This window comes from Shewanella decolorationis (assembly GCF_004354305.1).
Taxonomy (GTDB): Bacteria; Pseudomonadota; Gammaproteobacteria; order Enterobacterales; family Shewanellaceae; genus Shewanella; species Shewanella decolorationis.
On record NZ_CP037898.1, the window covers coordinates 4,234,200 to 4,276,179 of the forward strand.

A 41,980-nucleotide genomic window follows, 5' to 3' on the forward strand; every position below is an offset into this window, starting at 1 on the left:
CAGTGCCGATTGACAGCTACGGCGGGCATGGCCCTCTTGCTTAGCGGTGTACTGACGATCTTTGATGATATCTAAGTAGAAGCTGCCTAGCTCAACCGAGCAGAACTGCATCAGCTTTTGCGTCACAATATGGAAGTTATATTGCTCGTAAGCTTCGATAATTTCTTGCTGCAGCGCTGCCGCGCGGCGCACCGCCCAACGATCTAACGCCACCATATCTTCTACTGCCACTAAATCCTTAGCAGGATCGAAGCCATTAAGGTTCGCTAGTAAGAAACGAGCGGTGTTACGAATACGGCGATAAGCATCGGCGCTACGGTTTAAGATTTCATCCGATACCGTCATTTCACCGCTATAGTCGGTTGCAGCAACCCAAAGACGCAGAATGTCCGCACCTAACTTGTTGGTGACTTGCTGCGGCGCAATGACGTTACCGATAGATTTCGACATCTTGCGACCTTTACCATCAACTGTAAAGCCGTGGGTCAGCACTTGCTTGTAAGGAGCTTTGCCAGTCATCGCAGTAGAAATCATCAATGATGACATAAACCAGCCACGGTGTTGGTCGCTACCTTCGAGGTATAAATCGACGCCATGACCATGAAACTCTGGACGCGCCCCAACCACAGAAGCAAAGGTTGAACCTGAGTCGTACCATACGTCCAAGGTATCGGTCACTTTGCGGTATTGTTCGGCTTCTTCGCCCAGTAATTCGGCAGCATCGAGATCCCACCAAGCTTGAATGCCTTCCTGCTCAATGCGGTTGGCTACACGTGCCATTAACGAGACGCTGTCAGGGTGCAACTCTTCGGTTTCGCGGTGTACGAATAATGTAATTGGTACACCCCAAGTACGTTGACGGGAGATACACCAATCAGGGCGATTCTCAACCATCTTCTCGATACGGCTTTGGCCCCAATCAGGGATCCATTGAGTCTGCTCAATTTCACCTAATGCTTGCTTGCGCAGGTTGTGGTTATCCATTGAGATAAACCATTGCGGCGTAGCACGGAAGATAATGGGCGTTTTATGGCGCCAGCAGTGTGGATAGCTGTGACGGTACGCAACATGGTGTAATAGCGCGCCTTTTTCTTTCAGCAGTGCAACCACATTGTCGTTTGCTTTAAATACATGTTGACCAGCAAAAAACTCAGTGTCTGGTTTGTAAACACCGTTATCGCCAACAGGGTTTGCCACTTCTAAACCGTATTTTTGACCTACCACGAAGTCGTCTTGACCATGGCCAGGTGCCGTGTGAACCACTCCCGTACCCGCGTCAGTCGTCACGTGGTCGCCTAAAATCGCAGGCACGTCAAAGGCTAAGAATGGATGCTTAAAGCGAACCAGCTCAAGCGCTGCGCCTTTAACTTTACCTAACACGCTGTGGCTCTCGGCGCCGTAACGCGTCATACAAGCTTCAACTAACACGTCGGCCAGAATAACCGCGTGAGTCGCGCCCTCTTTCACAAATTCAACCAAGCTGTAATCCAGCTCAGGGCTGATAGATAACGCGCGGTTAGCAGGCAGTGTCCAAGGTGTAGTAGTCCAAATCACCATAGCGATAGGATGTGAGTAATCGCTTACAACAAACTGAGCGGCTAAAGCTTTGCTATCAGTCGCTGTAAAGGCCACATCGATAGCGGGAGAGGTTTTATCCTCGTATTCTACTTCGGCTTCGGCAAGGGCAGAACCACAGTCTGTACACCAATGAACGGGTTTTACACCTTTATGTAAGTGACCGTTTTCAATCACTTTTGATAGAGAGCGTACGATATTGGCTTCGGTAGCAAAGTCCATCGTTAAATAAGGCTTTTGCCAATCGCCCAGCACGCCTAAACGAATAAAGTCAGCACGTTGACCATCGACTTGCTCAGCCGCATATTTACGACATTCTTCGCGGAATTCGGCCGCAGAAATTTTTTGACCAGGCTTACCGACTTTTTGCTCAACTTTCAGTTCAATTGGCAGACCGTGGCAATCCCAACCAGGCACATAAGGCGCGTCAAAACCAGACATGGTTTTTGACTTAACAATAATGTCCTTAAGAATTTTGTTTACTGAGTGACCAATATGAATGCTGCCGTTCGCATACGGTGGGCCGTCATGCAGAATAAAAGGTGTGCGGCCAATTCGGCTATCACGGATCTGCTGATACAGACCGTCTTTCGTCCAGCGCTCTAACATCTCTGGCTCGCGATTTGCCAAATTACCACGCATCGGAAACTCAGTTTCCGGCAAATTCAAAGTAAATTTATAGTCGCTCATTGATCCTATACCGTTAATTAAACTGATAAATATCAGCCTGCATCGTTACCAAATAAAGCTCTGGCCTCATTTGCATCATTCAAAATCTGTTGTTTTAGTGCATCCAATGAATCAAAGGGTTGTTCATCGCGAAGTTTTGCCACTAACTCAACCTCAACATGCTTGCCATAAATGTCACCTTCAAAATCAAAAAGATGCACCTCAAGCTGACAAACTTGACCATTTACGGTCGGGCGGAAGCCAATGTTGGCTACCCCTTCATAAATATCGCTATCTTCCCAATAGAGTTTCACCGCAAACACCCCGCGCACCGGCACTACATTGCGCTTGAGTGCGATATTGGCGGTGGGGAAACCTATGGTTCGGCCAATTTTTTGGCCATGGGCCACGCGGCCGCTTAAAGTAAAGGGATGACCGAGTAGGCGTCTCGCCTGCTCTAGGTTCCCTTTAGCCAATTGTTCTCTTACTGCGGTCGAACTCACGCGTTGCGACCCCACCATGAAACTCTGGGTGCTGACCACGGTAAAGCCATAACGAGCTCCCGCCTGCATCAGCATTTCAAAATTGCCTTTTCGGCCTTGACCGAAGCAAAAGTCATCGCCAACGACGAGGTACTTCACTCCGAGTTTACGCACCAGCAGTTCTTCGATGAAATGCTCCGCTGGTTGGTCCGCAAAGGCGCGATTGAAGTTAACACACACTAACCGTTCAACGCCTAACTCATCGAGCAGGATGATTTTGTCCCGCAATAGGCTCAGACGCGCGGGCGCATTCTCACCACGGAATAACTCCTGTGGTTGAGGTTCAAATGTCATCACAGTCGGCGGTAGCGAGAGCTGTTTGGCATTTTGCACCAGATTAGCAATCACCTGTGCATGGCCGCGATGCACACCATCAAAATTACCTATCGTCAGCACACAGCCATGGTGAGATGACAAAATGTTATGTATACCGCGGATTAATTCCATAACTTTAGACAACTGCCAAGCGCAAATCGGCTGATTATATAACAGCTAACGATAAGAATCAGCAATCAAACTCCCCGTTTCATTGACCAAGGACGAATTCCTAACGCCAATAAGCCAAGTAAATACGTCATAGCACCAACAGCAATCAAGCCAATCAAAGCCTTAGCACGCCCAACTAACTGCCATTCCAACCATTGGGATTGCGTGGGTAAGAAATAGTACAAGACTAACACCATCAAGGCCGTTGAAACCACGGCTTTAAGGAAAAACACCATTGTTGGCTTAGAAATTCGGTAAACACCCGCTTTGTGTAGGCCGCGATATAAAAGGGTCGCATTCAGTAAAGCCGACATCGATGTCGCAATCGCTAAGCCAACATAACCAAAGGGAATCGCAAAGATCAGGTTAAAGCCCATGTTAGTGATCATGGCGATAATGCCGTAACGCACAGGAGTCTTTGTGTCTTGGCGTGAGTAATATCCAGGCGCTAACACTTTGATAAGCATAAAGCTGAGTAAACCACTGCCATAAGCCATCAAGCTGTAGGATGCCATTTCCACATCTTGAATGGAGAAGGCGCCGCGCATAAACAACACCATCAGCATGGGCTGGGCGAGCACAATCAACCCCATCATAGCGGGTAATCCTAATAAAAGAATTGCCTTAATGCCCCAATCCATTGTTTTACCAAAGCCATCCCCTTCGGCATTCACATGATTGCGAGATAAAGCAGGTAAAATTACAGTACCAATGGCGATACCGAATAAACCGAGTGGAAATTCTAATAAGCGGTCTGAATAGTACAACCAGCTGATGGAGCCCGTCATGAGGAAGCTGGCAATGAATGTATCGAATAATAGATTGATTTGTGAAACTGACACCCCAAACAGCGCAGGGATCATCAAGGTTCTGATCTTCACCACACCAGGATGCTTCCAACCCCATGAAGGTTTAACTAAGGCCTTTTCCCTGAGTAAGAAGGGAATTTGGAATAAAAACTGAATTAAACCGCCACAAAACACCCCCCAAGCAAGGGTAATTTCAGGCTGAGTAGACGTAGGCGCAAAAAACATTGCCGCCGCAATAATAGCGACGTTTAAGAATACTGGGGTAAAGGCCGATACCGCAAAACGCCCACGGGTATTGAGGATGGACCCCGCTAACGCGGTAAAGGTGATAAACCACAGATACGGGAAGGTGATTTTAAGCACAACGGTTGCCAGCTCAAACTTAGCGCCATCGGGCTCATTGTTAAGCCAAGCCACAAACCAGCCGCCACCAAATAAGGCTGACAATACGGGGGATGCGATGACACCGACAAGCGTCACAATGGTCACCAACAGCCCTAAGGTTCCCGCCACTTTACTGAGTAACTCTCGAGTCTCGTCCGAAGTGTGTTTTTCTTGATACTCGGTCAGTACGGGAACAAATGCCTGAGCAAAAGCCCCCTCAGCAAATAATCGGCGTAAAAAGTTAGGAATTTTATTCGCGAAGAAAAAAACGTCGGCGCTTGTCCCTGCCCCCATTAAATTGGCAACAACTACATCTCGAACCAAACCTAAAACACGAGAAATCAACGTCATAGCACTAACAATCATGCCAGATTTCAATAATTTTTTACTCAAACGTCCCCCAGACCTACATCGAATGGATTAGGTGATTCATCTCAAAAAATCGACTCAGGCTCTGTCACACTGCGGCAATAGCTGTTAGAATTGCGCCACATATTACACGAGTTGGGTTGAAGATAGCCAAGGCGGGTTGAATTAATTTATCTTTATGATGATTATTCAATCATAGTCATTGACAAAGTGACTAAATGCAGGCATATTCCTCGGCCTTTAAAAGTATCAAATCCAGTTTTTAGGAGTTGCACCTTGGCTAATAGCAAGTCTGCAAAGAAGCGCGCGCTTCAATCTGAAAAGCGTCGTCAGCACAACGCCAGCCGTCGCTCAATGTTACGTACATACGTTAAAAAAGTAATCGCTGCTATCAAAGCTGGCGATCACAAAACAGCAACTGAAGCTTTCGCTGCTGCACAACCAATCGTTGACCGTATGGCGACTAAAGGCCTTATTCACAAGAATAAAGCTGCCCGTCATAAGGCTCGTTTGAACGCTAAGATCAAAGCACTGGCTGCTTAATTTTCTTAGTGAATAAAAAAAACCGGCAATTGCCGGTTTTTTTATATCTGATGATTATCATTAATGACAATAAATATTGTTCAGTAAATGGATCATCTCCCGCACTTCATCACTCTTTAGCGAATAAAATACGGTTTGCGCTTCTTTGCGTGTGGTTACTAAATTATCTTTGCGTAACCAAGCAAGGTGTTGTGATAGTGCCGATTGACTTAAGCCTAATTTTTTATTCATTTCGCCAACGCACATTTCACCTTCGCTCAATAAATAACAAAGGATAAATAAACGGCGTTCGTTCGCGAGTGCTTTTAATAGCACTACGGCATGATCGGCTCGCTCCTGCATTAATTCAATATTCATTACGCACATTTTCTCCTAAAACTAACCCCTGCGCTAATATAGCGTTGCCTTACAGATATAGTCGGGACATAAAGCACACTTTTTGCTAGATTGTTTTCAAAAGTGGGACATGCTTAATAAAAACAAAGGAAACCTATGAAACCCTACCAAACAACGTTGATAACAGGCCTTTTTATTAGTGGTTTGAGCGCTTGCCAAACTCATATCGAAACACCAGTCAAAACAGATATCCCTTCTCAATTACAACAAACCGCTTTAGCCTCTTCGATTGGATATGACATTGTCGAATCTCTTACGGTAGAAGTAGGACCGCGCCTTGCTGGTAGTCCAAAAGACATTATTGCCGTGAACTGGGCAATGAATAAGTTAACCAGCCTCGGGTTTGATAAGGTTTATAAAGAGCCAGTACAGGTTCCTATTTGGGAACGTGGAGAAGCCAAAGCCAAGATTATCTCTCCGGTAGAGCAACCTTTGGTGATTACTGCATTGGGTGGCAGCATTGCAACGCCAGTAACGGGCATTAGGGCTAGAATAGCTCGCTTTGATAGCCTAGAAGCATTACAACAAGCCAACCCTGATGATGTAAAAGGTAAAATTGCCTTTATCGATCAAAAAACGGAGCGTCATATAACTGGTGAAGGTTACGGAAAAAGTGTCGGCGGCCGCTCGAAGGGCGCTGTCGCAGCAGCACAAAAGGGAGCCGTAGCAATCGTCATTCGCTCAATAGGCACCGACCATGACCGCATGGCACACACTGGCGTGATGCGTTATCAAGATGGTGTGACTAAAATCCCTGCTGCGGCGATGTCTAATCCCGATGCAGACTTAGTCGATGCCATGTTAAAACGCGATCCGAATGCGGTGCTCGAGCTGCATATGTCACCGAAGGATTTAGGTACGAATACCTCTTACAACGTTATTGCAGAAGTCACTGGCAGTAGTAAACCTAACGAAATCGTGCTGATTGGTGCCCATTTAGATTCATGGGATGAAGGTACAGGTGCAATTGATGATGGCGCTGGTGTTGCGATTGTGACAGCGGCAGCAAAACATATTCAAGATCTTCCACAAAAGCCCGCTCGTACGGTGCGAGTAGTACTATATGCAGCCGAAGAAATTGGCTTAGTGGGGGGTAAGGCTTATGCTGAAGCACACAAAGCCGAGTTACCTCTACATTATATTGCTGCAGAATCAGATTTCGGCGCGGGTCCAATTTATCAAATCGACACTAAGGTAAGTGACAACGTTTTCGCCCAAGTTCAAGAGAGCATTAAACCAATGACATACAACGGTGTCGCCCTTGGTAATAATCAGGCCTCTGGCGGACCTGATGTCTCTATGCTACCCGCATTAGGCGTACCTGTTGCATCGTTAAGACAGGATGGCCACGATTACTTCGATTATCACCACACACCTAACGATACCTTAGATAAAATCGATCCTAAGGCTTTGGCACAAAATGTGGCGGCATATGCTCAATTTGCTTATATCATGGCAAACTCAAATTTAGTGTTAACGCCCATTAGCACTGAATCGAAATAAGCCTCATAAGTAAATCATTCACCCATAAAAAGAAAAATGCCAGTCAGCTTAACTGACTGGCATTAAGCCTAAGCAGCTCTTTTTATTTAAGCAGTAATACGTTATTGCGCTTCACGTAAAAATGTTGGCTCATTCGGTTTACTCAATTCTTCACTGTAGTAATAACCTGCCACATCAAATGCTTTTAATTCATCAATCGAACTCACTTGCTGATCAATAATATATCTTGCCATCATTCCCCGCGCTTTTTTCGCAAAGAAACTAATGACTTTATATTGGCCATTTTTAAAATCTTTAAAGACAGGAGTGATTAATTGACCTGCTAATTGTTTTGGTTTTATCGCCTTGAAATACTCACTGGACGCAAGATTGATAATGATGTCATCCCCCTGCGCAGCGACCGCATTATTGACCGCTACGGTGAGAGTGTTGCCCCAAAAATCGTAGAGATTCTTACCTTTAGGATTGGCAAGCGCCGTCCCCATTTCTAAGCGATAAGGTAAAATTAAATCCAATGGCCGCAGTAAACCATAGAGCCCAGATAAAATGCGCAGCTGTGACTGAGTCCGTTCAAGCTGTTCGGGTGTCAGCGTATCAGCATCAAACCCCGTGTAAACATCGCCTCTAAAAGCAAAAATTGCCTGCTTAGCATTATCAATGCTGTAATCGGGTGTCCACTCCCCAAAACGCGCGGCATTTAAACCTGCGATGTTATCGCTCACCTTCATTAATGTTGCTATGTCACTGGGGGTTAACCGTTGGCAGACTTGAATAAGCTCTTGGCTATAAGCTAAAAAATCGGGCCGAGTGTGGGTTTGAGTCAAGGGAGGTTGCTCAAAATCTAGGGTTTTCGCCGGTGAAACCAAAATCAACATTAACACGCTCCAACAAATAAAATACGCCACTATGATACTGAACAAGCATAAAAAAACCACGTACGGATGACGTGGTTTTTCCGATAGCGTTAATCAGTGAACTTGAGTTTATCGACTAAGCGCAGATTCTGTACGCGTTTTCGCCTGCTCGTTAGCACTATTATCCTGCCAAATACCATCATCGAGTTGTTCCATCAATTCGGGGAACTTACTGCGATCGAACTCAGGCATTTTGCCACTCTTCAATTGCTCACAGTAATCGTTGATAACCCGTATTGCTAAGCCAGATAACAGCAGCAAAGCAATAATATTGACCGTGGCCATTAGCCCCATAGACACGTCTGCTAAGTTCCACACTAAGCTGATTTTGGCCACTGCACCAAACATCACCATAGCTAATACACACAGACGAAATAGCGGTAATGCCTTAGTGCTATTACCCGTTAAAAACATCACATTGGTTTCGGCGTAGGAATAGTTAGCAATGATAGAGGTAAAGCAGAATAGGAAAATGGCTATCGCAATAAAGGCGCCGCCCCAATCTCCAACGTGGTTTGACATCGCATTGATGGTGAGACGAATGCCGTCATCGCTAGAACCAATATCGCCTGAAAGCAAAATAATTGCCGCAGTTGCAGTACAGATAACGATGGTATCGACAAACACTCCCATCATCTGCACAAAACCTTGGGATGCTGGATGATTAGGATTAGGCGAGGCACTCGCAGCCACGTTTGCCGCACTGCCCATCCCCGCCTCGTTTGAAAACAAACCACGGGCAATACCCGCTTGCATGGCCTGAGCGACCGTATAAGCAACTCCACCTGCTGCGGCCTCTTGCCAACCGAACGCACTCTTTACAATCAAGCTGATGACAGCGGGCAATTGATCTAAATTGAACAACACAATAATAAAGGCAATCAGAATATAAGCCAGTGCCATGATAGGCACGATAAATTCTGACACTCGAGCAACTTTACGTAAGCCACCGACTATCACAAAACCACTAGCTAACACTAAGCCGATCCCGACATAGGTCGGGTCGAAGCCAAACACCCGCTCCATTGCCCCCGTAATGGTATTGGCTTGTACCGCATTAAACACTAAACCAAAGGCGATGATCAGGAAGAAAGCAAACAACACCCCCATCCATCTCTGTCCAAGTCCCTTCTCCATATAATAGGAAGGACCGCCGCGAAACTGACCGTTGGTATCTCGTACCTTATATACTTGTGCAAGCGTCGACTCCACCATGGCGGTTGCCATGCCCAACATGGCAATAAGCCACATCCAAAACACAGCGCCAGGTCCAGCAGCGCCAATCGCTACTGCAACACCGGCCATGTTTCCGGCGCCAACCCGAGCGGCCATACTCGTACAGAATACTTGGAATGAAGACAGTCCACTTTCACAGCCTTGGCGGCTCATGGTCATGACTTTTAGAGAGTGCTTGAAGTGAGTAAGTTGAATAAATACAAGCCGTAAGGTGAAATAAAGCCCCGCACCCACCAGTCCATAAACGAGCAATTTGCCCCAGAGCAGTGCGTTCAAAAAGTTTACAATCGTTTCTAACATATTATTTTACTTCTTCCCGTAGCAAATGCCCGCCTCCACCTATACTTAGCGAGGTGCAACATTTGTGGTGAATGAATCCTTCCAAATAAAGGTAAGAATATCGGTAGATTTATTCTTTCAAATTATCCTTCCGTGAATTTACAACATCACGGCTACCGAATTCAACGCAGCAAAATAGCACAGTATTCGAAATTACTCATGTGATCAAGCCTAGGTTTGTATCGTTAAATAGCGACAATCTCACACTCGTAAAGCTTAGATAAGTCACTGTTAATATTAAATTAACAATTTAACAAACTTAGTCAACATGCGTTAACGACAAACACAAGTTTTAAAATTTGGATGCAGGACACATTTTTGTAAGAAAATTACAAATATAGTAACCCCAACACAACACAGTTCAATTCCGTCTGCTCTAGTGAGGCTTAATATGACGACAACACATGAGATAAATGCTCTTAAAAAGTATGTAAGAGCCACTAACTTCCTCGCCACCTCTCAGATTTACCTAAAGCAAAACGTATTACATAAGCGCCCACTTGCGCATTCGGACATTAAACCTCGCCTGCTCGGCCACTGGGGGACTTGTCCAGGGATCAACTTCGTTTATGCCAACGTCAACCGACTCATTGTAAAACATAATCGTCCTTTCATTTACTTAGTCGGCCCAGGCCATGGTTTCCCCGCAGTACAAGCTAACCTATTCATCGAAGGCTCACTCAGCCACTTTTATCCAGAAACCATTCCTTATAATGAAACTGGTATTGAAGATATCTGTAAGAAGTTTTCGGCAGCCTATGGCTACCCTTCTCACGCTAACCCTGAAGCACCCGGTCAAATTCTTGAAGGGGGCGAATTAGGTTACTCGTTAGCTGTAGGTTGGGGAGCTGTATTAGACAATCCTGATCTTATCGCAACCGTATTAGTAGGTGACGGTGAATCAGAAACCGGTCCTCTAGCAGCCTCTTGGTATGCGAACCGTTTAGTCTCCCCCGCCACCAACGGCGCAGTGTTACCAATCGTACATATCAACGGCTATAAGATTTCAGGCCCAACCCGTATGGGACGCATGAGCCATGAAGAGTTAGATCTTGAATTCCGCGGTCTTGGCTATCACCCTATTATTGTTGACAGCGAAGCGGAAGAAGATATCTACGTCCAAATGGCTGCAGCCATGGATACTGCTTATAGCATGATTAACGATATCCAAACCCGCGCACGTAAGGGTGAAGATATTGTCAAACCTCGCTGGCCAGTGATCCTAATGCGCACCGCCAAAGGCTGGACAGGTGTAAGCGAATATAATGGTACAAAATTAGAAGGTAACTGCGAATCGCACCAAGTTATCGTCAACAAATGTGCGACCGATAAAGGCCACTTAACTGCATTGGATAACTGGTTAGCCAGCTACCAGTTCCAAGAGCTTTATCAAATCAATGCTCAAGGTGAACTGATTTTTGATGCGGATATTGGCTCGCTGATCCCACCAAAACATTTAGCCTGTGGTCGCCAACATCTCACTTACGGCGGGGAAGTTGTTAGAGCGTTATCTAATCCAGATCTAGAAAAACTCAGCTATGGCCCAGAAGTGCCACGCGGACACCGCGGTTACTCCATGCTGAAAATGGGTCAATGGATGCGTGACGCATTCAAACTAAACCGTGACCAACGTAACTTACGTATCTTTAGCCCAGACGAAACCTATTCAAACCAACTGCAAGCGGTATTTGAAGAAACTGACCGCGCATGGCAATGGCCAATTGAAAGCTGGGACGAAGATATGTCTCGTGATGGCCGCGTACTCGAGTTACTCTCTGAGAACTTACTATTTGGTATGTTACATGGCTACACAGTAACAGGTCGCCACGGCATGTTCCCAACCTATGAGTCTTTCTCACAGGTTGTATCTTCAATGGCCGACCAATACTGTAAATATGTTTATGCCAGCCAAGGGGTGCATTTCCGCAAACCTTTACCAGCGTGTAACGTAGTACTTTCTTCATTATTAGAGCGTCAGGATCACAACGGTTACTCGCATCAAAACCCATCGTTCCTCGGTGCGATGTTAGAAAAGCATCCAAAGATTATCTCTGCTTATTTACCTGCTGATGCAAACAGCACCTTAGTTTATACCGAACGTGCCTTTGCGGATCGTGACAAACTAAACATCCTAGTTGCTGGTAAAAAAGAGCTACCACAGTGGCTGAGTTTAGAAGAAGCACGCAAACAAGCTAAAGACGGTGTGATGGTGTGGGATTTTGCTTCAGATGAAAATCCAGATATCGTGCTTGCGGGTTGTGGTGATTATGTCACTCAAGAATGTATGGCCTCTTTAGTGATTATTCGTGAACTCTTACCAAGAGTCAGAATTCGCTTTGTCAGCGTAACCGAATTAAGCAGTGATGGCTTAGGCAGCCGTAAATTTAAAGAAAAACCATGGATGATGGATGAAATATTTACCCAAGATAAAGGGGTTGTATTTAACTATCATGGTTATCCAAATACGATCAAAAAGTTAATTTTTGATTACAAAGGAAGCCGCCGTTTCAGAATTAAAGGCTACGAAGAAGAAGGTTCAACAACAACACCATTTGATATGGGTGTGCGTAATGGTACTTCTCGCTATCACCTTGTTATTGATATGGCTTACAAACTATTCCAACAGGGCGTTATTGACGAAACTAAGCATGTTTCAATCACTACAGATATGCTGCAACGACTCGTTGACCACCGTAACTATATTAAAGCACATGGTGTTGACCCTGTTGAAATTGAGAATTGGGTTTGGACACGCTAACACTCAATTAAATTAACAAACACAATACAAAAAAGGCATCCTCAGGGATGCCTTTTTAACATCCAAAATAAGAAACAAAATGCTATTCGATAAAAAAACTTCAGACTGAACACTGGAAAGTTTTAACAAATGCGGTGATAATTAATCGCTGGCTACAATACCAAAGGATCCCCACACTAAGTGCTAGCAATGTTTTGCATAAAACCCGCAAAGCATATTTTTGGTGGAGAATCATAAACAATGGACTTAGAGAAAATGATGAAGAATACATTAAAAGTAGTTTTGCTTACATCAATGCTTCCACTTGCTGCCAGCGCATCTCAGGAACTTACACCTTGGTATGTTGGCGCAGGTTTAGGCGTTAATAACTATGAACACATCGCAACTGACAACGGTGACGATAATCCATATGCATGGGACATCTTCGCTGGCTATATGTTTAATGACTACTTTGGTGCAGAAATCGGCTTTCGTGATCTAGGTAGTGCTGATTGGACCACTGGTGGCATCAGCAACGATGCAGACGTAAAAGGTGCAACTCTTGGCTTAGTTGGTGTATGGCCGCTAGGTAACCGTTGGAGCCTATCTGCTGAAGCAGGTGCAATGTACTACACCCTAGAAAACAGCCAACGTACTGCTACATCGTCTAGCTCTTACAGCTCTAATGATTTTGCACCTTACTTTGGTGCTGGTGTTGGCTATAACTTCACTGATAACCTGAAGTTACAAGCTAAATACCGTCGCTATGAAAACTTAGACGATACTGACTTCAACACGATTGAAGCTGACAGCAACTACTGGGGCTTAGAATTAAGCTACCGTTTTGGTACTCCAGCAGTCGCGGCTCCTGTAGCTGCCGCTGTAGTTGCAGCAGCACCAGTTGACTCAGACAACGATGGTGTTTACGACGATAAAGATCAGTGTCCAGCTACTCCAGCAACTCACAAAGTTGACTCTGTTGGCTGTACTATCTATGAAAACGTTAAGAAGCAAGAAGATGTTGGTTCTATCCAGTTTGCTAACGATTCTGCAGTAGTGAAGAAAGAGTACTACAAAGACATCGAAAGACTGGCTAACTACCTGAACAAGAACCCAGAATTCACAGTTGAAATTGCGGGTCACGCTTCTAACGTAGGTAAACCAGAATATAACATGGTTCTGTCTGACAAGCGTGCTGACGCTGTTGCTAAGATCCTTGTTGAAAAATATGGCATCAGCCAAAGCCGTGTAACTTCTAACGGTTACGGTATCACTAAGCCATTAGTGGCTGGTGACTCTAAAGAAGCTCATGCTGCAAACCGCCGCATCGAAGCTATCGTGACAACTACTGAAAAACAACCTGTTCTGAAGTAATTGCACTCTTAAGAATAAAAAAGTCGCTGCTTGCAGCGACTTTTTGTTTTTATAACATCTACACTATGCAATCTGATGATGCTTACATGTCGTTGCAATACAATCACAGCTTTCATGCCAATACGATATCGTTTTACCATTTTTGTAATTTTTTTACATTGATGGTTGGAAAAGTTGGCAAAATCGCTTCTAATAGTCATCAGTTCATTTCTGAGTTAAGACCGCTATCTGAGAAGGATGTTTTTCATGGCAAATACATTAGAGCAACTCAAGTCATACACTATGATTGTGGCCGATACAGGCGATATTGAAGCGATTAAACGCTATCAGCCAGAAGACGCAACGACCAACCCATCGCTCATCTTAAAAGCGGCTCAAATTCCCGAGTATAGCGCTTTAATCGACAATGCAATCGCATGGGCTAAATTACAAAGTGCTGATATTGAGCAACAGATTGATGATGCCAGCGACAAACTTGCCGTAAACATTGGCGTGGAAATTCTGAAACTGGTTCCAGGCCGAATTTCAACTGAAGTCGATGCCCGCTTATCCTTCGATAAAGAAAAATCCATTGCGAAAGCGCATAAACTAGTACGTCTCTACCAAGAGGCTGGCGTGGATAAGTCTCGTATTCTGATCAAATTAGCCTCAACTTGGGAAGGCATTTGTGCTGCCAAAGAGTTAGAGCAAGAAGGCATCAACTGTAACTTAACTCTACTATTTAGCTTCGCTCAAGCGCGTGCCTGTGCTGAAGCTGGCGTGTATTTAATTTCTCCATTCGTAGGCCGCATCCTCGACTGGTACAAAAAAGACACAGGGAAAGACTATGATGCCGTAAATGATCCTGGTGTCGTTTCTGTGACTGAAATTTACAACTACTACAAACAGCATGGCTATAACACAGTAGTCATGGGCGCAAGTTTCCGTAATATCGGTGAAATCATCGAATTAGCGGGTTGTGACCGCCTGACTATTGGCCCTTCATTACTCGAAGAGCTGGCAAACTCTCAAGTTGCTATTCAACCTAAACTGCTTCCTGCCAGCACCACGGTTGCAGCGGGTGAGCCTTTAACCGAAGCGCAATTCCGCTGGGACTTCAACCAAGATCCTATGGCCGTAGACAAGCTAGCAGAAGGTATCCGTAACTTCGCCATCGACCAAGGCAAACTCGAAGTCATGCTAAAGGCAAAACTGGCAAACTAAGTATCTTCGGAGACGATTAGATGACTATCTTGACCCAAAGCACAACTTGGCAAGCGTTAGCAGCCCATAGCCAGCAGATCCCACATATGCGGGAACTCTTTGCAGACGATCCTGCACGCTTTAGCAATATGTCACTTTCTACCTGTGGCTTATTTTTAGATTATTCAAAAAATAGAGCGACACCAGAGACACTCAACTTGCTGCTGACACTGGCGCAAGAGGCAAAGCTTGACGCTAAAATCAAGGCGATGTTTGCCGGTGATATTATTAACACCACCGAAAAACGTGCCGTCTTACATACCGCACTGCGCAGTACTGCGCAGCAATCCATTATTGCCGAAGGTCAAGATATCGTTCCTGAAGTACAGCAAACGCTAAACAAAATGCAGCAGTTTGTCACTTCAGTCACCTCAGGACAGTGGAAAGGCTACACAGGCAAAGCCATTACCGATATTGTCAGTATCGGTATCGGTGGCTCATTCCTTGGCCCTAAAATTGTTTCCCAAGCATTACGCCCATATTGGATTACAGGCCTCAATTGCCATTTCGTTGCCAACGTCGATGGCACCTCGATCAGTGAAAAACTTAAGCTGCTCGATCCAGAAACCACTCTGTTTATCATGTCGTCCAAGTCTTTTGGTACACAAGAGACGCTGACCAATACCCTAACGGCGAAGGCATGGTTCTTAGCCAAAGGTGGTTCACAGTCAGATGTGGCGAAACACTTTGTTGCCGTGACCTCTAACGTGGCAAAAGCGACCGATTTTGGTATCGATGCTGACAATATTTTCCCAATGTGGGACTGGGTTGGTGGTCGTTATTCACTTTGGTCAGCCATTGGTTTACCCATCGCTTTACTCATCGGCATGGATAACTTCCGCTCCCTATTAAAGGGCGCGCACCAAATGGATACCCATTTTGCCAATGCGCATCTAGCGGAAAACATGCCAGTGATCATGGGATTACTTTCTCTGTGGTATGGCAATTTCTTTAATGCCCAGAGCCATGTGGTCTTGACCTACGATCATTACCTACGCGGACTTCCCGCTTACTTCCAACAACTGGATATGGAAAGTAATGGTAAATCGGTCACGCTTAATGGAACTCATGTGGATTACAGCACGGGTCCTGTAATTTGGGGTGGCGAAGGCACAAATGGTCAGCACGCTTACCACCAGCTGCTGCATCAAGGTACTGCATTAATTCCGGCCGATTTCATTATGCCGCTGCAAAGCCATAATCCTATCGGAGAGCACCATGATCAGTTAGCTTCTAACTGCTTCGGACAGACTCAGGCTCTCATGCAAGGCCGCACTTTAGATGAAGCGCTAGCCGAATTGAGCAAGAGCAGCTTAAGTGATGAAGAAAAGTTACTTATCGCCAAACACAAAGTCATGCCAGGCAATAAGCCAAGCAACACGCTGTTAATGGATAAGCTGACTCCTGAAACTCTAGGCGCGCTAATTGCGCTCTATGAGCATAGAACCTTTGTCCAAGGCGCCATTTGGGACATCAACTCCTTCGATCAATGGGGTGTTGAACTCGGTAAAACCCTAGGCAATGACGTCCTCGCCCGCATCGGCGCCGAGCAAGACGCCACCGCCTTAGATGCCTCGAGCAATGGGTTAATTAACCTGTATCGACAGGGCAAAATCTGATCGAACAAAAAGCCAGCAATCGCTGGCTTTTTTATTTTATCTTATTAATAAACCTAAAATATTCGCTAACAACTTCCTTTAACACTCTCGCGAAGATCAATGACATATCACTCAAACTTCATTTCAAGTTAACACAAATGAAACATAATTCTTGCACCCTGTTTTGAAAATATGTTATTTAATCGCTGACAAAACATACAACAACAGGAGGTTACCATGGATCGTTTAGATTATGGTTGTGCGCTAGATGAAGTCGTAGAAAGACCCGATCGCTCGCGAGGCTCCAATAAAAAGCGTAAGTGGCGAGAAATTGAAGCGTTAAAGGACAAACATCGTTTACTCAAGGAACTTCAAGAGATTGATAACAACTTTGATTACGATATAGACGCTATCCAGTTGTAACCCGTTGTTTATATACAGCCTATAGTGAAAAAGCGCCATTGGCGCTTTTTCTATTTTTACGCGCTAATCTACTCGGATGTTTTGAGATAAGAACGTAGTTCATCAAATGCCTGCTGTTCACGGTCAAGAAACAAAGGATCGTCGATTAAAGATGCTTGGCATTGCTGCTCAATCACTTTCCAGTCTTGCTCAGTTAAGGTTTTTGCAAGTAAAGGGAAAATCTCCCGCTCTTCCATTTGCATATGCTTCTCTTGCAGATCAACATATTCTGCAAAATCGGCAATCAATTTATCCCTAGCAACAACTATATCGCTCAAGATAAGATTTAACGTGCCCATGAGCGCCGAAGAAGCCGCGGTAACCACTTGATGCTCTGCGCTTAACTTATCAATTTCATCATTAGCTTTATGCGCCAAATAGTATGTATAAATAATGTCTTCTACAGGATGATGGCTTCGCTCAGCATATCCTTGCATATACTCAACTATGTCCCGAACCACGATAAAATTAATGGCTTCGCCTTCAGCTAATTTCATCTGTTTGTTTTTCAAGACATTCAATAGCACTGCTATATGTTTATGATCATGCATGAGTCTTTTAAGCATATCGCCTCCTGAACTTGGGCTTTGACTATTGATACTAGTCAAGTCGTTTATCGATCTCCAATATAGCAGGCGAATTCCTGTTCGCTTTATGACCATGATCAAGTAATTAACATTACGGTCTGTAAAAAGGTTCGATAAATACCACTACTTAACGAATAAAAGACGCTCGTCAGCGGGGCATAACGCAACTATGCCCCGCTAATTAAGATGGAGTTGAACTATTGATGAAGGCGCTGCTGTAACGCTTTAAATTTTTCTACTGCACCAAGATCTTCAGAAGCGATTTCAGTCTTACTTTTCGACAACTCAGGAAATTGCTCCACTAAGCGCTGCTCAAGTGCTAAGGCTTCCTGTATTTGTTTCGAGTCAATCAAGGCCTGCAAACGTGTTAACGACGCCATCAGCACACCTTTATCATGTGGTGCAGCCGCTACGGCTACCTCATTCTGAGGCAATGCCCGTGCTATTTGCCGTAATGCTCGAGACTCGGCTTGCAGTTTTTCCTGCGCTAACATCTTAGCTTCAGCCCTTATCGCCTCCCTTTGGCTATTTTGTGTTGATTCATCCTCAACTTTGGCTTGACGCGCCATTTCGGCTTGCTGCGCAGCATTATCTAACTGTGCTTGAGCTGGCATGGGCGCACTCATAGTCAAAGCGGCAGGCGCGACTAACTCCTCCTCAAAATGGCCTCGGTTAAGGATCACTAAACCAACGACGAGCACTAAGGAGGCGGCACTCGATAATGCCCATGGGAAACGGCGCCAAATAGGCGTTGCAGCAGGCTTTAACTGGCTTACATTCATTTCAGCCAAATGGGCTTGTGATAGGCGCAATATATCTTGGTCGAGCCTCTCTGGCGGCATTTCCAGTGCTTGTTTGTGATACCAAGCCGAGACTTCCTGACGTAGTGCCTCTTCTTCCGATGACAGAGTGGAATTACTCATGGCCAACCTCCTGCCATTTAGCATTGACACAATCTTTTAAGCTTTGATACGCATAGCGAATGCGGCTCTTGGTCGCCTCGAGTGTCACCCCAGCAATATCGCTGATCACAGCGGCTGTAAAGCCCATTTCGATATTGAGAATAAAGGCTTCTTTCTGCACTTGGGGTAACAGGGCAATACAGGTTTTCAGCAACAGGCTCTTTTGCGTTTCCTGCCAATGCACATCGGGCTGCTCATGCTCCGCCCCCACAAAAGTATCTAGCCCTTCCTCGTTATCATGGCTGACTAAGTCGACGGGCTTAACCGCCCTGACATGGTCAATCAACAGATTATGGGCAATCCGATAGAGCCAAGTATTAAACTTAGCGCTCGGCTCATAGTTTGCGGCGGCACGGATCACCCGTCCCCAGGTTTCTTGATATAAATCTTCGGCTAACTGTTTGTCACCGAGTTGGCGTACAAAGTAACGGTACAAAGCGCCTTTGTGTTTAAGATAAAGCTGCTCAAACGCTTTGCCATCGCCCTTGGCATAGCGCAGCATTAACTGTTCATCGGTATGCTCATGGGCATGCATTTGCGGTATCGCCAGGGCCATGGCAGCTCCCTAATGGTTAACTAACTGAAACATAATAATTTAACTCATTGCTGATGCGGTTTATCCTCGGGCGGGAAAGGTTTATCTCCGGCATCAAAGGATTTTTTGATTGGCGCTCGCTGTGTTTGTGCGAGTGCCGCAGCTGTATCGACAAGTTGCATAAATTCATGTCGATAGCCGCTGGTATCTTCCCCCAGCGCAGAACGTGTGAGCGCACTAAGCTTATTATAATCAAATTGATGCAAATAGTGGCTTTGATTCAGCAACTGTCCTAATCCTGCCACCGCAGCGGCAAAACGAAAATCATCACTCGCCTGCGCTAATGATTTTACCCTTTGGTCTGCTCGAATCGGATAACTCAGTAACTGGCTTTGAGCCTCATCCGGTAGCTGATAACGTAATTTAAGATAGGCGATTTCGTCGCGGCTATATTTTTCATTACCCGTTTTGGGATTATAGCCATAGCGAAGTTTATCATTGGCCAAATTGCCCGCATCCACATAACGCAACTCGTAAAGCGCCGTGACTGTATGCCCAGCGCCAATTTCGCCCGCATCCACCTTATCGTTATTAAAATCCTCCCGCGCGAGGGCGCGGTTCTCATAGCCAATCAAACGATACTCGGCCACAAGAGCGGGATTAAACTCGACCTGCACTTTCACTTCTTTCGCTATGGTGAGTAAGGTTGCACTTAACTGTTCCACCAGCACTTTTCTCGCCTCATTGATAGAATCGATATAGGCGTATTGCCCATTGCCCTTATCGGCTAATTGCTCCATCAAATGGTCATTGTAGTCGCCCATGCCAAAGCCGAGTGTCGTGAGCCCTATGCCCTGTTGTTTCTGCATGCTAACTAAATCGATTAACTCATCGAGGTTGGTCGTGCCGACATTAAAGTCACCGTCGGTCGCGAGAATGACTCGATTGATGCCGCCTTCAACAAAGTGCTTTTTCGCCAGCTGATAGGCGAGCTGAATCCCCTGCGCCCCATTGGTTGAACCACCCGCACTGAGTTGCTCTAACGCATAGTTAAGGGTTTGGGTATCGTTACCTGCTGCGCCATCTAACACTACGCCAGCGGCGCCGGCGTAGACGACAATCGATACCTTATCCTGAGCATCCAATTGCTGAGTCAGCATTTTCAAAGCAGTTTGCAGCAAAGGTAATTTATCGGGCGATGCCATCGACCCTGACACATCCAGCAGAAACACTAAGTTACTGGCACCCAGTTCAGCCTTACTCTGCTCATATCCCTTCAAACCGATGCGAAGTAACATCATGTCATCGTTATAGGGTGATGGCGCAAGCTCAGTCGTGACACTAAAGGGCGCATCATTTTTTCCTGGCAGTGGATCGTCATAGGAAAAATAATTCAGCATTTCCTCAACCCGCAGCGTGTCCTTCGCTGGTAATCGCCCCTCCTTCAACATTCGTCTTAAGGTCGTGTAACTACCGGTATCGACATCGATAGCAAAGGTGGAAACTGGGATTTCCCCCGCAACCATGATGCCGTTTTGCACTTGCTTCTCGAAGCGATTTCGATCGGGTGGCACAGCCCCCGGCCAATCGCGGTTTAACGCGGGTGCCGCACTGATAGTCGCAGCAGGTTGCGCAATATAGGCTCGACTCTCAGCACTCATTGTCCGCAGTTTTGCTGACGAGGCTTGTCCATGCATGACGATTGCGGCATCTCTTTGTCTATTGGCCTGACGCTCCGCCCTTTCATCAAGCTCTGCACTTTGTTTAAGCGCCGCCTGTTGCTCGGCGGCAAGTTTTGCTTGAGCGGCTAATTCAGCAGGGTTTTGCTGTTCTGCAGTTTTATCACTACAAGCACTCAATCCAAGTAATACGGCGAGTGTTAATCCCGAAACAACAAAGCTAAAATGCGTTTTGTGGCGAAAAACTAAAAATGGATATCGCATAATAATGACCTAATCAAAGTGTTCTCAATGGTGGATATCCCTATAAACGCAGCCCCGGCACAAAAGGGTTATTTGGAGAGAGAAATTGTCACATCCGCTTTACCAAGCACAGTATTTATTAAAAACAAAGACATTTAACTGTCTTTTGCAGCTATGATCACACAAGGACATTTTTCTGGACTCTAAAATAGAGCCTTGTAACAAGCCGCGTTTATGGACCCACACGTGTCACACTCTGCTCATTTGTTTTCATTAAGAATTGCCCATGCCCTTAGCGAGGCGTGCGTAAAAGATAAGTATTCGGTTAAACGTTTTGGACAAGATCTGCTGGCGGGACTGACCGTCGGGATTATTGCCATTCCGCTCGCAATGGCACTGGCCATTGCCAGCGGTGTCGCTCCACAATATGGCCTATACACCGCCATTGTCGGTGGTTTTATCATTGCGATGACGGGCGGCTCCCGTTATAGCGTGTCAGGACCAACGGCCGCCTTCGTCGTATTGCTCTATCCCATCGCCCAGCAATTTGGTTTGGCGGGGCTGCTCATTGCGACTGTGATGTCAGGCATGATGTTAGTCGCCATGGCGATGTTAAGACTGGGTCGATTGATCCTCTACATTCCAGAATCCGTCACCTTAGGCTTTACTGCAGGGATTGGGGTTGTGATTGCAACCTTGCAGCTAAAAGACTTCTTTGGCCTGCATATAGAGCACATGCCGGAGCAATATTTTGCCAAAATCATGGCTTTAGGCCAGGCATTACCCAGCCTTCACTTGCCGAGCTTGTTAGTCGCCGCGGCCACCTTAGCCACTATGCTACTCTGGCCTAAATTGAAGATCCCAGTACCTGCCCATCTGCCCGCAATCGCCTTAGGCAGTATTCTTGCCCTAGTGTTAAATGCCATGGGCGCCGATATTGAAACCATAGGGACACGCTTTCATTATCAATTAAGTGATGGCAGTGTCGGCACAGGTATTCCAGCTGTCCTCCCACACTTTGAATGGCCTTGGTTACAAACAGGCGCAAACGGTCAAGCCTTTGAATTTAATCTGGCCACTTTTCAAGCCTTACTGCCCGCAGCCTTTGCGATTGCCATGTTAGGTGCGATTGAATCGCTGCTGTGTGCCGTAGTGCTTGATGGCATGACAGGAAAACGCCACAGCGCAAACAGTGAGCTTCTCGGCCAAGGTATAGGTAACATCATTACCCCATTTTTTGGCGGTATCCCAGCAACGGCGGCCATCGCCCGCAGCGCGGCAAACGTTAAGGCGGGTGCCCAGAGTCCGATAGCATCGATGACCCACGCCATAGTGGTCTTGGTTGGGTTAGTCGCGCTCGCGGGAGTATTAGCCTATTTACCCATGTCGGCCATGGCAGCATTACTACTGGTAGTGGCATGGAATATGAGTGAAGCCCCCAAAGCGGTGCATTTACTGAAAACGGCGCCCACCAGCGATATTTTGGTGTTTCTAACCTGTTTTTCTCTCACAGTCATTTTCGACATGGTGATCGCCATCAGCGTGGGGATTATCTTAGCCGCGCTACTGTTTATGAAAGAAATTGCTGAGATGACCAAGCTCTATGATATCAGCACCAATAAGCGCTATGTCGATCAACCCCTACCCGCTGACTGGGCGGTGATAAAAATTAACGGCCCATTGTTTTTTGCCGCGGCCGATCGAATTTTTGCCGAGATAGCGAGCCTTACTCAAGACAAACAAGTCATCGTCCTTTATTTAGATGGGGTATCCATCCTCGATGCGGGTGGTCTTGCGGCGCTCAATAAACTCATCGATAAATGTAAACTAAACCACACTAAGCTGATCATTGCCGATTTGCAGTTCCAGCCCATTCGCACCCTAGCGAGAGCTAAAGTGCAGCCGATTGAAGGCGTACTGAAGTTTTATCCCACCCTGCGTGAAGCCTTGGCTGAAGCGCCTGTGCATGAACAGATTGTCGAATCAAGTACGACTGCCACTTATAAAGCCTCAAGTTAACCCTTCTTATACCTGTCCCCTGAAACCTTTAACGGTCTCAGGGGATTTAAGCCCATTCGGCGAACACTTTATCCACGCTAAAAGCGCTATTTTTACGCGCAAAAAACGTCAGAAATCAGGCTTTACATGCTATTATTCTGCGCCATGATGCTCCCGGCTCTGATAGGGGTTGCGGACATCGACTGTACCCAGACCTGATACAAGGTCAAAATATAATTAAAATTAGTGAGTTAAGGAGTTATCATGCAAGCCCTTGTTGCTGTTGTTATGGGTTCTAAGAGTGATTGGCCCACAATGGAAGCCGCCGCTGAGATCATGGATAAACTGCAAGTGCCTTACCATGTTGAAGTCGTATCTGCCCATAGAACGCCAGATAAACTGATGGAGTTTGCAGCCGGAGCCGCTGACCGTGGTTTTAAAATTATTATCGGTGGTGCGGGCGGTGCTGCTCACTTACCCGGTATGATTGCCTCAAAAACTCGCTTACCCGTATTAGGTGTACCAGTACAAAGTAAAGCGCTGTCGGGTATGGATAGCTTACTGTCTATCGTACAGATGCCAAAAGGCATTGCCGTAGGCACTCTGGCCATCGGAACCGCAGGTGCCTTTAACGCCGGTCTACTCGCCTGCCAAATCTTAGCCAATAACGATGCCGAACTTGCCGCACGTTTAGAAGCCTTTAGGGAAGAACAAACGCGCGCAGTGCTGGACAATCCCGATCCGAGGGAAGCCTAATGACTCAAGTAAGCGCAAAACCTAAGGTTTGGGTATTAGGTAATGGCCAACTTGGCGCCATGCTGACCCACGCAGGCGAGCCACTAGCTATTGATGTTCGCGCCGTTGATATCATGACGCCAACCGATGAAGTCCTGCCGCTAGCGCCTCAGGATATCATCACCGCCGAACGCGAGCAGTGGCCCGAATCCGCCTTAAGCTTACAACTCAGCACCCATCCGCATTTTGTTAACGGCCCAGTCTTTAGCCGTTTGGCCGATCGTTACAGCCAAAAAAGCTTACTCGATCAGATCCAAGTCCCAACCGCACCTTGGACACTTGTCGATGATAAAACCGACGTCGAAAATCTATATCAAGATTTTGGCCCGCGAGTGCTAATGAAGCGCCGCACAGGTGGTTACGACGGTAAGGGTCAACATTGGCTAAAACAAGCCGAAGCGGGAGAGATACCCCAAGATTGGCGTAACTTGGCCATTGCCGAACAAGCAATCAACTTCGATGAAGAAGTATCCTTAGTCGGCGTACGTACCCGTGAAGGTCAATGCGTGTTTTACCCATTAACACTCAACCTGCACCAAGACGGCATTTTGATGGCCTCAATTTCGCCACTGACTCGCCTGAATCACCTGCAAGCCCAAGCGGAAGGCATGCTCAGCGCCATTATGCATGAGCTGGAATATGTCGGCGTGATGGCGATGGAATGCTTCCGTGTTGGCGATAAGCTGCTGGTTAATGAGTTAGCCCCGCGGGTGCACAACTCAGGCCATTGGACCCAAGCAGGCACCCATATGGATCAATTCCAACTGCATTTAAGAGCCCTGTGCAGTATTGCGATTCCGCAGCCACAGGTGAACTTTCAATGCGTGATGGTCAATTTGATTGGTATTGAAAACGATCCCCGCTGGCTAACCCTGCCTAATGCCGAACTGTACTGGTACAACAAAGAGGTTCGTCCTGGCCGTAAAGTCGGGCATTTAAACCTTTCGGTGCCTAATACTGCCGTGTTAAAAGACAGCATTAGCGCGCTGCAAACTTGGATGCCAAGCCAATACCAAGCGCCACTCGCGTGGATTTTAGCTGAGTTCGCTAAAGCCTAACCGAGCCGCAGACCACTGATAAGGGAGCAAATTTGTTCCCTTATCAGTCATTTTTTTATCTTCGTTATATACTTATCCATACTCAGCGTGAATGAGTTAGTGATGTAGTGATTAAAGATGACTAACCGGAGCACGAATAAAGGAACTGCCGAGTGAAATTAAGGGATAATTTTAAACGTAAAACCATAGACCGCTTGGACTATCGCTATCATCTATTGCTGCTGATAGTGCCAATAGTCTTATTCGTCTTACTGTTTGTGTTTAATGCTCCCACCGAAGGCTGGACTATCCTGCCGCTGCTGTTTGTCTGTCTTATCTATGTGATTGCCTACAGCCTTATTTATTATCTTCACCAGGGTCGCTTAACCCGTCTATGGCAACACTTAGAGCAAGTCGTGAGCATTAACGACGCCATTTACGAACTTGCCCATCTATCGAGCCAGTATAAAAATGAACATGCGTTTCTCGATGCGCTGCTGAATAAAGCCGTTTGCATCATTAACGGAGCCGAAATGGGTAGCATCATCAAAGTCAACGAAGAGACCCATAAACTGCACTTCGAATCCGTAGTTGGGCTCGACCTTAACATGCTCAAGCAATTGAATTTTTCCCTCGAGCAATCCTTCGAGTATCGACTCACTAAGGGCAAATGCGACCGTGTGGTGGTAGTGGATGATATGAAGAATATCAATTCGGGCAGCACGCTCACCGGCGAAGAGCAGCACATCTTGCTCAACGCGGCCAAACAACCAATACGCTCTACGCTCTCAAGCCCAATACGCATCGATGGCAAACTCTATGGCATGCTTAATCTCGACAGCAGCAGTGTTGGCGCCTTTAGTGATTACGACCGCAATCTCGTCTCTATTCTCACCCATGAGGCCAGCAATGCAATTGCCCTGTACCAGAAGTCATTGCAAATCACTAAACTCGCCAACTTCGATAACTTAACCGGACTCTATAACCGTAAAAACTTCGAAGATGCCCTGCAACATTGGCAGCCTAAAGCGCACCTAGGCAGCTTTTTGGTGATTATCGATATGGATAATCTCAAGACCATTAATGACCAACAAGGGCACCAAGTCGGTGATTTAGCCATCAAACAAGTAGCCAAGACTATTCTCGGCTTTTGGCAGAATAAAGGCATTATCTCGCGCTTCGGAGGGGATGAGTTTGTCGCCCTCTGCCATGGTCCATTAGAGCTGCTTGAAAGTGATTTGGATGCTATGCGCGTCAAGTTACACCAAGAGTCATCCTTAAATCTTAACTTCAGCGTGGGCATAGCCGCATACAACAATAATTGGGCTCAGTCATTTAAACTAGCAGACCAAGCCATGTATGAGCAAAAACGCAGTAAGAAGAAAGCGATAAAAGCACTCGAAGCGATTGCGGCCAATAACCAATTGGCGCAGTAGTGGCATCAGGAGCTTATCAACCATAAGCTCCTAAACGCATGAATGTTACTAGCCGAAGAATAAGCGCCATAGCCAAGAAGAATCTAAATCCTCCTGACAGGTTTTATATTGAGCCGCATAGCGCTTAGCCCTGTCATCCACCTTAGCCGCAACTTTAATTAGCCACGCCTTAGACTTATATGTCCCACGGCGATAGCCTCCCCACCCTTCGTGATAGTTGAGGTATTGCGCCCTCGCATCCCACTTGGAAACGCCATTGATCTTATTAGTCTTGTAAATAAACCAGCCCATAAAATCCATGGCATCATCAAAATTACTCCGCGAAGACCAACTGTTTCCCGTCTCGCGAACATAATCATCCCAGGTCATGGTTTTGGCCTGCGCATAGCCATAGGCATCACTGGCTCGCCCGATGGGAATAAACCCTAAGAAATACTCCATGGGCGGCGCTGCATTATGCTTGAAGGAGCTTTCTTGATACATCATCGCCAGCGGCACATGCACAGGCACGCCCCATTTATCACGGGTGTCCTTAGCGGCTTCATACCATGAACGATGCTCTTGAAAAATATCGCAAAGGTTATCGGGAGATTTAGGTGGAGAAGTGGCGCAACCAGAGAGTAACCCAATGGATGCACATAGCAGAGTTGTCGAAAGCCATTTCATTCAGCGCTTGTTCTCCCAATAAATAAAACCGGCCCATCATCGCACAGTCATAGTGTGAGGCAAAGCGCCAATCCTGTTTTTGGCGCTAAGATCACCTTAGCGCCTATTCTCAGACCAAACTCATTAACAGAAATCACAATCCATTGTTAAATCGGACTATTTTGTTTCAGGGCTGAGATCAAACTGGCATTCATGGTTTTCTTGCTGCCACACACCAGGCTCCCAATAGTTGCTATCCTTGCCCATATAGCGCTTATCCGTGTGGAATAAAGCGCCAATATGGTAACGCTGATGCCCTTCCACCATTAACTTGAAGGTTTTAGGAGTACGCGCACTAAGGGAAACCCCAAGGGAAGGATCATCAATCAGCTCGGCGACCGTGAACTCATATTCCCCCGGCGCCAATTGATAGTTAGGTTTCGACACCACAGGCTTACCATTAAGATGGGTCACCACTACGCGATACCAATGGGTGCTGGCATCGGGCTGTAAATACCCAGACACAGTGCCGCAACTTAAGTTATCCTCAGGCGAAGATGCACAGCCAGGTAGCAGTGCAGCAACCCCGACAAGGCTGGCGATAAGTGTGAGTCTGCGCCCTGTAAAATAGTGACTCATTAGGATGATGTCCCGAAATAGTCCGTCAGATAATCATCAAAGGATACCGCACTTTGCGCCGCTTCGATGTCCGCTTGCTTGTTAAGCGATGCTTGCGCCTCGGCTTGATAATCGCTGACAACCTCAGAGGATAAAGGATAATCCATAAAGTATTGGTGATATTGCTGAGCCAATGACATCACCCACTGCCCATGATCTTGCCCCTTGGTTACCAATTGCTGAAGCACTTGGCCCGACAAGGTTTTTTGTGGGTCATTTACTGCTTCACGCCAATGGGCTAAGGCCGCTTGGTAGTCCTGCTTATCGCCATCGAGTAACTTGGCCAATGAATCCAAATGCTCAAACAGATCCAAAAGCCACGTTTGCAGTGAGCGTGTACCGGTCTCGGTTAATAACTCAAGTCCTGGCTTACGGCCTTCAAGCACAACAGACTTTAAGTTAGCACTTAAACGTGCTTCCTCTGCGGCATCTGATTTAGGAGAATCAGTTAATAAGCAATAGAGTAAGAACAAGTCGAGGAAACGCACTTGGTTCTCTTCAATCCCAATCGGGCTGAAGGGGTTCACATCTAATGCACGCACCTCAATATACTCAACCCCTGCACGTGCAAGGGCTTCGGAGGGCTTCTCACCACTTTTGGTGACGCGCTTAGCGCGGATAGGCGAGTAAAATTCGTTTTCAATTTGCAGCACATTGGCATTGAGCTGGCGATATTCACCATCCACCTTCACGCCGATATTGGCAAAGTTGGCCGATGGCATCTTAATCGCGGCTCTCACCCCAGCCAGATACTCGGGCAGGGAGTTATAGCTAATGTTAAGATCTTCCTGCTCTTTATTGGTGTAACCCAGATCGCTCATCCGCAGCGAAGTCGCATAGGGTAGATACAGGGTGCCGCGACCCGATTTTTCAAAGCGTAAATCGGTCTTCTGCCCTTTGATAAAGGAGCTGCACAGCGCAGGCGATGCCCCAAACAGATAAGGTAATACCCATACTAAACGGCGGTAATTGCGAATAAGGCCAAAGTAAGATTCGGAGATAAAATCCTCGAAGCTCACGCTTTTATCACTCAACTCATAGAGGCTTTGCCACAGCTCCTGCGAAACCGAAAAGTTAAAATGCACCCCAGAGATAATCTGCATCAGGGCGCCGTAACGGTAAGTTAAACCTTTGCGATACAAGGTTTTCATCTTACCCGTGTTCGAAGTGCCATAACGGGCGATCGGGATATTGTGTTCATCCTTCACGTAACAAGGCATACTCACGGGCCACAAGCGCTGACCATGCAAATGACGCACGCTAAAGGCATGGGTCTCGGTCAAGCCTTGCAATAGCGGCTCAACCTGATTATTCACCGGAGTGATAAATTCAAGCAGTGCCTCACTATAATCTGTCGTAATGCGCGAATGCGTTAATGCCGAGCCAAGCTCTACTGGATGACCATCTAACGCAAGGTAACCTGACTCGTCGATACGCAGCGCTTCACGCTCAATTCCACGTAACATGCCAAGGAGTGCGGCACGCCCTTGAGCGTCCGAGAAATGTTGTACTAATTCATTGAATGGCTTCAATTTGCGCTTCTCTGATTGGTGATTCGCTATCGCGACAAGGTTAACAGTCAGACCTTTATTTTGAGGCTTATCTTTCAAAATACGCCTCAAAATAAATCTAAACCTGTCCATTGGACAAGCCTAATTACATTCTTCTGCGATAAAACGCAGACGGTGACAGCTAATGCTGTCACCGCCTTGCTCGTTAACACTTTAGACTGCAGCGAGGTTGTGCTGCGCAATTAGCTTGTCTGCAATTTATATTGGGTCGAAAAGCTAATTTACAATACTAAAGTTTCAATTGGATAGCCTAAAGTTGCTAAATCTGCTTCAATTTTAGCCTTATCTCCGACGATTAAGATGATCATTTTCGAGATATCTAGCTCGGAAGCCGCGAGGGCATTGAGTTCATCTTTTGTTACAGTATTTATAATTTTGTCCTGCTCGGTAGTAAAATCTTGGCTCAGCTGGTAACGCTGGATCATCCGCATAAAGCCAGCCTTCTGATAAGGCGTCTCATAATCCAATGCTTGCCCTTGGGAAACCGAGCTGCGCATAAAGCCTAGCTCAGTATCTGTCATCCCATTCTGCTGATAGGCTTTGATTTCTTTGATAAATTCATTTACAGCCTTGGCCGTCACATCGGTACGCACATCACTTGAGGCCACAAAGTCACCGACTTCCACGCCACCGGTAAATGAGCTGCGAGCCCCATAGGTATAGCCCTTATCCTCACGTAGGTTAAGATTAATTCGGCTATTAAAGGCGCCACCAAGCGGATAGTTCATTAGGTAAGATTTAAAATAATTACCTGTTGCATCATAGGGTAAGGCACGTTTCGCAATGTTAATCACCGACTGAGCAGCGCCCGGTTTATCGATCAGATAGATAGTCCCGCCCTTCAGAGCAGGGAATGACTTGAGTGGCGGCAATGTACTCGCCTCCCCTTGCCATTGACTCAATCCCGCGAGCTTAGGTAGTAATGCACTTTCAGGCAGATTCGCTACCGTAATGATTTTAGCGTTTGCCCCACGGTACTGCTCGGCGTAAAACGCCTTCACATCCGCAAGAGTCAGCGCAGCAACGGAATCTAAGGTTCCCGCATCACTCACGCCTTGAGCGTTATTCTTACCATAGAGCAAGCTATACAGCGCAGAGTTGGCGACATAGCCAGGGTCTGACTGCATATGCTGAATTTGCTGCAATTGTTGCTGCTTCACCCGCGCAAAGTCGGCCTCGTTAAACGCAGGCTGGAACAGCTTTTCTTCCAATATGGCTAAGGTTTCATCCAAGTGCTCGGTAAGCGCCGATACCTTAATTGTGCTTTGGGTTTCGGAGGCACTAAAGTCCACCGTACTGCCGAGCATCTCAAGCGCCTGCGACAACTGCTCGGTTGAGCGCTTTTGCGTCGACTCATTCAGCATCTCGGCAGTCAAGCTTGCTAGACCCGCCTTTTCAACGGGCACTAATCTGTGTCCGCCGTTAAGATAAATCACTAATTCCACCGTCGGGGTTTCGCTGCTTTGAGTGCCCATCACTTCGATGCCATTAGCTAACTTAGTGGTCCAAATCGTCGGGACTTTAAGCACGGGCGCCGCGCCAGAAGCTGGCATTTTTGAGCGGTCGAAACTTGACACCAACTTAGCAGTGGGTAAATCGCCCTCTACAGCCGTATCTGCCACAGGCAAGGTTTGAGGGGTAAAGTTATCCGGATGAGCGACTAACGCCGTCATTCCCTGTGGCACCACACTCATCACCACCATGGGCTTGTCTTTGATGTACTTTTTAAATACCCGCATCACATCATCTTTAGTGACGTTAGCGTAACGAGCAAGGTCGGAAGCAATCTTATTCGGCTCACCAAACATGGTTTGATTCAAGGCAAGCATAGATACTTTGCCTTTTACACTCTGCAGGCCAAAAATGGTATCGGCCTCAAACTGTACTTTCACTTTTTGCAGGTCATCGTCGGTGACGCCGCGCTGCTCAAACTCATTAATCGAGTCGAGAATACGCTGCTCAAGCTCGGCTAAGGTTGCGCCCTTTTGCGGATTGGCTAAGGCATAAATCGACATCTGACAGGCTAACTCTTGGCAGGGTTGGCTCACGCTTGCCTGCACGGCATAACCGTCCTTCACAAGGTTTTTGTAAACGAGTGAGGTCTTACCGCCACCGAGAATATTAGCTAATAAGTCCAGCGCAGCTTCATCGGGATGGCTGGCATACACAGTCGGAAAGCCTATACGGATCAGCGGCAGATGCACGTTATCTTCCATCGAGATATAGCGCGTCTTATCGAGCGTAACTAAGGTCTTAGGCTCAGGTTGAACCTCGGGGCCACGGGGGATTTCGCCAAAGTATTTGTTTACCCAGGCTAAGGCTTGCAGCTCATCAAAATCGCCGCCAATCGTTAACGTGGCGTTATTCGGGCCGTACCAGCGCTGGAAAAAGTGTTTCACATCATCCACTGTGGCGCGGTTAAGATCCTCTGGCCAGCCGATCACAGGCCAAGAATAGGGATGACCGACCGGGAACATCGCCTGATTAAAGCGCTCGCTCATGCGGCCATAGGGTTGATTATCAATGCGTTGAGCACGCTCGTTTTTCACTGTCTCGCGCTGCACTTCAAACTTCTCGCTGGTCAGCGCCGGCAACAAAAAGCCCATACGGTCAGACTCGAGCCACAACATTTTTTCGAGCTGGTTGCTAGGGACTGTCTCAAAGTAGTTGGTTCTGTCGGTATTGGTAGAACCGTTCAGCGTGCCTCCCGCCTCGGTCACCACCTCAAAATGTTGCTCGTCGGCAACGTGCTCTGAACCTTGGAACATCATATGTTCGAATAAATGGGCGAACCCAGAGCGACCAGCGAGTTCACGGGCTGAGCCGACGTGATAAGTCACATCGACATGCACTAAGGGATCGGAATGATCTTGATGCAAAATAACCGTTAGACCATTGGCAAGCTGATATTTTTTAAAGGGAATACCGACTTCAGAGTCCTTCAGTTGCACATTTTCAATTAACTTTATGCCCGCGGGTAATTGAGTTGAGGTTTGGGTGGCACAACCTGCGAGTGCGGCGGAGATCGCGATCGCTAATATCCATTTTTTCAAGGTATTCCCCTTATACATCAATAGGCTAAAAAATTAGCCCCTGTAGAATGCTCGGTATCAATAATGAGTTCTGACTCTTTAATCCCTACAAAGTTCCAAGTAATACAAGGACTTCCTTTGTAGCCTTATCATCCTTTAACCGAACAACACATTTAAAAACTAGCTAAACCAATGCAATGTCGCGGCCGCCACGATAAGGTAACGCAGGGTTTTGCCGATCAAAATCATCACTAATGCGGGGAACGCCCTAAGCTTTAACCACCCCGCCAATAAACATAATAGATCGCCAATCACTGGCGCCCACGACAACAATAACGACCAAACACCGTAACGCTCAATAAGGGCTAAGGCTTTGGCATGCTTTCCCTCACTTAGCGCCTCGGGGGACTTTGCAAACCGGCCGATGCGCCCTAGATAAAAACTCGTCATCGCCCCTAAGGTATTACCCACACTGGCCACCACCACTAATGCGACCCAAGCTTGCGGCGCTTTATTCAGCAACGCAATCAGTAAAACTTCTGATCCTCCCGGTAACAAGGTGGCGGCTAAAAAAGCCCCAGAAAACATCATACTTAATTCAGACATAAAAGCTTACTCTATGAAATTACAGCTCTTTCACGCTCACAAACAGAGAACTACCACAGCGTTAAAAGGATGTAGCGACTAACCATTTCACAACAAACTCATTTATCACAATAAGTTATAAGAAAATCGGTTTGTTATAACCCTATCTCAGCCGATACAATGCCTTTAATGGCAAAAAATGTCCTGTACCTGACTCGTCGCTTGGTATAAGTTCATTCACTTCAAGTGGATACTCATACTAGCATCTCAGGTCCATGGGCTTGTAATGATATATTTTTGGAAAACGCATGATCCCTCAAACCATTAGCCGCATTCCTTTTTGGCAAAAAGTCCTCGCTGGCTTTATTTTAGGTGCGCTCGTTGGCGTACTGTTAGGCGAAACCGCTACCGTGCTTAAACCCCTTGGTGATTTGTTTATCAGCGCCATTAAGATGCTGGTTGCGCCACTGGTCTTTTGTGCGATTGTGGTCAGTATCACCTCGCTCGGCTCTCAAACGAGTCTCAAACGCTTGAGTCTTAAGACCTTAGGCATGTTCATGCTGACAGGCACTATCGCCTCTCTGATAGGTTTGGCTGTTGGCTCGCTTATCGATATGGGCGGCACAATGCAACTGGCCACCACAGAAGTGCGTGAGCGCAATATTCCAGGGTTTGCACAGGTGCTGCTCGATATGATCCCAGTGAATCCCTTTGCCTCACTGGCGGATGGAAAAGTGCTTCAGATCATTGTATTTGCCGCATTAGTCGGGATCGCCATCAACAAAGTTGGCGAGAAAGCCGAACCACTAAAACGCACCATCGAAGCGGGTGCAGAAGTCATGTTTCAACTGACACGCATGGTGCTTAAACTAACCCCTATCGGCGTGTTTGGTTTAATGGCTTGGGTAGTCGGTGAATATGGTTTATCTACCCTATTACCTCTAGGTAAGTTTATCGCCGCTATCTATATTGCCGCTCTTATCCATATGATTTTTGTGTATGGTGGCTTTGTAAAATTAGCAGGATTAAGCCCAATACAATTTTTCCGTAAAGCGATGCCCGCTCAGTTAGTGGCTTTTAGTACCTCTTCTAGCTTCGGCACTCTGCCCGCCAGCACTAGAGCGGTTGAAACCATGGGTGTTTCAAAGCGTTATAGCGCCTTCGTTATGCCACTCGGCGCCACTATGAACATGGATGGCTGTGGTGGTATTTACCCTGCGATTGCTGCGATTTTTATCGCTCAAATTTACGCTATTCCACTCGACACCTTAGATTATGTGATGATTGCCGTTACAGCCACAGTGGCCTCCGTCGGTACCGCTGGCGTGCCAGGCAGCGCCATGGTGATGTTAACAGTGACCTTAGGCGTGATTGGTTTGCCCCTAGAAGGTATCGCCTTTATTGCCGCAATCGACCGTATTATCGATATGATCCGCACCGCGACCAACGTAACAGGCGATATGATGACCGCCGTAGTAATTGGCAAATCTGAAAATGAACTTGATGTAGAACAGTTTAATGCCAAAGATACGGAGGCGACATTAGCCTAATACCTAGGATTGCATCACTGTATACAAAAAAACCACCTTAACTAAGGTGGTTTTTTTAGCCCTTTTAAAAGCCATGCATACTATTACTCACCCTAAACCAGCCAGCAATACTGTTGCGCTGGGCTAAGGTTTTACTCACCTCATGGGGGAAGCGCTCGCTTAAGAAAATCACAAAGTGGCCCATTTTAGGCGCGATGCGTTCAATCTCATTATCGGCTTCATCGTAAATAATCAGCTCGCCGCAATCTGCTGGTGTCCAATCGGGATTTAAGAAAAACACTGTGGTTAAGATACGGTTTTGACTGCCTTTTAGCGCGTCCACATGCTTCTTATAAAAAGCGCCGGGTTGATACACAGCATAATGGCTTTCGTAGTCGAATAATCCCATAAATAATCGACGATTTAGGCCATCCTTTAACTGCGTCATCAAGTCTAAATATAGGCTATCTGGCTCGCTCAGCTCCTCAAGCCACTGGATCCTATCACGGCGAATATCGGGGTTGAGTTGCTGCTCTGCACCACGTCCAATCGAGGCCGCTTTGAGCTCATGTATTTCTGTTGCTTGGATTTTTTCCAATAATACTTGGCTAATGGGGTGAGGAATTAACTCGGGTAAAAAGATATAGCCTTTGTCTACCAAGGCGTCAGCGATCACATCCAGCACTGCTTCACTTAATTGCGAAACCATTAATGCTACATCCAATAATAAGAGGCTACGCTTTAGCTGTACTCAAGGGCTCAAAGGAGGGGGAAACTGAGCCTGATTTTCGAGGGGCGTCGATACGGGATAAAGAAGTTATCCCACAGTCAAATTTGGCGCGATTTTAGAGTAAAGATTATCGAAAAACAATAGCGTAAAAAAGGCTTGATAGGTTGCCCTACCAAGCCTTTGGCCTTTTTACAATGAATCGTTTAATCGACTAAACCACGGCGCTTTAATAAGGCATCGGTCGTGGGTTTTTGACCGGTAAAGTGGATGTAATCCTGCATCAGATCTTCGCTGTTGCCTTTAGACAATACCGCATCGCGGAACTTATCGCCGTTTTCGGCTTTTAAACCACCATGTTGGCCCATATAGGCAAAGGCATCGGCGGCAAACACTTCCGTCCATAGGTAAGCGTAATAACCGGCAGAATAACCACCGGAGAAGGCATGGCTAAAATAGCTCGACTTATAACGCGGTGGAATTGGCGCGAAATCGAGGCCGTGTTTGGCTAACACTTGATGCTCAAACTGTTCCACGTCCTTGATTTGGGTGTCGGCACCAATCGAGTGCCATTCCATATCCAGTAATGCAGCCGCTAAATACTCAACAGTATCAAAACCTTGACCAAATTTATTCGAGGCTAAGATTTTATCGAGTAGGGCTTTAGGAATAGGCTCACCGGTTTGATAGTGCTTGGCGTAATTGGCAATGACTACGGGGTCAATGTTCCAATCTTCGTTAACTTGAGACGGAAACTCCACAAAGTCGCGCGCAGTAGAGGTGCCCGCCACACTTGGGTATTTCACCTTGGAGAATAAACCATGCACCGCATGACCAAATTCGTGGAACATAGTGGTCACTTCATCGAAGGTCATCAAGGTTGGACCGTCAGCAGGTTTTGGGATATTCAGGGCGTTATACACGACCGGTTTAGTACCGAGTAGGCCGCTCTGAGTGACAAACTCATCCATCCACGCGCCGCCGCCCTTACCTTCACGGGCATAAGGATCAAGGTAGAACAGGCCAATTGAGCTGTTGTCTTTATCGAAAACCTCAAAGGCGAGCACATCGCTATGCCATACTGGTAAATCGGTGCGCGGTTTAACGCTGATGCCATAGAGTTTGTGCATCGCGAAGAACAAGCCATCCTTCAGCACAGAATTGAATTCAAAATAAGGTTTGATGCTGCTCTCATCCAGGGCGTACTTTTGTTGACGCACTTTCTCGGCGTAATAAGCCCAATCCCAAGGTTGTAATTCAAAATTACCGCCAGCTTTTTTGATTTCAGCTTGGATATCCGCCGCATCGGCTTTAGCGTGAGCCAACGCCTTAGGCGCCAAATCATCTAAAATTTCATACACGGCAGTTGGCGTTTTAGCCATTTGATCCGCCACCGCATAGGCAGCCCAAGTATCAAAACCGAGTAAATTGGCTTTCTTGGCACGCAGCTGCGCCATCTTAACTATTAAAGGGCCATTGCTGGCAACGGCGCGGTGAGCCGAGGTTTCCCAGACTTTTTGGCGCAGTTCGCGGTTATTTAAACTGGCTAAAATAGGCTGACGCGTCGTGTTCACTAAGGTGATCAGGTAACCCGTTTTACCCGCCGCCTGTGCTGCGGCCGCTAAGGTGGCGATTTCGCTGTCAGATAGACCGTCCAGTTGTGCCTTATCGGTCACAACAATCACATCGTCTTTAAATGACTTTAAGCTGTTTTGGGAAAACTCAGTCGCAAGGGTCGCTAACTCAGCGTTAAAGTCGCGCATTTTGGCTTTATCTGCATCGGATAATTTAGCCCCTGCACGTACAAACTGCTCGTAATAAAACTCGACCAAGTGCTTATCTTCGGCATTTAACCCAGCACGTTGCTGATATACGGTTTCGACACGGGCAAATAAACTTGGGTCTAAGTAAATGTTATCGCGGTGAGCCGATAGCTTAGGCGCTAAATCCGCCTCGTTTTTTTGAAAATCATCGTCGGAGATTAACCCCGCCAGATTGAAGAAGGTGCGTGACACTCGAGTTAACAACTCACCCGAGGTTTCCATGGCTAAAATCGTATTCTCGAAGGTTGGCGCCTGTTTATTAGCAATAATGGCGGCAATTTCAGCCTCATGTTCTTTTATACCCTGCGCAAACGCGGGGGCATAATCCGAACTCTTGATCAGATTAAACTGCGGAGCTTGATCTTGCAGTGGACTCTTACTTAATAACACATTGGTCGCATCAGCTTGAGTCGATACAGCGGCTTGTGTCGCAACCGCATTGGCGGCCTCGGTATTTGCTGCCGGTTTTTCTGAGCAAGCGCCCAATAACAATGCCGCGGCCACGGCAGTAGTAATAACAGACTTACGCATAGGTACTCCCTAGAGTGTTACTGCCCTGTCTTTATAGTTTTAAGTGAAAGGTGCAAGTAACGGATTTTGGCTTCTCTTCCAACTAATGCTTCTTCGAGGCACAGTCGTCGACGCACAACCTTAGCAAGTTAAGCGAGCTTCGGCCAAGTTTTCAAAGCCAAGATTTGAGGGGAATTTGTATCTCTTTATGTGTGATAGAAGTCAAATTACGCTAGCGAACAAGCTTTGCAGGCTTTTTTTCGATTGGAGCAAACTCCCAGCACAGCGAACAATAAAATATCTTATAAAAATAATCTAAATTAAAATAAAAGCTTAGAAAAAAACACCTAACCTAAAGTGTTAAATGTCGCCTGATATCCTTCTAATTAGATGCAAAGCATAAGTCATAAATTCAACAAATATTAATTTTTATTAACAGAAAGCGGTTAACAATAAATTAACCTTAAATAGGGGAAGCTTCAGCACGAAATTGGTTCACAAATTAATCAATCAAGCTAATTGTCACAATTTTAAGCAAGCTTTATCCAATTAATGTCACATTCAGATCATCAAATGTCTTTATAATTCCCCTCTGTTAACTAAGTGGCGCAGAAACTTAACCGTTCTATCGTCATCAATTAACAGGATGATGGGCATGTTCTTAAAAGAACATGTATTGGGGTCAAATAAATATAAATAGAGAAAACGATGTTAAATAAAAAACTACTCGCGGTGATGATCACTGCCGCCCTAGGCGTGAGCGCCTGCGGCTCGGATGATGAGCCAATCGTTCAAGCGGATTTACGTGTGTTAGAAACCACGGATCTGCACACCAATATCATGGATTTCAACTACTACAGCGGTAAAGAAGACCCAACTATCGGTCTGGCACGTACCGCAAGCCTGATCCATGCCGCCCGTAAAGAGGCCAAAAACAGTGTACTCGTAGATAACGGCGACCTGCTTCAAGGTAGCCCTATGGGTGACTATATGGCTAAAGTCGGCCTACAAATGGGCGATGTTCACCCCGCCTATAAAGCGATGAATCTATTAGATTACGAAGTAGGTAACATCGGTAACCACGAATTTAACTATGGTTTAGATTTTTTAAATAAATCACTTCATGGTGCAGAATTCCCTTATATTAACGCCAACGTCTATTGCGCAGACGATAATGGCTGCTGGAATGATGTGAAAAAAGGTGAACATTTATTCACCCCATATATCATTAAAGAAAAACAAATCGTAGATAGCGAAGGAAATAACCAAACCATTAAGATTGGTTATATTGGTTTTGTGCCACCACAAATCTTATTGTGGGATAAACAAAATCTTACAGGCAAAGTAACGGTTGAAGATATTGTTGCGACTGCCAAGAAATATGTGCCTGAAATGAAAGCGAAAGGCGCTGATTTGATTATCGCAATCCCCCATTCTGGTATTGGTTCGACCGAAAATCCTGGCGATCCTATGGCAGAGAACGCAACCTATGCATTGACCTATGTCGACGGTATTAATGCCATTCTCTTTGGTCACAGCCACTCCATTTTCCCCGATGCTAAATACGCCGACTTACCTAACACAGACGTGACTAAGGGTCTGTTAAATGGTGTACCAGCCGTTATGCCTGGCCGCTGGGGTGACAACTTAGGTGTGGTCGACTTTAAACTAGAGCGTAAAGACGGTAAGTGGTCAGTACTCAGTGCCACCACTAAGGCACGTCCTATCTATGATGGCGCAACCAAAACACCATTAGTCGTAGCTGACGCCGCCATCCATGATGCTGTCGCCGCCGAGCACCAAGGGACACTCGCCTTCGTGGATGAGCCAATTGGGGTTGCTGCCGCCGATATGTATAGCTTCTTGACCTTAGTGCAGGACGATCCAACCGTACAAATCGTTTCTGACGCGCAAATTGCCAACGTCAAAGCCAAACTCCCCGAGGCATTAAAAGATCTGCCCGTCTTATCGGCTTCTGCGCCATTCAAAGCCGGTGGTCGCCACGGTACAACCAGTGATGCAGACCAATACGTACAAGTGGATAAAGGCGCATTGACCTTTAAAAACGCCGCCGATCTTTACCTCTACCCCAACACTATGGTGGCGGTCAAAGCGACGGGGGCTGAACTGAAAGATTGGCTGGAGTGTTCGGCTAACCAATTCAATCAAATCGATCCTAGCAAGACCACGCCGCAGGAGTTAATCAACTGGGATGGTCACCCAACCTATAACTTCGACGTGCTCGATGGCTTGACCTACAAGATAGATGTGACTCAACCAAGCAAGTTCGACCGCGACTGCGCCGTTGTCAATGCCAATGCTAACCGTATCGTCGATTTAAGCTACACAGATGCCAGCGGTAAAGTCTTTACTGGCGATGAGTTTGCGGCCAAAGAATTTATCGTAGCCTCAAATAACTATCGCGCCTTTGGTGGCAAGTTCGCCGGTACCGGCAGTGATCATGTGGTACTCGAACTGCCAGATACTAACCGTGAAGCCTTAGCGGCCTATATCACGGCGCAATCTCAGTTCAACGAAACCACAGGCAAGTATGATGGCATGGTCAACCCAAGTGCTGACTACAACTGGGATTTCAAAACCATCAGCACAAATGTTGCGTTAGATATTCGCTTCCAGACCCAAGATAGCGATAAAGCCGCTACCTTTATCGAAGCAAATAAACAACGCGAAATGACCAAGATTAGTAAAGATGAACTCGGTTTCGCCGTGTACCGCATCAACCTAAGCCAAGATAAAGCGAAGTAATTTGCTTTATTGCGCTTAGGTTAAGCCAAGGTCAGGCATAACGTTGTCTCGTACTTAAGCAAGAAAAGGCTCCCAGTGAGCCTTTTCTTTATTCTATATCGCAGCCAAATATCGATGATATATATCGTGCTTTGGGCGCGCCTTTTGATGATCAACTTAGCTCTCCACTTTGTGTTAACGTCCATCTCACTTATCATTAGTGCGTGATATCAACCAAGAGAAAGCCTATGAAATCCCCTGCTATCCTGTGCGCATCCGCCATACTGATTGCCAGTCTGCAACCCGTTTGTGCCGAAGTTCTCCTGCAGTTGCCAAGTGATGTCGAGCTGTTAACCGTGAATGGACAAAAGCCATTAAGCACCTCGCCAGTCACGCTGAGTGATGGCTTGAACCAAATCGCGTTTCGCTACAATGCCCAGTATCGCAAACAGGCTAATTCGGTACGCTATCAATCGGACGTACTAATCATCCGCTTTAATGAAACCGACCAAGCATTACAGCTCAAATTACCTAATATCGACTCGGCTAAAGCCGCAAAGCAGTTCGATGAGTCCCCCTCACTTACGCTTTTAGATAAGCACAATCAAGCGATTAGCTTTGAGCAAGACAGATTAGTGAAAAACGGGCTTCAGATAGGCAGAAACTTCGAGCAGGAAATCTTTCAATACAATCAAGGCCAACATCCCGCTTCGATAACGCTTGCCGCAGTGCAAAGCCAGCCTCAAATATCAGCGACAACGAGAGCACCAACTCTGCCAGCCTCCAGTGCAGCGCCATCAACAGCCGTAACCGCCAGTGCTGCCGCATCAACAGCTGCAGTAACACAAGACGCAACTCCAAACTCGCCGACTCAAGCCGAAATCAGTCATATGCTGGATTATTGGTATCACCTCGCCGATGACACCACCAAAGCAAAATTCAGGGCCAAAATTAACGGGCAATAAGCGTTTTACGATATAGCGAAATAGCGAAATAGCGAAATAGCGAAATAGCGAAATAGTAAACCAACACAGATAGAGCAGCCTAGGTTGCTCTTTTTATTGGCCTCATTGCGCTGTAAATACGCAGTATTTAGCCATAATTGAACACGAAGAAGCTTGTCTTCGTAGCTGGTGGGGCGACCAGCATGGATGGTGGAAGTGTCAATATTGGAGGAACATTTATTGACCGACATCGAGGTAGCTTTTCGCGGAGCGTATAAACACAAAAGCCCTAGCGGTTTAGGCTAGGGCTTTTGTGTTTATTTAGGCGCTTGGCGATGACCTACTCTCACATGGGGAGACCCCACACTACCATCGGCGCGATTGCGTTTCACTTCTGAGTTCGGGATGGGATCAGGTGGGACCACAATGCTATTGTCACCAAGCAAAAAATTGTCTGGAACAATTTTTAACGCGCTTTAGCGCGGCCCGTTAGGGTCAACTACAGGGAGGTAGTTGATAAATTCTTATTCCAGTAAATTCGGAAAGCTTCTTTGAGTTGCACTTCTTAAGTGTTTGTATTCAAGCTAAGTGCTTGTAAAACCCATCTGGGTTGTATGGTTAAGCCTCTCGAGTCATTAGTATCAGTTAGCTCAACGCCTCACAACGCTTACACACCTGACCTATCAACGTCCTAGTCTCGAACGGCTCTTTAGTGGACTTAAAGTCCAAGGGATGACTCAT

31 protein-coding genes and 1 rRNA gene (1 of these 32 running past the window's edge) are annotated in these 41,980 nt (G+C 46.5%); 14 read left to right on the forward strand and 18 right to left on the reverse strand.

What is annotated here, in order from left to right; genetic code table 11:
* The 3 genes from ileS to murJ all read right to left on the reverse strand — a co-directional run.
* A protein-coding gene (gene ileS / locus EYR25_RS18900) for an isoleucine--tRNA ligase (protein WP_133182176.1) crosses the window boundary here: on the reverse strand, nt 1-2,265 show its 5' portion. The gene continues 558 nt to the left of window position 1, outside the view; the window shows 2,265 of its 2,823 coding nt (coding positions 1-2,265); the start codon lies at nt 2,263-2,265; the stop codon falls past the left edge of the window.
* 32 nt (nt 2,266-2,297) lie between these two features.
* Nucleotides 2,298-3,233, reverse strand: coding sequence for a bifunctional riboflavin kinase/FAD synthetase (gene ribF / locus EYR25_RS18905; RefSeq protein ID WP_133182178.1), 936 nt, complete (start codon nt 3,231-3,233; stop codon nt 2,298-2,300).
* 65 nt (nt 3,234-3,298) lie between these two features.
* A complete protein-coding gene (gene murJ / locus EYR25_RS18910) occupies nt 3,299-4,858 on the reverse strand; it encodes a murein biosynthesis integral membrane protein MurJ (protein ID WP_133182180.1) in 1,560 nt (519 codons plus the stop codon).
* Nucleotides 4,859-5,110: 252 nt separating this feature from the next.
* Between murJ and rpsT the strand changes: the two genes are divergently transcribed.
* Nucleotides 5,111-5,377 carry a 30S ribosomal protein S20 gene (gene rpsT / locus EYR25_RS18915; RefSeq protein ID WP_011623708.1) on the forward strand — a complete coding sequence of 89 codons (267 nt, stop codon included), beginning with the start codon at nt 5,111-5,113 and terminating at the stop codon, nt 5,375-5,377.
* Nucleotides 5,378-5,437: 60 nt separating this feature from the next.
* Here rpsT and EYR25_RS18920 read toward each other — a convergent pair whose 3' ends face one another.
* Entirely contained in the window at nt 5,438-5,734 is a 297-nt protein-coding gene (locus tag EYR25_RS18920; protein ID WP_023267623.1) for an ArsR/SmtB family transcription factor, read from the reverse strand.
* Between the two features lie 135 nt (nt 5,735-5,869).
* Between EYR25_RS18920 and EYR25_RS18925 the strand changes: the two genes are divergently transcribed.
* The gene (locus tag EYR25_RS18925) at nt 5,870-7,276 is read left to right on the forward strand and encodes a M28 family metallopeptidase (protein ID WP_133182182.1); all 1,407 of its coding nucleotides are present in this window, start codon (nt 5,870-5,872) and stop codon (nt 7,274-7,276) included.
* A 101-nt stretch (nt 7,277-7,377) separates the two neighbouring features.
* On the opposite strand, the gene yaaA is transcribed toward EYR25_RS18925, so the two are convergent.
* On the reverse strand, nt 7,378-8,151 hold the full coding sequence (gene yaaA / locus EYR25_RS18930) for a peroxide stress protein YaaA (protein ID WP_133182184.1): 774 nt from the start codon (nt 8,149-8,151) through the stop codon (nt 7,378-7,380).
* A gap of 108 nt (nt 8,152-8,259) precedes the next feature.
* The gene (locus EYR25_RS18935) at nt 8,260-9,726 is read right to left on the reverse strand and encodes an alanine/glycine:cation symporter family protein (protein ID WP_023267626.1); all 1,467 of its coding nucleotides are present in this window, start codon (nt 9,724-9,726) and stop codon (nt 8,260-8,262) included.
* Nucleotides 9,727-10,156: 430 nt separating this feature from the next.
* Here EYR25_RS18935 and EYR25_RS18940 point away from each other — a divergent pair, with 430 nt between their 5' ends.
* The 5 genes from EYR25_RS18940 (at nt 10,157) to EYR25_RS18960 (ending at nt 17,139) form a co-directional block, all read left to right on the forward strand.
* On the forward strand, nt 10,157-12,523 hold the full coding sequence (locus EYR25_RS18940; protein WP_023267627.1) for a phosphoketolase family protein: 2,367 nt from the start codon (nt 10,157-10,159) through the stop codon (nt 12,521-12,523).
* Nucleotides 12,524-12,763: 240 nt separating this feature from the next.
* Complete coding sequence (locus EYR25_RS18945; protein WP_023267628.1) at nt 12,764-13,876, forward strand: OmpA family protein; 1,113 nt, start codon at nt 12,764-12,766, stop codon at nt 13,874-13,876.
* 246 nt (nt 13,877-14,122) lie between these two features.
* Nucleotides 14,123-15,079, forward strand: coding sequence for a transaldolase (gene tal / locus EYR25_RS18950; protein WP_133182186.1), 957 nt, complete (start codon nt 14,123-14,125; stop codon nt 15,077-15,079).
* A gap of 20 nt (nt 15,080-15,099) precedes the next feature.
* Entirely contained in the window at nt 15,100-16,737 is a 1,638-nt protein-coding gene (gene pgi / locus EYR25_RS18955) for a glucose-6-phosphate isomerase (protein ID WP_133182189.1), read from the forward strand.
* A 216-nt stretch (nt 16,738-16,953) separates the two neighbouring features.
* Nucleotides 16,954-17,139 carry a DUF3545 family protein gene (locus tag EYR25_RS18960; RefSeq protein WP_007650190.1) on the forward strand — a complete coding sequence of 62 codons (186 nt, stop codon included), beginning with the start codon at nt 16,954-16,956 and terminating at the stop codon, nt 17,137-17,139.
* Between the two features lie 68 nt (nt 17,140-17,207).
* Here the strand turns inward: EYR25_RS18960 and EYR25_RS18965 are convergent, their stop codons facing one another.
* The 4 genes from EYR25_RS18965 to EYR25_RS18980 all read right to left on the reverse strand — a co-directional run bounded on the left by EYR25_RS18965 (nt 17,208) and on the right by EYR25_RS18980 (nt 21,205).
* Nucleotides 17,208-17,744 (reverse strand): hemerythrin domain-containing protein, encoded by a 537-nt coding sequence (locus EYR25_RS18965; RefSeq protein WP_133182191.1) that lies wholly within the window; start codon nt 17,742-17,744, stop codon nt 17,208-17,210.
* A gap of 218 nt (nt 17,745-17,962) precedes the next feature.
* A complete protein-coding gene (locus tag EYR25_RS18970) occupies nt 17,963-18,688 on the reverse strand; it encodes a hypothetical protein (protein WP_133182193.1) in 726 nt (241 codons plus the stop codon).
* On the reverse strand, nt 18,681-19,283 hold the full coding sequence (locus EYR25_RS18975; protein ID WP_109285564.1) for a sigma-70 family RNA polymerase sigma factor: 603 nt from the start codon (nt 19,281-19,283) through the stop codon (nt 18,681-18,683). Before EYR25_RS18975 ends, EYR25_RS18970 begins: the two co-directional genes overlap by 8 nt.
* A 44-nt stretch (nt 19,284-19,327) precedes the next feature.
* Nucleotides 19,328-21,205, reverse strand: coding sequence for a vWA domain-containing protein (locus EYR25_RS18980; RefSeq protein ID WP_133182195.1), 1,878 nt, complete (start codon nt 21,203-21,205; stop codon nt 19,328-19,330).
* Between the two features lie 225 nt (nt 21,206-21,430).
* Here EYR25_RS18980 and dauA point away from each other — a divergent pair, with 225 nt between their 5' ends.
* The 4 genes from dauA to EYR25_RS19000 all read left to right on the forward strand — a co-directional run bounded on the left by dauA (nt 21,431) and on the right by EYR25_RS19000 (nt 26,450).
* Nucleotides 21,431-23,203 carry a C4-dicarboxylic acid transporter DauA gene (dauA, locus tag EYR25_RS18985; protein ID WP_165953526.1) on the forward strand — a complete coding sequence of 591 codons (1,773 nt, stop codon included), beginning with the start codon at nt 21,431-21,433 and terminating at the stop codon, nt 23,201-23,203.
* A gap of 243 nt (nt 23,204-23,446) precedes the next feature.
* Complete coding sequence (purE, locus tag EYR25_RS18990) at nt 23,447-23,938, forward strand: 5-(carboxyamino)imidazole ribonucleotide mutase (protein ID WP_011626975.1); 492 nt, start codon at nt 23,447-23,449, stop codon at nt 23,936-23,938.
* Entirely contained in the window at nt 23,938-25,035 is a 1,098-nt protein-coding gene (gene purK, locus EYR25_RS18995; RefSeq protein WP_133182198.1) for a 5-(carboxyamino)imidazole ribonucleotide synthase, read from the forward strand. Before purE ends, purK begins: the two co-directional genes overlap by 1 nt.
* 152 nt (nt 25,036-25,187) lie before the next feature.
* Nucleotides 25,188-26,450 carry a sensor domain-containing diguanylate cyclase gene (locus EYR25_RS19000; protein WP_133182200.1) on the forward strand — a complete coding sequence of 421 codons (1,263 nt, stop codon included), beginning with the start codon at nt 25,188-25,190 and terminating at the stop codon, nt 26,448-26,450.
* 48 nt (nt 26,451-26,498) lie between these two features.
* Here the strand turns inward: EYR25_RS19000 and EYR25_RS19005 are convergent, their stop codons facing one another.
* From EYR25_RS19005 to EYR25_RS19025, 5 genes are all read right to left on the reverse strand, one after another.
* Nucleotides 26,499-27,116, reverse strand: a complete 618-nt coding sequence (locus EYR25_RS19005) for a transglycosylase SLT domain-containing protein (RefSeq protein ID WP_023267638.1) — start codon at nt 27,114-27,116, stop codon at nt 26,499-26,501.
* A gap of 156 nt (nt 27,117-27,272) precedes the next feature.
* Complete coding sequence (locus tag EYR25_RS19010; protein ID WP_133182202.1) at nt 27,273-27,734, reverse strand: hypothetical protein; 462 nt, start codon at nt 27,732-27,734, stop codon at nt 27,273-27,275.
* Nucleotides 27,734-29,383 (reverse strand): glutamate--cysteine ligase, encoded by a 1,650-nt coding sequence (gene gshA / locus EYR25_RS19015; RefSeq protein ID WP_133182204.1) that lies wholly within the window; start codon nt 29,381-29,383, stop codon nt 27,734-27,736. The genes EYR25_RS19010 and gshA overlap by 1 nt, the downstream gene beginning before the upstream one ends.
* A gap of 182 nt (nt 29,384-29,565) precedes the next feature.
* Nucleotides 29,566-32,415 carry a M16 family metallopeptidase gene (locus EYR25_RS19020; protein ID WP_133182206.1) on the reverse strand — a complete coding sequence of 950 codons (2,850 nt, stop codon included), beginning with the start codon at nt 32,413-32,415 and terminating at the stop codon, nt 29,566-29,568.
* Nucleotides 32,416-32,556: 141 nt separating this feature from the next.
* A complete protein-coding gene (locus EYR25_RS19025; protein WP_133182208.1) occupies nt 32,557-32,982 on the reverse strand; it encodes a YqaA family protein in 426 nt (141 codons plus the stop codon).
* Between the two features lie 287 nt (nt 32,983-33,269).
* Here EYR25_RS19025 and EYR25_RS19030 point away from each other — a divergent pair, with 287 nt between their 5' ends.
* Nucleotides 33,270-34,511, forward strand: coding sequence for a dicarboxylate/amino acid:cation symporter (locus tag EYR25_RS19030; RefSeq protein WP_133182210.1), 1,242 nt, complete (start codon nt 33,270-33,272; stop codon nt 34,509-34,511).
* Nucleotides 34,512-34,575: 64 nt separating this feature from the next.
* Here the strand turns inward: EYR25_RS19030 and EYR25_RS19035 are convergent, their stop codons facing one another.
* On the reverse strand, nt 34,576-35,199 hold the full coding sequence (locus EYR25_RS19035) for a 2OG-Fe(II) oxygenase (RefSeq protein ID WP_133182212.1): 624 nt from the start codon (nt 35,197-35,199) through the stop codon (nt 34,576-34,578).
* A 224-nt stretch (nt 35,200-35,423) separates the two neighbouring features.
* Nucleotides 35,424-37,571, reverse strand: a complete 2,148-nt coding sequence (locus EYR25_RS19040) for a M3 family metallopeptidase (RefSeq protein ID WP_133182214.1) — start codon at nt 37,569-37,571, stop codon at nt 35,424-35,426.
* A 687-nt stretch (nt 37,572-38,258) separates the two neighbouring features.
* Between EYR25_RS19040 and EYR25_RS19045 the strand changes: the two genes are divergently transcribed.
* Both EYR25_RS19045 and EYR25_RS19050 read left to right on the forward strand, forming a co-directional pair.
* On the forward strand, nt 38,259-40,316 hold the full coding sequence (locus EYR25_RS19045; RefSeq protein WP_133182216.1) for a bifunctional 2',3'-cyclic-nucleotide 2'-phosphodiesterase/3'-nucleotidase: 2,058 nt from the start codon (nt 38,259-38,261) through the stop codon (nt 40,314-40,316).
* Between the two features lie 227 nt (nt 40,317-40,543).
* Nucleotides 40,544-41,260: a DUF2057 domain-containing protein gene (locus EYR25_RS19050; RefSeq protein ID WP_133182218.1), complete on the forward strand. Its 717-nt coding sequence runs from the start codon at nt 40,544-40,546 to the stop codon at nt 41,258-41,260.
* A gap of 306 nt (nt 41,261-41,566) precedes the next feature.
* Here EYR25_RS19050 and rrf read toward each other — a convergent pair.
* A 5S ribosomal RNA gene (gene rrf, locus EYR25_RS19055) occupies nt 41,567-41,682 on the reverse strand.
* Between the last annotated feature and the right edge of the window lie 298 nt (nt 41,683-41,980).

What these genes read in the sequence shown, in the direction of transcription:
- ribF (WP_133182178.1), bottom strand. Translation starts at nt 3,233, where the DNA reads ATGGAATTAATCCGCGGTATACATAACATTTTGTCATCTCACCATGGC.
- EYR25_RS18920 (WP_023267623.1), bottom strand. Translation starts at nt 5,734, where the DNA reads ATGAATATTGAATTAATGCAGGAGCGAGCCGATCATGCCGTAGTGCTA.
- EYR25_RS18925 (WP_133182182.1), top strand. Translation starts at nt 5,870, where the DNA reads ATGAAACCCTACCAAACAACGTTGATAACAGGCCTTTTTATTAGTGGT.
- yaaA (WP_133182184.1), bottom strand. Translation starts at nt 8,151, where the DNA reads ATGTTGATTTTGGTTTCACCGGCGAAAACCCTAGATTTTGAGCAACCT.
- EYR25_RS18935 (WP_023267626.1), bottom strand. Translation starts at nt 9,726, where the DNA reads ATGTTAGAAACGATTGTAAACTTTTTGAACGCACTGCTCTGGGGCAAA.
- EYR25_RS18940 (WP_023267627.1), top strand. Translation starts at nt 10,157, where the DNA reads ATGACGACAACACATGAGATAAATGCTCTTAAAAAGTATGTAAGAGCC.
- EYR25_RS18945 (WP_023267628.1), top strand. Translation starts at nt 12,764, where the DNA reads ATGGACTTAGAGAAAATGATGAAGAATACATTAAAAGTAGTTTTGCTT.
- tal (WP_133182186.1), top strand. Translation starts at nt 14,123, where the DNA reads ATGGCAAATACATTAGAGCAACTCAAGTCATACACTATGATTGTGGCC.
- pgi (WP_133182189.1), top strand. Translation starts at nt 15,100, where the DNA reads ATGACTATCTTGACCCAAAGCACAACTTGGCAAGCGTTAGCAGCCCAT.
- EYR25_RS18960 (WP_007650190.1), top strand. Translation starts at nt 16,954, where the DNA reads ATGGATCGTTTAGATTATGGTTGTGCGCTAGATGAAGTCGTAGAAAGA.
- EYR25_RS18965 (WP_133182191.1), bottom strand. Translation starts at nt 17,744, where the DNA reads ATGCTTAAAAGACTCATGCATGATCATAAACATATAGCAGTGCTATTG.
- EYR25_RS18970 (WP_133182193.1), bottom strand. Translation starts at nt 18,688, where the DNA reads ATGAGTAATTCCACTCTGTCATCGGAAGAAGAGGCACTACGTCAGGAA.
- EYR25_RS18975 (WP_109285564.1), bottom strand. Translation starts at nt 19,283, where the DNA reads ATGGCCCTGGCGATACCGCAAATGCATGCCCATGAGCATACCGATGAA.
- EYR25_RS18980 (WP_133182195.1), bottom strand. Translation starts at nt 21,205, where the DNA reads ATGCGATATCCATTTTTAGTTTTTCGCCACAAAACGCATTTTAGCTTT.
- purE (WP_011626975.1), top strand. Translation starts at nt 23,447, where the DNA reads ATGCAAGCCCTTGTTGCTGTTGTTATGGGTTCTAAGAGTGATTGGCCC.
- purK (WP_133182198.1), top strand. Translation starts at nt 23,938, where the DNA reads ATGACTCAAGTAAGCGCAAAACCTAAGGTTTGGGTATTAGGTAATGGC.
- EYR25_RS19005 (WP_023267638.1), bottom strand. Translation starts at nt 27,116, where the DNA reads ATGAAATGGCTTTCGACAACTCTGCTATGTGCATCCATTGGGTTACTC.
- EYR25_RS19010 (WP_133182202.1), bottom strand. Translation starts at nt 27,734, where the DNA reads ATGAGTCACTATTTTACAGGGCGCAGACTCACACTTATCGCCAGCCTT.
- EYR25_RS19020 (WP_133182206.1), bottom strand. Translation starts at nt 32,415, where the DNA reads ATGTATAAGGGGAATACCTTGAAAAAATGGATATTAGCGATCGCGATC.
- EYR25_RS19025 (WP_133182208.1), bottom strand. Translation starts at nt 32,982, where the DNA reads ATGTCTGAATTAAGTATGATGTTTTCTGGGGCTTTTTTAGCCGCCACC.
- EYR25_RS19030 (WP_133182210.1), top strand. Translation starts at nt 33,270, where the DNA reads ATGATCCCTCAAACCATTAGCCGCATTCCTTTTTGGCAAAAAGTCCTC.
- EYR25_RS19035 (WP_133182212.1), bottom strand. Translation starts at nt 35,199, where the DNA reads ATGGTTTCGCAATTAAGTGAAGCAGTGCTGGATGTGATCGCTGACGCC.
- EYR25_RS19040 (WP_133182214.1), bottom strand. Translation starts at nt 37,571, where the DNA reads ATGCGTAAGTCTGTTATTACTACTGCCGTGGCCGCGGCATTGTTATTG.
- EYR25_RS19045 (WP_133182216.1), top strand. Translation starts at nt 38,259, where the DNA reads ATGTTAAATAAAAAACTACTCGCGGTGATGATCACTGCCGCCCTAGGC.
- EYR25_RS19050 (WP_133182218.1), top strand. Translation starts at nt 40,544, where the DNA reads ATGAAATCCCCTGCTATCCTGTGCGCATCCGCCATACTGATTGCCAGT.